The following is a 50,497-nucleotide window of genomic DNA, read 5'->3' on the forward strand; positions in this document are numbered from 1 at the left end:
GATTGGGGAGACGCGGCGCTACTGGCGAGAGAAACTTTGTTGGCATCTCTAGTAGTTTTGGGGCTGTTAATTAATATCGATCGCACCCAGAGTTTAGCTCGTCAGCAGGGTTTTGACATCACTGTTAGTGGTTGGCCGTATGGCTAATTGAGAATGGTGCAAGATCTCAGTTAAAACCGACTTTAGCTATGAGACGGGGATTAAAATCCCCGGCGGATCTGTGGATTAGCCCGATCGATTCGATCGCACAGTCTTCTTTGAGGCAAGGCTTTAAACCCCTGCCCGACTTGATATTACTAATCGCAAATTACTAACTATGCTCGATCTAAATCCTGTTAAGAAACTGCACCGAATTAAAGGAAATGAACCGCTGCTGCTGAATGACCCGCATCAGGTATGGATTGTTCGATCGGGCGCGATCGCAGTCTTTGCAGCCCAGATACAAAGTGAGAAGCCTGCGGGCAACCGCCATTATCTGTTCGGCGTCGGTGCAGGCGAGGCTTTGTTCGGCGCTGCTACCCCCCCCAACCAGGGCGGGCACGGGGGCACCGCCCCTACAAGGGGGGGAGAAAATTTAAAAGCTGGCTGGGGACTTCTGGCGATCGCGATCGCCGAAACGGAACTGGAACCGATCGCGATCGCAGATTGTGCCGCTTTAGTTGCTGCTGGTGACAGCAAAATGCGATCGCTTGTGGAACGGTGGATACAGCGTTTGGGAGAACGGGGGATTCCCTACGGCATAGATCCGCTTCACGCCCCCGATGACAAAGTTGCCCCAGAAACTGCGGTTGTAGCAGCGTCGCAGCAGATATCGCTGCAAAAAGGTCAAATGCTGCGATCGCCCCCGGTAACAGTTGTCTGGGTGCGCGTCTCGTCGGGCGATGCGAGTGTCGGGGAATTGCAGTTAAATTCCGCTTCCCCAGCGTTTCCTTTGGCTGGGAATATGCTGCTGGTGGCATCCGGGGAAGTTGAGGTGCAAATTTTCTCAACAGCAGAGGTGGAAAATGCCGACTGGCTGCCCGCGAGTTTAGCTTTGCTGCACGAGTATTTTTGCTGCTGCTTGAACTTGCTGGTTTCCCAGCAAAAAGCAGAGGAATTTCGGCGCTTTCAGGAACGCGAACAGCTAAACCGCCAAGTAACTCAGACAGCTTTGGGAGATTTAACCGAGGTTTTGCATCCCCGGAAAACAGCTTTGTCTGAGGAAGGAACGCCGCTGTTAATCGCTGCTGGGGCAGTAGGTAAGGCACAAGGTATAACAGTCAATCCGCCGGCGGGTTCCGAAGATTTGGGTCGAGTTAAAGATCCGATGGAGGCGATCGCGCGATCGTCCCAATTTCGCACCCGCCGCGTGCTCCTGGCTGGGGATTGGTGGCGGCAGAACTGCGGCCCGCTGCTGGCTTATACAAAGTCCGACAATCGACCTGTAGCTTTGTTGCCCGGTAAGGGATCTCGCTATACTTTGTTCGATCCGATCGATCGCACTCGCAAACGGGTAACTAAAGCAGTAGCCCAAGAGTTGTCGTCAGAAACTCAAATGTTTTATCGGCCCCTGCCGCTATTAGTTCGCAACGCTGCGGAACTGTTTCGCTTCGGGACGAAGGGCTACGAAAAAGACACGATCGCTGCTTTCGGGCTGGGGATATTGGGAACGCTGTTGGGGATGGTGACGCCGCAAGCTACCTCGATTTTGGTCAATGATGCTATTCCTGACAGCGATCGTTTGTTACTGTGGCAGTTAGGGCTGGTATTGTTAGTTGCGGCGATCGGACGGGCTGTATTTAGCATCGCCCAAACAATTCTGACGCTGCGGATAGAAAATGCTGCCAGCGGCACTCTTCAGCCGGCAGTTTGGGATCGATTGCTGAGATTAAAACCGGGATTTTTTCGCAGCTATTCTTCTGGCGACTTGCTGACTCGCTTATTAGCAGTTAATCAAATTCGCGCCCAACTCAGCGGCGCGACGCAGCGGACACTTTTGAGCGCGATATTTTCCCTGCTGAATTTGGGGCTGATGTTTGTTTACAGCCTGCCGCTGGCTTTAGTCGGAATTGGTTTAACTTTGCTCGCGGTTATAGTAACAGTCACATCGAGCTTGCTCTTAATCCCAAAAGAGCGGAAAATGGAAACAGGAGAAGGCGACATTAACGGGCTGACAGTAGAACTGATTAACGGAGTATCAAAGCTGCGGGTAGCGGCCGCCGAAGGGCGAGCCTTTGCAGCTTGGGCGAAAAAATACAGCCAACAAATTAAACTAAGAACTGGCATTAAACGAATTGACGACAGCGTTTCTGTATTTAACGAAGCGCTGCCGTTAGTCAGTTCTATTTTGATGTTTTGGTTTGCAATTGTGTTTATGCAAACTTCTCAAACAGAAGGTGGCGGACTGAATATGGGAACCTTTCTTGCTTTTAATTCCGCCTTCGGCACCTTTCTTTCTGGCGTCACAGATTTGAGCAATACCCTAACGGATATTTTAGGAATTGTACCGCTGTGGGAGCGAGCCAAACCGATCGTCCAGGGCATCCCGGAATCTGACCCGACAAAAGCCGATCCCGGCCGCTTGAAAGGTCAAATTACGATCGATCGCGCAACTTTCCGCTACCGCGATGACGGGCCCCCAATTTTAGATGATGTCAGCATCAATATTCAACCGGGGGAATTTATCGCGATCGTCGGGCCGTCGGGTAGCGGTAAATCAACATTATTTCGGCTCTTATTGGGATTTGAAATAGCACAAAGCGGCACTGTTTATTACGACAATCAAGATTTAGCAGGCCTCGACGTTCAAGCTGTGCGGCGGCAGTTAGGAGTAGTGCTGCAAAACGGCAGAATTAATGCTGGTTCGATGTTTGACAATATTACTTGCGGGGCGATGGTAACGCAGGAGGAAGCTTGGGAAGCTGCGCAAATGGCCGGTTTAGCAGCCGATATCGAACAAATGCCGATGGGAATGCACACGGTTGTCAGCGAGGGCGGCACGAATCTTTCGGGAGGACAGCGGCAGAGATTGTTAATTGCCCGCGCAATGGTTGTCAAACCAAAGGTTATCCTGATGGATGAAGCTACGAGTGCTTTGGACAACCGCACGCAGGCGATCGTTACTGAGAGTTTGGATAAGTTGAATGTGACGCGAGTTGTCATCGCCCACCGCCTGAGTACGATTCGCAATGCCGATCGCATTTATGTAATTGAGGCAGGCCGTTTGGTAGAATTTGGTTCGTTTGAGGAATTGGTAAAACAGGGAGGATTATTTGCTCGATTAGTGGCGAGGCAGATAAAGTAGAGATTCAAGGTAAAACAATTTTCAAGAACGGGCAAAATGCCCCTTCCACAAAGAGTAAATTTCTTGTGGATCGGGCATCTTGACCATTCATAAAAGCATTATTAAAAATGATGCAATATTTCAGTTTTATCCGTTACACCCCGTACATTGTTCGTTGGTGAAATGGTTATTTTTTTGTTAGCAAATCAGGCAACCACAACAAAATTAGCAATAGCAAGCAGAGGATAACTAAGCCTACGCTAAATATTGTAGTGTTACCGCGATCGGGGGCTTGCTGCATGAGGTATACGGGCTGCATAGCATTCATATTTTCTGTAGATGGGGATTGCTATAGTTGTCATTTTTCGACGGAAAAGCAATCGCATACTCTGCGATTGCTTTGCAAATTTTAGCCTTATCGAGCGCGTGGCTTTTGGCAATTATTAGTCGCTCAGTTCCGATTGCCAAATGCGCGCGACGCTTCTTCAATTAATTGCATGGGCAGACCACGACCAAAAATGTTGGGCCTTGGACCGCTGGCTGTGATAACAGGGATACCCGCAGCCCGAGCTCGATCGGCCATATCGGAACGGCCGCCCGCGATCGCATCTAATTCCAATTGATCCAATTCTCGATCGGTTGAATTTTCCAATTCTGATGCTGCGATTTGGGATGACTCGGACGGTAATTCTTGCGAAAATCGATTGTTGGTTTCCATCAGATGTTTCCTCCTTTAAGTTGTGTTAGGAACTCAAAAAATCAAACACATTCATAGGGATTGTCAAGCGCGGTATAAATGGGAGTTGTTGGCTGGTTGTGATAACAGGGATACCGGCAGCCCGCTCTCGATCGGCCCCATCGGAACAGCCGCCTGCGATCGCATCTAATTCCAATTCGTCCAATTCTTGATTAGTTGAGTTGTCTGTTACGGATGCTGCGATTGCGAACGACTCGGACGGTACTTCTTGCAAAGATTGATTGTTGCTTTCCCTCAGATGTTTTCTCCTGACATAATTAGTGAAATTTGCTTCCAAAAGCGATTGAAGCAACTCCTAGCAAAGTTGCCTGCTATCCAACCTTTTTACCCACTACTGCCTCATAATTTATCGGAGAGAAACGGGGGATATTATGCCAATCTTGAAACATAAAACCCCTACCGCCTGCGATCGCATCTAATTCCGTATCGTTCAATTCTTCAGCAACAGAATTGGCTGGCGACGGTTGCTGTTGTACGGCAGAATCTCGATCGACTTGTTGGGAAAAATGATTAGTGCTGTCCATTGGATTTCTCCTTTTGATTTCGGTGTTGGATTCAACAAAAGATTACCTATGCTCCAGGAGTAAGGAGACCGGCGACACCCCCAGCAACAGCTCCTTCTACCATTTTCTCGCCTATCTCATCGAATTTTCCTGTGAAAATAGCGCTGAAAAATCCACCTATAGCACCTGCCGCTGCTCCTATAGCACCCCCGACAGGTCCAGCGCCAGCAACAGCTTCCAATTCACTGTCAGACAACTCGCCTGAAGTATCTGACTGACTCTGATGCTGGGCAGTCATCGACTCCAGCCACTCAGAAACCTCTGTTGAGGAGAAACTGTAGCTTTTTTCTTGGCCCAGGGCTACCGCTTTATTCACTAAGCTTTCCCGATCCGTTACCGATCGGAACTGTAGCTGGAGTTCTGGATCTTGCGATACTTTTTGAAAAAAATGATTCACGCTTTCAAATTCAAAAGACATGAGATTTGCTCCTGACTTAATTGTTAAGGAAGTAACTCCTTATTTGTTTTTTCCAGCTAAGCTAGTGCTGGTGTTTGCGTAAATTTAGTTTATGAAATTTTCCGGCTAAAGTAGCTAGCTTAAAGTTTAGTTTTTCTCCTAAAAAAATTAGCTAGCTTGAACTAACCTTTAGTTGAGTAGATTACCTGAACTTTTGGCTAGGTATCGCTACGTGTGGCAGGCTTTGGATAGTAGTTTAAGGCGACACCTGAACAAAAGTACAGGTTGTCGATCCGACATAAGATTAGTTGCAAACCGATCGTTCGGTTAATTTAAAACTCAACTTAAAGAGAGTTTTTTTGGAGTATCTTTATAGGATAAAAGTTGTACATAGAAGAGATAATTTATTGAGGGAACAATAAAAATGAAAAAATCAGGGTTTTTATCTACGTCTCTAGCGTGTGTGGGACTGACTTTTGCATCTATGTTCAATTTTGTGCTAGCTGCACCTGTGCCAGATGGAGCAACTAAATGCAAAACACGGGAAAACGGAGCACAATATCGTTGTGCTAAGGATAACTATCAGGCTGATACACTTCAAATTATCAATGTAAGTGGTGAAAAAGTCTGGTTTGATGCTGATAAATGGGTAAGTTTCTGCGGTAGGTCGGGACACTTTTTGGGTAAAGACATAGTTGCTTTAGATCCAGGTAAATCAAAAGAAATTTCTTTTCCATCTGCTGCCAATGGAGAATGTAGAGAGATTTTCATTATGAATTGTAGGAAAGATAGTGCCACTGATAAGGCTATCGCTTGTCCTGAATCTCTCAAAATAGTCATCAAATAATTCTTCAAGTGCGATCGCCTAGCTTGTAGGGTGCGTTGCTAGCGATCGCCTAAAACAAACCCGTGGATTGAGACTTGCTTCAAAATAAGACAACCGAACTGCTATATGTAATGTTCAGCGTCGTTGCTAAAGTTTGATCGGCAATTGTGAAAGTCCTAACCCAAGAGTCGTATAAACAAAGGGCGATCGAGATGCAAGGGGCGATCGAGCGATCCTGCGGAGTCAAGCGCGCCGCTGACATTATCGAACAAGCTGTATTGGGTTGGAAGCCTGTCTTGGCTTCTAAAATCTAAAATCTCAGATGTGGAGTCAAATCTAAAATCTAAAATCTAAAATCCACTGATGGCTCACGCACCTCTGGTGTGAGGAGCAAATTTATGCTATGTTCTACTGCAAAGTTGACAGCGGTATGAATATGCTGACTCTTCCGGGCGTTGAAATCACAGAGCTCATCTACGAAAGCGCAAACTCCCTGGTTTACCGAGCATTCCGACAACCCGACAGTCTCCCCGTTGTCCTCAAAATCCTCAAAGAAAATTATCCCACGCCCCAAGAACTCGCCCGCTATCGCACAGAGTATAAAATTACACAATCTCTGAATCTGAGTGGCTGTATAAAAGCCTATGATTTGCAGCCATATCAAAACACGCTGGTGATGTTTGTGGAGGATTTTGGCGGCGAATCCTTGAAAATTTGGATGCAGCAGCAAAAATTTAGTATTGCAGAATTCTTGCGAATTGCGATCGCAACCATAGAAAGTTTACAACAAATTCACAGCGCCAACATCATTCACAAAGACATTAACCCTTCAAATATTGTCTTCAATCCAGCTAGCGGAGAACTCAAAATCATCGACTTTGGGATTTCGACGCAGTTGACGCGGGAGAATAACACCATAAAAAATCCCAACATTTTAGAGGGAACTCTTGCTTATATGTCGCCGGAACAAACTGGCAGAATGAATAGAAGTTTAGATTACCGCACAGATTTTTATTCCCTGGGCGCTACCTTTTACGAACTGCTGACATACCAACTGCCTTTTGACACCCATGATGTGCTGGAATTAGTACACAGTCATCTCGCTAAACAGCCCTTGTCTCCATCTCAGGTGAATCCTGAAATTCCGCAAATTATTTCCGATATTGTCATGAAGTTGATGGCAAAAAACGCTGAGGAGCGCTATCAAAGTGCGATCGGAATAAAAGCGGATTTAGAAGAATGTTTAAATCAACTGCACAGCCACAACAATATATCAGTTTTTACCCTAGGGAGTCAAGATATTTCTAACCGTTTTCAAATTCCACAAAAACTTTATGGCAGAGAGCGAGAAATTGATAGCTTACTGACAGCTTTTGCACAAGTCAGCCAACAAGGCAAAGATGTCTGTGGCACAAGTTCACTGATGCTGATTTCGGGATATTCGGGTATCGGCAAATCAGCTTTGGTGCAAGAATTATACAAGCCGATTACTCAACAGCGTGGTTATTTTATATCGGGCAAATTTGACCAATATCAGCGCAACATTCCCTACAGCGCAATTGTCAGCGCTTTTCAGGATTTAGCCAAACAACTGTTAACAGAAAGCGAAGCACAACTTAAAGAATGGCGGGAAAAATTATTAGACGCATTGGGAATCAACGCTCAAGTCATTATTGACGTAATTCCCGAAATTGAATTAATTATCGGCAAGCAACCCGCGCCGCCAGAATTGGGTGCGGCAGAAGCGGAAAACCGCTTTAATTTTGTGTTTCAAAACTTCATTAAAGTTTTTACTAAACCCGAACATCCTCTGACAATATTTATCGATGATTTGCAGTGGGCTGACGGGGCATCTCTGAAACTGATGCAACTGCTGCTCGGCGCTTCGTCAACGGGACTGTTTTTAATTGGAGCCTATCGGGATAACGAAGTTTCTGCGGCTCATCCGTTAATGCTAACGATTGCAGAAATTATCAAAACAGGGGCAAATGTCGATCGCATTTTCCTGTCACCTTTGGATTTAGCCTCTGTTACTCAACTAATTTCCGATGCCCTGAATTGCCAGGAAGCAAGAGTCAACTCCCTTGCGGAGTTAGTCTTTTTCAAAACGGGTGGGAATCCTTTCTTTATGAATGAATTTCTCAAATCGCTTTATACAGAAGGGCTATTACAATTCGACTTTACCCCCAGGGCTGTTTCATTCTCACAAAAACCAGGGTTTTGTAGGGGCGGTGCCCCCGTGCCCCCCCAGCCGATAGACGAGGGCGATTCCCTACGGGATAGCTTCGCCGCGCGTGGGGAGATTGCCCCTACAGGGCTTTCAGATATTGCGGCAACCACGGGGGGATTGCCCCTACAAGAGAATGAAACAGACCAGTCTTACCAAGAGGGGAGCCAGGGGAGTTGGCAGTGGGATTTAGATAAAATTCAAGCGAGAAATTTCACTGATAATGTTGTCGAATTGATGGCTGGCAAAATTAAACAACTGTCACAGAATACGCAGGAAACGTTAAAAATAGCAGCCTGCATTGGCAATCAATTCGATCTGAAAACCCTCGCCTCACTTTGCGGAAAATCTGTGGGACAAACGGCGGATGAGTTGTACGCCGCCGTTGCTGAAAATTTAGTCGTGTTGCTGGGGAACATGGGAGATGTGGAATTAGAAATTGCAGGGAAATTACCCAAGTCCCAATTCCTAGAATTCAAATTTGTCCATGACAGAATTCAGCAAGCGGCGTATTCGCTAATTTCCGAACATGGTAAGCCAATTTTACATCAAAAAATTGGGCGATTTTTGCTGCAAAATAGCCGCGTAGATGGCAGCCCAAATGCCTATCCTACAGAAGAAAAAATTTTTGAAATTGTCAATCAACTAAATTTTGGTTGCGATCTAATTTCCCATCAGCGAGAAAGAGATGAACTGGCGCATCTAAACCTGATAGCAGGTCAAAAGGCTAAAGCATCAACTGCTTATGAAGCAGCGTTTGAGCATTTTAATGTTGGTCTAAAAATGTTGAGTGCAGATAGTTGGAAAAATTCCTATAACTTAACTTTGTGCCTTTATGAAGAAGCAGTAGAGACAGCCTATCTAACAGGTAATTTTATCATCATGAATCAGTTATCAGAGATTGCATTAAAATCTACAGTAATAGTAATTTCTAAAGCAAAAATTTACGATGTGATTATTCAAGCTCATATGTCTCAAGGCAACTTTAAAAAAGGAGTGCAAACAGGTTTATTTTTTCTTAAGTTGTTAGGAATTGATTTACCAGAACAGCCCAAAACTGAGGAGATTAAAAAGGGTTTTGAAGAAACAAATACCCTGTTAAAGGGACGAGAAATAAAAGAATTATTTGAGTTGCCTGAAATGACCCAACCAGAAGCTCGAACCGCTTTATTTATTTGTTCAAGAATGATAGGTACTACCTATTTAACTAATCCTGATTTAATGACACTAATTGTTTTAGCTAATGTCAATTTATCCATCAAATACGGAAATTCAATCTGGTCTGCTTTTGCTTATGCAGCCTACGGCGTTGTTTTGTGTGGAATTGTTGTAGATATTGAGGCAGGTTATGAATTCTCCCAGCTAGCCTTAAAGTTAATAGAACGCTTTAATGCTCGCCAAGTTAAGGCTAGAGTTTTAGATGCTTTTGGCAATCACATTATACATTGGAAAAAGCATCTAAAAGAAAGTAGAAAAATTTTACTTGAAGCTTATTATAGTGCAGTGGAAACAGGAGATTTTGAATTTATTGGTTATGCTTTATTCGATCGCTGCTTTAATTCATATTCAATGGGTTATGAACTTGTTGCACTAGAACAGGAAATAATAAATTATTGTGAAATTCTTAGCAAAACTCGACAAAAAAGTAGCTTTAATTGGGTAGTAATGTATTTACAAATAGTTCGCAATTTACAAAAAAAAAATACCAACACTCTTGATTTAAATAGTGATGATTATAATGAAAACGAATTTTTAATTTTTATCTATACATCAAGCTACTCAAGACAAACAAGGTTTAGCTTTATTTTATTTGAATAAATTAATTTTATGCTATTTATTTGATGAAGCTCATCAGGCAGCAGATAATGCAGTAACTGCCGAACAGTATTTAATTGGTATGACAGGAATGGTTGCTGTTCCTGTTTTTTATTTTTATGACTCTCTCGCGCATTTAACTATATTTAAGAAATCTGCAAACTCCGAACGAAATGCTATACTAAATCGCGTGAATAGCAGCCAAGAGAAAATGCGTACTTGGGCGCATCATGCTCCCATGAATCACTTGCATAAATTTTATTTAATAGAAGCACTTCGGAGTGAAGTTTTGGGTCAAGTTGTGGAAGCAATCGACTATTACGATCGCGCCATCTCCCTCGCCAAAGAAAACGAGTACATCCACGAAGCCGCTCTCGCTTACGAACTCGCTGCCAAGTTCTATTTATCCAGGGGGAAAGAATTAACAGCCAAAGCTTATATGCAGGCATCCTGTTACTGCTATCAACTCTGGGGTGCGGCGGCTAAAGTTAAAGATTTAGAAACGCGATATCCGCAATTATTTACGATTGATCGACCTGTAAGTAAAAAAAGTTCAACTACATCTACTACGAACAGCCGTTCTAGTTCTTCCTTGGATATCGCTACAGTCATGAAAGCTTCCGAAGCAATTGCTGGGGAAATTGTACAGGATAAATTACTGTCCAGATTGATGAAAATTTTGATTGAAAATGTCGGGACTCAAAAAGGATATTTACTTTTAGAAAGTCAAGGCAAATTGCTGATTGAAGCTGAAGGTGCAGTGAACGACGAACGGATAACGGTGTTGCAATCTGAACCAGTTAAAAATTGCCAGAAACTTTCTGAAACAATTATCAATTATGTCGCCCGAACCAAAGAAAATGTGGTTTTAAATAATGCCCCTCGTGAAGGCAATTTTACGAATGATTCTTACATCAAAGCTCGTCAGCCCAAATCTATTTTGTGTGCTGCTTTGATGAATCAAGGTCAACTGGCTGCTATTGTTTATCTCGAAAATAACCTCACTACACAAGCTTTTACTCCCGAACGTTTAGAAGTTTTGCAATTGCTATCGGGACAAGCGGCGATCGCACTTACCAATGCTAAACTTTATGCAGAAGTAAAAGAACGCGAAAATCGCCTTACTCAATTTATCAATGCGATGCCGATTGGAGTAACAGTAATTGACAGCGCCGGACAAATTTCCTACGCAAATCCCACAGCTTCCCAACTCAGTGGCATCAATTATATACCCGAATTAAATGCCGCTCAATTTGCCGAAATCGGTCAAGCTTATTTAGCAGGAACTAACGAGTTATATCCCACCGCACAAATGCCAATAGTGCGTTCTTTGACGGGTGAAACTGTCAAAGTAGATGATATGGAGTTCCGCCGACCTGATAAGATTGTTTCCTTGGAAGTTTCCAGCACACCAATTATGGATGAAACTGGTAAAATTAATTATGCGATCGCCACATTTCAAGATATCACCGATCGCAAACAAGCCGAAAAAGTTTTAGCCCACTACAACCGCACTTTAGAACAGCAAGTGAGCGATCGCACTCTCGAACTCCAGCGAGAAATTATCGAGCGACAACGAGCCGAACACGCAGCACAAGAAGCCAACCGAGCAAAAAGCATATTCCTCGCAAATATGAGCCACGAATTGCGGACTCCCCTCAATGCAATTCTGGGTTTTTCCCAACTGTTGAATCGCGGTTCTAACCTCTTGCAGGAACAGCAAGAACACCTGGATATTATCACCCGCAGCGGAGAACATTTGCTTGGACTGATTAACCAAGTATTAGATTTATCCAAAATAGAAGCGGGGCGCACGACGCTCAACCCGACAAATTTTGACCTCCACCGCCTACTGGACGACATCGAAAATATGTTCCAACTGCCGGCAGAAAATAAGGGATTGCAGTTCTTAGTCGAGCGGATGTCAGACCTTCCCCAATATGTGCAAACTGATGAAATTAAATTGCGCCAAATCTTGATTAACTTGATTTCTAACGCGATTAAATTCACATCGGAAGGTGGCATTTATGTGAAAATTAAAAATCAGAATCTTGCTCAGCAAATCTGCTTTGAGATAGAAGACACGGGAGAGGGAATTGATGGTAGTGAATTAAACAAGCTTTTTGAAGCTTTTGTGCAAACTAAAACTGGAGAATAATCGCAACAAGGAACAGGATTAGGTTTAGCTATCGCGCGTTCTTTTGTACAGTTAATGGGCGGTGAAATGACAGTCAGTTCTCGTGCTGGAGGCGGTACTATCTTCAAATTTGACATTAAATTTAATGTAGTTGAAAGTACCGATCGCCAACGGGAACAGCCAACTAGACGAGTTATTGCGATCGCACCCAATCAACCCCGCTATCGAATTCTCGTTGCAGACGACGCTTTTGACAACCGCCAACTGCTGGTTAAACTGCTTTCCGCGATCGGTTTTGAAGTCTACGAAGCCAAAAATGGGATGGAAGCAATAGAAAAGTGGGAGCAATATTCACCGCATTTAATCTTTATGGATATGCGGATGCCGGTGATGGATGGGTATGAAGCTACCAAACAAATTAAAGCCAAAGCATCATCTACTTCCCCCCTTGTTAAAGGTGGCGAAGATGTGAGCGAAACTCAAGCTACAGCAATTGTTGCCATAACAGCAAGTAGTTTTGAGGAAGAAAAAGCCGTTGTTCTTTCTACCGGATGCGATGATTTTGTTCGCAAACCATTTAGAGAAGCAAACATATTTGATGTTTTGCACAAACATATCGGGGTGCAATTCGTTTTTGAAGAACTAAATGCTGCCCCCAGTTTCCCAGAAAATGAAGTAAATGTATTGACAAAAACCGCATTTTCTGAATTGCCTCCTGAGTTAGTAGCCAATCTGCAGCAAGCTATTAGCAATCTCGATTTGGAACAGATGCAAACAGTAATCAGTCAAATTCGCGAAATCAATCAGCCCTTAGCTAGGGCGAGCGCAGCTTGCATTAAAAATTTTCAGTACGAACAGTTGCTAAATTTAATACACACATTGAGGGATGAGACATGAACAAAAACCTCAGTTTTACCGGCGAAGAAAGTATTTTAGTGATTGATGATTGTCCTGAGAACTTAAAACTTTTAAGTGGCATACTATCTGTCGCTGGGTATAAAGTTTACCTAGCTCCCAGTGGCCAATTAGCTCTAAACTTTATCAAAGCAAACTTACCAGACTTAATTTTACTGGATATTATGATGCCTCAAATGGATGGCTACGAAATCTGCGAGCAGATCAAAGCTACTCCAAAAACTCAAGATATCCCAATAATTTTCATCAGCGCTTTGCAAGAAGTTTTCGATAAGGTAAAAGCATTTTCTCTGGGGGGAGTAGACTATATTACAAAACCTTTTCAACAACAAGAAGTTTTAGTGCGCGTCGAAAATCAATTGCATCTGAGAAGGATGTCTAAACAACTCATAGACCAAAATATTCTAGAAGAGCGCAACCGCATGGCGCGGGAAATTCACGACACTTTAGCACAAACTTTTGCAGGCATTATCATACATTTGGGAGCTGCAGAACGGGTAATGGCAGCGAATCCAGAACAAGCACAGGGACACATGAAAACAGTCTGCGAATTGGCTCGCTCTGGACTTGCTGAAGCACGGCGCTCCGTAGAATCTCTGCGCCCGCAACTTTTAGAAGATGGCGATTTGTATAGCGCTTTCAACCAAATTGCTCAACAAATGTCATCAGATACTGATACGCGCACTATTATTGAAATGGTTGGCACGCCATATTCCCTACCATTAGAGGTAGAAAATAATCTGTTGCGGATCGGGCAGGAAGCATTAACAAATACTTTTAAATATGCCAAAGCTACAGCGATCAAAATTGAGTTTATTTACGAAACAGCCAAGTTTATTTTGCGGGTGCAAGACAACGGACAGGGATTTAATACGGAAAGTATCGGTTTGAGCAATGGCTTTGGTTTATTGGGGATGAGAGAACGCGCCGATCGCATTAACGCGCAGCTAACTGTAAACAGCAGCCCTGGAAACGGAACAGAAGTTATAGTTTCAGTTAATTGCCAGTAAAGTGAGGTGCACATTTCGTACCATACATAGTAAGTTTGTAGTGATACTTTCGTTTTTTTTGATAAAATTAACAGGGTAAACATGATTAACCAATCAAATATTATTCGCGTTTTAATTGCCGACGATCATTATATTGTGCGGCAAGGTTTAGTGGCACTGCTGGAGCAGGAATCAGATGTTAAAGTTGTGGCGCAAGCAAGCAACGGCGAAGAAGCTGTGACAATGTTCCGCCAACATCAGCCCGATGTAACGCTGATGGATTGGCGGATGCCGGTGATGGATGGAGTCGCCGCCATTGCTGCGATTTGTGCGGAGTTTCCCAGCGCCCGGATTGTGGTGCTGACGACTTATGACGGCGATGAAAACATCTATCGCGGATTGCAAGCTGGTGCTAAGGGCTATCTGCTGAAGGATGCGGAACCAGAGGAGCTTTTAGCAGCAATTAGGGCTGTTTTTGAGGGTAAAAAGTACATTCCGCTGGCAGTGGGTGTTAAGTTAGCCGATCGCCTGAGTGGGCCTGAATTGAGCGATCGCGAATTAGAAGTCATCCGCCTCATAGTCGCTGGTAAAAGCAACAGCGAGATTAGTGAAGTTTTGCACATCAGCGAAAGCACCGTCAAGTTTCACATCAACAATATTTTGAGCAAGATGGGAGTTAGCGATCGCACGCAGGCCGCGATTTCCGCATTAAAACGGGGGATTGTCAGCCTGTAGTTTAATGAGCAGTATTTTTTTTACTGAGAAATATGACTATTATGACCGCAAATAATGATAAATAAGACCTTAAGTTTTATGTAAAAACTTTTTAGTAAGGCTAAGCTGGAACTCCTAGGACAAATTAGCCCCGATCAAAAAAATGCTTTATTCATTTTTGTCCAAATCTCAAGTCAAAGTCCGCGTTTTAAAACAGTTTGCAGCGGCTGTTTCGGCGTCTTTAGCCCTCAGTGCAATAACCAGTTTGAAACCCTCGCCAGTATTAGCGGCTAGCAATATCCCCCCCGCAAATCAAACCTCGACTCAGCTAGCCGCAAAACCTGATTCTAGCTTGCAGCTAGGGCAGTTACGCAGCACTGTTCCCGTGCAAACAATGCAGCTCGATCCCGGCGGATTTATCCCGATCGCGATCGGCGGTATGATAATTATTCTGGTGCTGCCGCTATTTTTTGGCGGATTGGTGGTAATTGGCGATCGTGAAGTCGGAATTGTCAGTAAAAAGTTTAGCTTCGGCGGCAAGTCTTTACCCCCCGGAGATTTAATTGCCTTAAACGGAGAAGCTGGATATCAAGCTGATACTTTGCCCCCCGGTTGGCACTGGGGTTATTGGCCTTTGCAGTACAACGTTCGCAAAGAGTCTCTAACTGTGGTTCCCCAAGGTGAAATTGCTTTAATTATCGCCGCCGCCGGGGAGTCGATTCCGCCGCAGCGCATCCTAGGCAAAATCACAGAATGCGACAATTTTCAAGATGCTCGCAAATTTCTTAAAAGCGGTGGAGAAAAAGGTCGCCAACTCGGCCTTCTCACGGGCGGTAGCTATCGGATAAATACAGCATTATTTACGGTAATTACAGCAGCTAATGCTCCCAAACACGGGATGACAGCGGAACAGTTGAAACTGTACAAAATTGCTCCCGATAAAGTGGGAGTTGTGACAACTTATGACGGCGTTCCGATCCAAGATGGAGAAATTGCAGGGCCGATTATTCCGAATCACGACAACTTCCAAAACGCACAGAAATTTATCAGCGGCGGCGGGCGGCGCGGCTTGCAGGAACAGGTTTTGCTTTCCGGTTCTTGGAACTTAAATCCTTGGTTTGTCGGGGTGGAACAAGTACCGATGACGGAAATCCCGATCGGCTATGTCGGCGCGGTTATTTCTTATGTAGGCAAAACCTCAGAAGATGTGAGTGGCGCTGCTTTCACTCACGGAAATTTAGTAAATGTCGGCAATAAAGGCGTGTGGGTAACTCCTCTTTATCCGGGAAAACATCCGCTGAATACGCGCATTTTGAAAGTAGAGTTAGTACCGACTACTAACATAGTATTGAATTGGTCGGGCAAAACGGAAAGGCACAGTTACGATTCTAAACTTTCGTCTTTAACCGTACGTTCTCAAGACGGTTTTGCCTTTGATTTAGAAGTAGCTCAGATTATTCACGTCGGCGCTTTGGATGCTCCGAAAGTCATCTCCCGCGTCGGTTCGATGCAGAATTTAGTAGACCACGTTTTGCAGCCGACAATTGGGAATTATTTCCGCAATTCTGCTCAAGCTTATTCTGTATTAGATTTTCTCTCGGCAAGAAGCGGCAGGCAAGCCGAAGCCGCCGAGTATATCAAAGCAGCTTTGCGTACCTACGACGTGCAGGCAATTGATACTTTAATCGGGGATATTTTGCCGCCAGCAGAGTTGATGCAAACTCAAACAGATCGCAAAATTGCTGAGGAACAGTGCAAGACTTATGAGGTGCAGCAATTAGCACAAACTCAGCGGCAACAATTGGTGCGGGAAACGGCGCTGGCTGAGATTCAACAAGAGATGGTCAAATCCGAACAAGGCGTGAAGATTTCTGAGTTGAAAGCAAATTCTCAGGTGAAACAAGCTCAAGGCGAAGCAGAGTCGATTCGCGTGAAGGGAAATGCTCAAGCTGAAGCTTATCGCGCGGGTGTTGTGGCTTTGGGAGGTTCCGGTTATACGGCTTTGCAGTTAATGCAAATTATAGGCGATCGCAAAGTGCGAGTTGTGCCGGATGTTGCGGTAACAGGCAACGGTAGCGGTGGCGGTTTGGTTGATGGTTTGCTGGGAATGATGTTGTGGAATCAAACGGGTAAAAATGGAGAAAATGGCGGGGAGTTGCCGGTAGTTAACCTACAGAAATCGGAATCTGCAACAAAGTTACCAGTAGCAAAGGTGCATTCAGCAAAGCCGCCGGCATCTCGCGCTAATTCCCCTGTTGCGAATTCTGAGGCTGATATTGATTCGCAGTTTGATGAATTGCCTTTTGACGATCGATCTTTTAGTTAGGTAGTTTTTGGCAAGTTAAATGATTCGTATTTCATCATTCGTAGGGTGCGCATTGCGCACCTTCTACTACACCAGATTTGTAGGGTTCGCATTGCGCACCTTACACGGAATTTAGTCTTTTTTATTTCAGTCCGCGAAGGCGGACTTTGTTTGTGCAGACGCGAATTCTATCGGCCATAAAATTTATGTTTGTGTAGACGCCATTTTTACTCATTGCGAGTTATTAGGTGTTGGATGCAGTGGAAAGAAAATAGCCAACGAGACACCGAAAAAACCTGCAATTTTTTGTATATGTTCTGTTGTAAGTTGACGCTTTTAATGAAATATATCTGAGACAATATACTCGGCTTTCAAAATAGAAACTACGTCTTTTTGTCTAAGGCTAAATTCTTATATCAAAGCTTTTAACAGTTCTATTCCATAAATGTCAGGTATGGGTTCTCAAGTATGCTCGCATTCATAAACTAGAGTTCTAAGTACGTTTAGATAGTCGCGTTCGTCTGAAGTCAGTTCGCCTTTGTTCCACAGAGAATCGATCGCTTTTTGAGTTACAATTAATTCCTACTCAGCAGTTATGCGTCGGGGAGGAAATGTTTTGAGTAGTTCGATATAAGCGCTAGAGTTGTTCATGTGAGTACCCTCTATTGAGAAAGTAATATTTTATCATTGTAGTTGAATGATTGGATTTTTTACCGCAGATGAACGCCGATTAACGCGGATATAATTTAGTTAGTTGTCACGGATAAATCTTGAGGCAATTCATCGCGGTTGAAAACTTTGTACCGATCGCAGTACAATCGATCGATATTGCATCTGAGGAATCTCCCATGTCAGAACCGTTTTCCACTGAGATTAGCGATCGCATCTGCACTCACATGAACGAAGACCACGCGAGTGCTGTCGTGCTATATGCTCAAGCATTTGGCGACCAACCGCAGGCAACGGAAGCTCAAATGCTCGCTATTGATGCCAACGGTATGGATTTAAGCGCTAAAGTCAACGACGAAACAGTGCCTGTTAGAGTAAATTTTGATCGCACTTTAAAAGACGCCGAAGATGCTCACCACACTCTCATTGAAATGGTTAAACAAGCTCGAAAAGTTGCTAAGTAGTCAATTGCGTACTATTCTGTTATAGTTTTAACATTTGCAGTACGGACTTTAGTCTGGTTCAATAGTTGTTAAGGACTCAAGTCCTTATGGAAAACCTTTAGTTGTGTTAATTTTATTTAAAAGACTAAAATCCGTACTGCAAAAAAAATTAATAAAGTTTAATTTTACTCTAAAATACCAAATAAAATGACCGATACTTACCCCAAATCCAAAGAATTAGAGGCTGTCAATGGCAGTAAAAATAACCATTTCGACCCACTGGTAAAGCGACTAGATTTGATGATTCGCGCCCGCTATTCGCTGCTGTACATTGTCAGCGCGGAGGAGGAACCGGTCGAAGCCGTAATTGCCCAAGTAGCACTGCAAGTAACTCCCGCGCGCCGGGTGTTGTTCTGGGATCTTGTGCGCGGCTGGGAGGATAACGGTTCTGGGAAAGGTTCGGTAATGGCGGCGCTCGATCGCGTCAGCAAAACTGCTGTTGAAGAATATACCATATTTGTACTGCGGGATTTGCACCCAATTTTGAAATATCCCTACAGCGAAAAAAGCGCGGCGGTAGTGCGAGAATTGCGGAATTTAACGCGAGAATTGAAGCGCAGCAAAAAAACTATAGTTCTTACTTCTCACACGCTGGAATTGCCGGAGGAATTGAAAGAAGAAGTAACAGTAATTGATTTTCCTTTGCCCAACGTCCAAGAAATCGACAGTTTAATTTCCCACGTTGTGGAAAAGCCACAACAGTTGCAAGTTAGCGGGTTAGCAAGAGAACAGTTGGTTAAAGCTTGTCAGGGTTTGAGCCGGGCTCGAATCGGGCGGGTTTTGGCTAAAGCTTTGGCGGCAAAACAACAAATTAACGAGTCAGATATTGATGGAGTTTTGGAGGAGAAACAGCAAGCAATTCGCCAGACGGGAATTTTGGAATTTTTCAATTCCCGAGAATCCCTCAAAAGTGTGGGCGGATTGGAGAATTTGAAACAGTGGGTAAAGATGCGGCAAGATGCTTTTACTGACGAGGCGCGACGCTACGGAATACCCAATCCTAAAGGGGTTTTGTTAGTAGGAATTCAAGGTACTGGCAAATCTTTATCGGCGAAAACTATTGCTTCCGAATGGCGTTTGCCGCTGTTGCGGTTGGATACCGGGAGGCTGTTTGGTGGCATTGTCGGGGAAAGCGAAAGCCGCGTCAGGCAAATGATACAATTGGCAGAGGCGATCGCACCTTGCGTTTTGTGGATCGATGAAATAGATAAAGCCTTCGGCAACATTATCAGCGGTGGCGACGGCGATTCGGGAACTTCGCGCCGGGTATTCGGCAGTTTGATCACTTGGATGCAGGAAAAAACCAGTCCGGTGTTTATCGTCGCAACTGCAAATAACGTCAGGATTTTGCCGGCAGAGTTGCTGAGAAAGGGCAGATTTGATGAAATTTTCTTTTTGAATTTGCCCTCAGAATCGGAACGGCAAGATATCTTTAAAGTGCATTTGCAGCGTTTGCGGCCGACTAGATTGCGCGAGTTTGATTTGGGGGTTTTGGCGAAACGCGCTGAGAATTTTAGCGGTGCAGAAATCGAGCAAGTTGTAATAGATGGATTGTATCGGGCGTTTGGAACGTTTGTAAACGGACAGCGCCGGGATTTGATGACGGAGGATATTTTGAGGTCGATCGAGGATACTGTACCTCTAGCTGCGATCGCGCGATCGCAAATTGAAGATTTGAAGCGCTGGGCGGCGGAAGCGGGCGCGAGAACAGCTTCTAACGATACTCACTTAATTGATGAATTGAAACGCTACAGCCAGCGGCGGAGGGATGCGATCGACAATTAACTTAATTTTGCATCTGTTTGTAGTCAGGACTTTAGTCCTTATTCCTGATTCACCAAAACTTGCTCGGACTCATTTCCTCACTACAAACCCAACCTAAAAATATCCGCATAAATAGAATTTCCCTCAACCATTCTCCCCGCATCCGGCGAATCGTAAACCACTAACAGCGAATTCTGCCCACCCAAATACGAAAACAGCGACAACCCCTCAGCATTGTCCGCCCCCACCTTAAAAGGCAAGTCAAACAATACCTCCAAATCTCCCCCATCTTGTCCAGTAATACTGTCGCCCGATCGCCCTAAAATTCCCTTTAACCGACACACCCTCATCTCTCCAGATAACGTCATCGTCGGCCCGGCTAAAACAATCAAATCTTCCCCATTCCAGCACAATTCTCTCACGCCCAGACCGTTCAAATCAACAAAATGTTTCTTGTAAAATTTCTCTCCTTCCCCAATCGCCTTAAGCCTTAAAACTCCCGGTTCTGCCTCTTCAACTTCTATCTCTAAAATTATTGCCCAACCCCGCAGCACCGGCCCCCGCAAACCGAGGAAAATACGATCGCCCCGCACCGCTAACCCTTCAATATCAAAGCCATTTTCTTTACTCGGAATCGGCACAGATAAATATAGACCGAGGTGGCTGTCATCTTTGAGCGCATCTGTCAGCAAATTGCCCGTTTCTGTCCGCTGAAGGCATCCAACTTTCTGTTCTCTTTGATTGTCTGAATGGGAAATTGACTCGCACAACATTCCGTCTTTCATAGGAAGGCGCGCCAGCAAATAGCGGTTGACTTCTGTCTCGATTTGTGCTAATCTTTCAATGTCTTTTTCGGGGTTTTTGCCTTTAGCTTTTTTGCGTTTTGTGCTGTGAGAACCGACCACCCAAAGATAATCGCTGCAGAAATCAATTCCTTCGATATCGATTTCGCATTCTCCCGAAAGTTCGAGAAAATCTGCGATCGCAAATCTTTGATGTTCTCCAAAAATATGAGGCGCGACAGGCGACAAACGCTCGATCGAAGTCGTTTCATCTGAACCCAGCCACAAATTGCCGTCGGGAGTTAAAACAACAGCGGATAAGTCTGTAATAATATCAGCCGCTTCGCTGTTAAATTGCAGCAGCAGCCGACCGAGCAAAAAGGATTCTGGCATAATTATTAGGATCGAAACTATTCTTAGGGTAAGTCATTATAGTTAAACCTGCTTGAAACTGAGATCTTGCCACAGGTGTAATAGTCCGCCGGGAATTCCTTCTCCGTCTCAAATCTTGCATTCAGTTAAAACAGAAATGTTGCACCATTCTCAATAAAGCTTTTATGGGCCGGCTAGGAGCAACGGCCCACAAGAAAATTTAATTTTTGTGGAACAGGCACCTTGCCTGTTCATCAAAGAGGTGCAAGATTTGAGTTAAAACCGACAGAAAACTAAAACAGATATCCTCCTCAAGCCTCATAGCAAGAACTTCCGTTTTGAGATAAGGATTTTTAACCCCTAGCGGGTCAAACAGCAGTCGGCGGTAATTATTCCGCAAACCGAACCTCCACAGACGGATAACACCCTAATTTAAGCATTAACATCGCCGTTACCTTTCGTTACGATAAGGAGACAGAGAGAAAAACCTCTCATTCGTAAAATCAGAGGTAGCCATTATGAACGGTACATTTCGCGTCGGCAACCTGTTTGGGATTCCCTTCTTTGTCAACGCATCTTGGTTTTTAGTTCTGGGTTTAGTAACCTGGCAGTACGGCGGCGCATTAGCTGCCCTGTTTCCCACATTGGGCCCCGTAGCGCCCTGGATGCTGGGATTATTCACAGCGTTACTGTTATTTGCTTCCGTCTTGGCCCACGAATTAGGACACAGTTGGGTAGCCATAAAACAGGGAATTGGCGTGAAATCGATTTCGCTATTTCTGTTTGGCGGACTAGCTAATTTAGATAGAGAATCTAAAACCCCCGCAGAAGCATTTTGGGTAGCCATTGCCGGCCCGTTGGTCAGCTTATTGTTATCCGGTTTGTTAACAGCGATCGGCATCGGTGCTGGTCTCACAGGCCCCGCCGCCGCCATCGTCGGACTTTTAGCTTCCATCAACTTAGTTCTAGCCTTATTTAACTTAATTCCCGGTTTGCCCCTCGATGGCGGCAACATCCTAAAAGCGATCGTCTGGAAAATTACCGGCAACCCTTACAAAGGTGTAATTTTTGCTAGCCGCGTCGGTCAGATAATAGGTTGGATTGCCATTGCTACAGGCATCTTCGGCAATATTTGGAATCTAGTAATCGGTTGGTTCTTACTGCAAAATGCCGGTCAATCTGCCCAATATGCCACAGTCCAAAATCAACTGGCAGGCCTGACAGCCGCAGATGCTGTGACGCCCGAAAGTCCGATCGTCTCCCAAGACTTGTCCCTCAGAGAATTTGCCAACAACTACGTGATCGGTAGCGCTCATACCTGGCGTCGGTTCCTAGTTACCGATGATGCAGGACAATTGGTAGGGGCGATCGACTTAGACGACCTCAAAACCATTCCTACCGGAACTTGGCCCCAAGTTTTAGTCAAAGAACTTCTGAAGCCGATCGAATTTTCCACAACAGTCAAACCAGAATTATCCCTCCTCGAAGTCGTCACCCTTTTGGAACAACTTAAAGTACAAGAACTCCCCGTCATTCGCGAAAATGGTGTCCTCGTCGGACTTGTAGAAAAAGCTGAAATTGCCCGCCTACTACAAAGACGAGCCGAAGCAAACCCTGCTTGATCTTCTCAGATACTTGACCAATAACACCAGTTTCCCCAAAAAAATGCAACTGTAGCCCCGTGCTTCAAACTCTGGTAGTTCTCAGTCATTCCCCATTCTTCAATCGAAAATCGACAATCGACAATCGTATAACAGTTAACCCCCTCGATTTCCCCTTACCAAAAGGGCGATCGGGGGGGTTAACAATAGCTTCAAAAAAGTCACATTCAAACACAAATAGTCCTGGACGCAACTGTCACAATAGTTAAAGATTTTTAAGGTGCCAGTTGCGTCTAGGACTGACTAAATACTGACTAAATTATTAAGCTCCCATCAAGAATGATAATTATTATATAGTCTTTCTCAACTTTCGTGAGGTACGCGGGTGAGCAATTCCATATCTATTGCAAATACCCTGCAGATCTTGAAATTATCAGTGTTAATCTTTGTTCATCTGCCTTAATCTGCGGTTTGTCTATTAATCCAAAATTTAGGCACTCTTGTCTACTGATTACCTGACCATTCTCAACCGTACCGTACTGTTACTGAGAAAGGCTGTATCAGTTAATCTTCGGCACACTCTACCGCTCAATTTCATTAATCAAATCTATAATTTTTTGATAATCAAAATTATATAGATGATTCATCAGAACTTCCGCAAAAACATCATTATCGCTGCCGATTTCCTCAATAGTTCTGGCAATCAAGTCGAAGTCGGCCTCACGGACGGCCTGTTTTAGATTGCTCGTCCATTCTGGGGGAACTTTTGGCTTGGAGTCCAGCGTAGTAAATATTGCAGCACTATCAGATATTTTTTTTTGTACCATACTTGAACTTTGCGGTAAATCATTGACTTCAACATATTTATTGATGACTTCACCAGCACCCGCTGCGGTAACAACTTGAATGTCAAACGTGAAGACTGTCCCCTGTCCCAATTCGCTCTCTACAGTAATGTCGCCGCCCATTAATCTTATGAACTCGCGGCTGATGTTTAATCCTAAACCCGTACCTGTTTGAACTTTCTTTTCTGAGGAAGTTTGCACCAATAATTCAAATATACTTTCTAACTTTTCCGGGGAAATCCCAACTCCTGTATCGGCTATTTCAAAGCAAATAAAAACTATTTCTTGATGTTCCGCAGTATTTAAACAATCGTTTTTTGTAGGGCTAATTAGTCCTGATTCATTTTGCCATACTGTGATTGAAACAGAACCAAATTGGGTAAATTTAATTGCATTATCTAAGAGATTAATCAGCACTTGTCGCAACTTGACATCATCACTTTGCACGTATTGGGGAACATCGGGAGAGCAGTCAATAATTAATTGCAATCCTTTATTTGTCGCCGGAATCTGAAACATATTTTGCACGTCCTCCAGCAAGCGGTACAAGTCAAAAAGTTTGGCGTTGAGTTTCATGCGCCCCGCTTCAATTTTAGATAAGTCTAAGACTTGATTGATCACTTGAAGCAGGTGCTCTCCGCTGCGGCGAATAATTTTGATATTTTCTTTTTCCGGCAAAGTTAAATTAGCGCTTGGTTCCATTAATTGAGCGAAGCCGAGAATGGCGTTGAGGGGGGTTCGCAATTCGTGGCTCATGTTGGCGAGAAAAAGGCTTTTAGTTTTGTTGGCAGCTTCTGCGGCTTCTTTGGCTTGTTGGAGTTCTTGTTCTGCTTGTTTGCGATCGCTCGTATCAATGATTATGCCGTGCCAGACAATATCTCCATTTTCGCGCAATTCTGGTCGAGAATAACCTTGCAGCCATTTGAGTTTTCCCGATGCCGTCACAATCCGCCACTCGTGGGAAAATGGTTCTAGATCGGTGGCACTTTTGACAAGTGCCTCTAAGTAACTGGAGCGATCGTCCGGGTGCATTTGTTCGTAGAGTAAAGCAGAGTTGTTCTGGATTTCCTCTGGCTCTAATTCTTGAATTTCTCGGCACAGAGGGCTGATATATTCCATCTTGACTGAGCCGTCGGGATGCTGCACGAATATGTAAAGCTCTCCGGGAACAGTGTTGGCTAATTTGTGAAACAGAGCTTCGCTTTTTTGCAAGGCTAATTGTGCTTGTTTGCGATCGCCAATATCAATCCCAAATCCAAACAAGAAATCCAGGCTGCCACCTTCGTCGAGTACCGGTGTGCCGTACCACTCGACTAACAAAGTTCGATCGTCCGAAGTGAGAATGCGATGTTCGTTAACCGTTTGCTCCCGCGCTGTTACGCCCGTAAAAATCGAATGTAATCCGGCTCGATCGCTTGGGGGTACAAATGTAGCTAAGTAATCTTTACCTGCAACTTCTGTGGCAGTATAGCCCACAGCTTCCAGCATACTGTTATTCGCCAGCAGGATTTTACCCTCAGAGTCGATCGCCACAAAAAAAATCGGAGAATTTTCGATAATCTTTAAGTTAAAGTCCCGCTCTTGACGGATAATTTTTTCAGCTTGCTTGCGCTCCTCAATTTCGAGCTGCAAGCGGGCATTGATCGAGGCTAGCTCGATCGTGCGATAGACTACTTCAATCTCGAGGGTACGGTTGTAGTCAGCCAATATTTGCTCTGCGTGTTTGCGAGCCGTAATATCTTTAAAAACAGTAAGAACATAAAGGATATTCCCCGCACCGTCAAACACCGGCAGCGCTCGCACTTCCAAACGAATATTTTTCCCGTCTCGGCGAATTTCCATATCTTCAGCAATCACCTCGAAGCCACTCAACGCCCGCACAAACGGCATTTGCTCGGCCGGGTAGAGTTGATTAGTGCCTGCTATATAAATTTGATAAGCTTGTGGTAGCTCTTGTGCGGTAGCATCGGGCATTTCTCCCCTACCCAATATTTGCTCTCCCGCCGAATTGATGAAAATAACTGCGCCACGCGGATTGATCGCCGACACTCCAAGAGGCAAATTTTCTACCAGCTTGGCAAATTTTTCTTCACTTTCTGCCAAAGCTTGAAAAGACTGTTTCAGTTGAGCTGCCATCTCGTTAAAAGACTCGGCTAATTCGCCGACTTCCTCCAGCCTACTGACGCTAACAGCGCGATCGAACTTTCTGGCGGCAATATCTTTAGCTGCTTCGTTGAGCCGCAGCAGTGGCAGTGTTACCCACCTAGCTGTCAGCACTCCAGCAATTGTCGATAGCAGTAGCGCCACCAAACAAAGTAAAATTGTAGTGCGGGTATTTTTGTTAATTTGCCCCATGAAATCGGATTCGGGAACTGCGATCGCAATCAGCCAGTTCAAACCGTAAACATCAGAAAACGGCAGCACTTCCACAAAATATTCCTGCCCGTCTCGACTAAATTTGAGTTGCTGCGGCTGCTTAATGTCGTCCAAGTCCCCAAAGTGTTGGTACAAATATTTAGCTGCGGTGCGAATGACAGGAGTTTGGCTGTCTAAAACATTCAGCCGCTGCATTTGCTGCTTTCTTGGCATCTTTCTAAAGGGTGATTCTTGACTAGAACTGGCAACCAGCAAGCCCGATCGTTCGATCGCGAAAATTTGTCCGGTTTTGCTAAACTTGATGCGATGGAGATATTGCTGAAGTTCCAAGAGCGAAAAGTGTACTGCACTAACTCCCAGCAATTTACCCTTTCGATCGCGAATCGGTTGGCTGGCAGCAATAAAAACATTCCCAGGAGTAAAACCTTGATAAATGCTCGTCCAAATCGGCTTGTTAGCTGCGACAGCTTCTTTGTACCAGGGCCGGAGGCGGGCATCGTAGACTCCGGGTTCTACCTTTAATTTAGCGGTGCGAGTTCCTAGGGCATCTGTAGCGTAGTATATGTTCTGAGACTTGCTAGACTTGTTCGCCACGACAATTTGCAAGCTGTTATCCGTGGGGTTGCGCCAAATGCCGAGATATTCTCCTGATTTTTCAGCACCGAAGGATATCCATTGAATGCTTTTAAACGATCGCATTTGCAGCCACAGGAACTTCTCTCCCCGAGGCTGCGGCTTTTCTAACTGTAAATTTAATTCACCGCGCTCGATGGCTTCAGCGTTAAGTTGATTTACCCACTGGGTATGTTCAAAAAAAGAAATCAGCTTTTCTTCAACTCTCTTTCCCGTCTCCGCGATCAAGTTCTGGGCGAGCTCTTCGACTGCTTTGTCTCCGTTGCGAAATGACAGATACCCGACAATCCCGACTGCTGCGACGATTTGCAGCACAAAAGAGGCCACTAGAAGGTGACGCAGGGAGATTTTTGTTTGGTGTTGAGAAGTTTTACTGGCGAATCGGGGCAACGGCATAGGCTGATGACTAATTGCTCCCTAACACTTTAACTGTTCCAGCCTGTAATTTCACTTACGGGCGATCGAGGTGTTTCCTGGACCTCAAAACCCCTCCCACACAGACACAAATCAGGAGCAAGCACGAGACTTATACAATTTTAGATTTTAGATTTTAAATTTTAGGTCAAATAATTGGGAATTAATGATTAAGCTCGTGCTTTCGAGCTTGGCTACAGTTGCATTCTTTTTTTTCAACTGGTATGACGCACTGTTAGCTGAGAATACCTCAGCCATTTTCTTGCTTTGGTGGATTTCCTAGCTCAACCAAACCTAATTCTTCCTTCAAACCTCTTCAGTTAATCAATTACATCCGTTAAATCCCGTACACAATTGGCGACAGAACATCCATCAATTACATCCGTTAAACCCCGTACACAATTGGTGGCAGAACTTCTCTTTAACAGGTACGCGGAAAATCCCCCGCTTGTCCACACGGATATAGCGAGGGGCGAGAATAGGTATTCTCGGAAAATATAAAGTAGTGGCAGTGGCTTTTGTCCAGCCATTGCCATCTATAGAAGCCATACTGTTTTAGGCTCACAGAAAGATTTCCGAGCCAATTCTCTGCTTGCAGTCAATGCTTGAAGCCAAACCAACCAGTTCAAGCAAGAAGTCAAAGCAAGTCGTAAAAGCCTAGGATTCTTCTTCTTCTCTATCGATTTGGCGCAGGTGAATGTGCTTGCGTCCCAGAGAGATTTCAAATTCATCTCCCGGCTGGAGTTCCATTTGTTTGGTGTAGGCGGCTCCAATCAGTAAGTTGCCGTTAGATTGAACGCTAATCCGATAGCTGGCAGAGCGTCCGCCGCGTCCATTGCCGTTTTGCTTCCCGTCTAGCTGAATGCCTTCTGCATCAATCAGCGCATTCAGGAATTTCATCATGTTGACCCGTTCTACGCCGTTCTTAGTAACGGTGTAGTAGCCACAGGCTCTAGCTTTTTCTTCCTTGGTAAGGTTCTCTAGGTCTTTGACCTTTTTGATCAGATCTTCGCCTTCAAGGGGTTCGATATTTTTCTTTTTAGCCATTTACTGAGTCCTGAAATATTCAACTGGTGTACGGATTTTTTCTCGGTTGGTTTTTGGTTTGACCAAGAAACTTTAGCTTTATAGCTGGTCGTAAAACCATATTACACCGATCGGCTCAATTGTTAACCACTATTATCTAAATATTTTTAACAACCTGTAGTCTTTCTTGAGGAGTAGCTGCAGCCGGTGCGAGCAATCTCTAAACTCGGTAGCGTAAGCTATCAGCTATCAGCTAGCTGAATATTTGCCCCGCTCTTAAAATCCCATGAAGTTAACCACACGCGGACACTACAGTGTCAAAGCATTACTGGATCTAAGTTTGCAACCTCGCTTTGGCCCGACATCGGTGAAATCGATAGCGAAGCGACAGGAGTTACCCGCTCCGTATCTAGAAAAATTGCTGATTGAAATGCGACGAGCCGGTTTAGTCCAATCTGTTCGGGGTGCCCAAGGAGGATATCAATTAGCCCGCCAGCCAGCTCAAATCTCTTTAGGACAAATCTTAGAGGCTGTAGGTGAAACTATTGAACCTTTACCTCGACATTTTCCAGATGCGACGCAAGCAGAGGACTGGGTAACATTCAGTTTGTGGAACCGATTGCACAAAAAACTTGCCGAAGCGCTGTACAGTATTTCCCTCGAAGACTTATACTATGATGTCCGCAGTTGGCAAGCGGCTCTTGGGGAAGAAACTAGCTTTATCATTTAAATGGTAAGTTCATTCATTCGATCGCCAGCAATCACACATGGACGCAACACTTGTTACTTACTTTGGCGGCTGTCACTGCGGAGCTGTCCGCTTCCGTGTCGCCGTTGACAAACACGAAGCATCAGATTGCAACTGCTCTATCTGCAAAAAGAAGGGATTTTTGCACCTCATTGTGCCGCCGGAACGTTTTACCTTGCTCAGTGGCCAAGATGTTTTGACCACCTATACATTTAATACAGGAACTGCTCAACATACTTTCTGCCGAATTTGCGGCATTCACTCGTTCTATCGCCCCCGATCGCATCCCGATCAATTCGATGTCAACGTCCGCTGTCTTGACGGCGATGCCATCAAACACTTTGAGATTCTACCCTTTGACGGTGTTAATTGGGAGGAGAACGTACACTTGCTCCGCGACGAAAGTAATCTCAGCAGTTAAAATTGCTGCTAAAAAATTAAAGTGTCCAAAGGTAGCAGCACTTAAAACCTGCGCTACCCTGACGCTCGCTCCTGGCCGGATGGACTATCAAGTTTGACAAAATATATAATGATGCCGCATGAATTTCCTGTTTTGATTTTAGCTGCGGTGTTGGATTATTCGATCGGCGATCCTTGGGGTTGGCCGCATCCCGTGCAGGCGATGGGTTGGGCGATCGACCGCTATACTCGACTTGTCTTTAATATATGGAATAATCCCGCAGGCAAAATGCCTCCTGCTGGCGATCGTCCCGCTGGCGAGCAGCACAAACTGCTGCTACGATGTGCTGGTACAATACTAGCGATCGGGCTGATTGTAGGCAGTTATACTGTCAGTTGGTCGATCGTCCAAGCTGCTAGTTGGGTGCATCCTCTTTTAGGTATTGCCATACAGACGATTTTGCTGGCAAGCTGTTTTGCAGGTCGCAGTTTGAGGGCGGCTGCAGAGGACGTGCTAGCACCTTTAAATGTTGGAGATTTAGTCAAGGCGCGAGAAAGGTTGAGCCTTTACGTCGGCAGGGATACCGAAAACTTATCCGAGTCAGAAATTCTGCGAGCATTGTTAGAAACTGTAACAGAGAATGCAGTCGATGGCGTGACAGCACCGCTATTTTATGCCTTACTTGGGTTCGCTCTGCCGCATCTATTATTAAGTGTTACCGGTTCGCCGATCGATCCTAACTCGATGTGTGCGAGTGCTATAGTCCCCTTGGCGATCGCTTACAAAGCAGCCAGCACATTAGATTCTACGATCGGCTACAAAGAAGCGCCATACACAGATTTAGGATGGTTTAGCGCCAAACTAGAAGACGTGCTGACGTGGATTCCTTGCCGGCTAACAGTGATTACTTTAGCCGTTATATCTGGCAAACCGATTTACATTTGGCAAATTTGTCAGAGAGATGCTGTTAAAGATGCCAGTCCCAATTCCGGTTGGAGCGAGTGCGTTTACGCCGCCATCTTGGGAGTGCAACTAGGAGGTACTAATTCCTATCGCGGAGTTATCAAACACAAACCGTTATTAGGCGAGCCGGTATACCCTATCACAGCGCCGCTAATTTGCCAAGCATTGCAATTAACTCGGTATTGCTTTCTGATTTGGTTGGGACTATCATTGCTTTTTTATACCTTATTAGGTTTGAGCCGCTAACTGATGACCTCAGCCGAACAGTCCAGGAGGCATAAATAACTTATTTCTGTGATTGTTAGTCCTCGCCTAAGCAATCGCAGCATCTGCTTTTCATCCGTTCGGGGTAAGTCCTGCAGAAGACAGAGATCCGCCACCGACAGCACCAAAAAAAGTTTTGACTTGAGTTCAAACCCCCAGATTCATCTGTCAAGTCAATAATCTCAAATCTCAAATCTCAAATCTCAAATTGTTCGATATGCCAACAGCCAACAATTAGCTCGCAGCAACCCATGACTAAAATTATCCAAATTTTATCCCCTGATGAAGTGAGGCGCACTCTCACCCGCGTCGCTTCCCAGATTGTCGAAAAATCAGGGAATCCCTCGGAGTTAGTGTTGTTGGGGATTCATAGTAGAGGAGTGCCTTTAGCTCAAATTTTGGCAGATCAAATTGAAGTTCTCGAACAAGTCAAAGTACCCGTGGGCGCTTTAGATATTACCTTTTACCGAGATGACTTGGATCGAGTTGCGATGCGGACACCGGCTAAAACAGAAATTCCTTTCGATTTGACGGGCAAAACTGTGGTGTTGGTAGATGACGTTATATATAAAGGCAGAACGAGTCGAGCGGCTTTGAATGCGGTCAACGATTACGGGCGGCCGGAGAAAATTTGGTTAGCGGTATTAGTCGATCGCGGCCACCGAGAAGTCCCGATTCAGCCGGATTTTACGGGTAAAAAGTTGCCGACTGCAAAGGAAGAACAAGTTAAGGTTTACGTTCAAGATCTCGACGGGCGCGACGGAGTAGAGTTAATTAAGAGTTGATAAGTAGAAGGAAGAAGGAAGAAGACTTACACAGCAAGCTTGAGCGCGATCCGTATTTTTCGTTTAATTAGGTGGATCTACCGATCGTTTCCGTTGGCATTGGAATCATAATTTTCTGAGGTCGCAAGTGCGATGGACGCGCGCGGAGCCAAGATATCTCTGCAAGGAGTCGATCGATCAAATGTCTAGTTTGCCGCGCTCGCACTTGCGACCTCAGAAACCGGGTTTCTACGTATATTTATCGTTACTCAACGTAAAAATTAGTAGAAACCCGGTTTCTTGCCTCCCATGCGTCGAGGGAATAAACCCGGTTTTGGGTTCACGGGGGGAGCGTCGTGATTGATTTTAAATCGGCAGTGCAGGAGTTGAACCTGCCTGGGGCGAATTATGAGTTCGCTGCCTAAACCGCTCGGCCAACTGCCGTTAAATCGATTTCTTCGATCTAACTGAAAATGAAGTATAACATAATTTCCCAGTCCGTGCTAGAACTAGAGAACAAAAATCAAAATCTTTAGACCTGCTGAGTCCCGATCGCCTGTTAGCCAATGTGCTGGAGCCGATCGACCGGACAAAGCAGTTTCTAGGGCTCGGCATAAACTTATAGGCAATGGCAGTGAATTCGACGGTAGTGCTGACTCTAATTCTGCTCGCTCTAATGTTTGGAGCAGGCGTGACGAGTTCTGTTTGGGGATTTACTATAGGTCGCGAAGCCTTGCAAGGAACGACTCAACCCGATGTTCGTCCCAGCAACAATGCGGGCAGCGGCAAGCCTGGAACGACGGCTAGCAAAGACCAAGTGAGCATTTTGAAAGAAAAAGACATTCTCACAACCGTCAAAGCACGGATAGAAGGTCGCGATCCCGAAAAAACGGCCGGGGCAAATACTAAAACAGAGAAGGCAAGCTCTAAACCAGCCGCAGCCAAAAAACCCGCTGCACAAAATGCTAGCGCCAAGTTTCCTCTGAACAGTCGCGACGGGGGAATAACCCTGGAAGTGAGCGCGGCCAGTCAGCGCAACAATTCCATGCTGCTAGACGTGAGCATGAAAAATGAAGGCTCGCAAGCTGTGAGGTTTCTCTACAGTTTCTTGAACGTCACTGACGATCGCGGCCGGGCCCTGAGCGCGACTGCCGAGGATTTACCGTCGGAACTCCCCCCCAACGGGCAGGTGTTTTACGGTACGGTGAGTATTCCCACAGCTTTGCTGGAAAATGCTAAAGAAGTTTCGCTGACGCTGACAGATTATCCAGGTCAAAAACTTCAGTTGCAAATATCTGGCATTCCAGTGGCGAAGTAAAATAAAAGAAGACCAAACCTGTAGAGGGATTCTCAGGTTTGATCGAGAAAGTTTTTTTAGGGAGCATTGTGTCACTTTTAGGGGCGAGAGTGCAGGAGATATCTGATTTACCCGCGATGAGTTCGACAGAGGTGCTGTCGCGGTTGCTGTCAGTGCTGTTGCTGATTGCGATTAATGCTTTTTTTGTGGCGGCTGAGTTTTCGATGGTGACGGTACGCCGATCGCGCATCAATCAGTTAGTGGAAGCTGGCGACGTTGCAGCTTTAACTGTGCAATCTTTGCAGCAAAGTATTGAGCGATTGCTCTCGACAATGCAGTTGGGAATCACTCTTTCTAGTTTAGCTCTCGGCTGGATTGGGGAAAGTACGATCGCCGTGCTAGTCCGAATGTCTATCGGCTATTTGCCGCTGCCAATTTACATCAAGTCGGCGATCGCCCATTCTTTTAGCATCTCAATAGTAACTTTTTTGTTGCTAGCTTACCTGCAAATCGTACTGGGCGAACTCTTTCCCAAATCTGTAGCGTTACTGTATTCCGAACAGCTAGCCAGAACTTTAGGACCTCCGAGTTTATTGATTGCCCGTGTGTTCAAGCCCTTTGTGTCGTTTCTCAATCAATCTACTCGATCGCTCTTGCGGTTTGCGGGCATCGAATACGATCTAAGGCATCGCCCGGTTACTCCCGAAGAACTGCAATTAATTATAGCTACTTCCAGCGAATCGAGCGGCTTGGAAGCTGAAAAGCGAGAATTGCTCAACAACGTGTTTGAATTTGGCGAAGTTTGGGTAGAAGAAGTAATGGTGCCGAGGCCTAGCATTGTTGCACTTCCCAAGACAGCAACCTTTCAAACTTTGCTCGACGAAATGGCGATTTCTCACCATTCCCGCTATCCCGTGACGGGAGATTCTTTAGACGACATTATTGGGATTATTGGCTTCAAACAACTTGCAAAACCCCTAGCTGAAGGTTTGCTATCTCCCGACACGCCAATTTTACCTTGGATGGATTCGGTGAGGTTTGTGCCGGAGATGATGCTGCTGGGGGAACTGCTGCCTTTGATGCAGAGTTCGTCGGAAGAAATTGCGATCGTAGTTGATGAATTTGGCGGCATTTCCGGGTTAGTGACGCTGAGGGATTTGATTGCGGAAATTATCGGCCGCAGCTACGAGTCACCCGACAGTAAAGAAATTGCTTTGCAAGTATTGGACGATCGCACTTATTTAGTGCAAGCGCAGTTAAATGTAGATGATGTGAATCAAATATTGAATTTGGATTTGCCAGTAACTGACGAATATCAGACAATCGGAGGTTTTCTGAGCTATCAGTTGCAAAGAATGCCGGCTGTGGGGGAAGTTTGGCGCGGCGACAACGTAGAACTTACGGTTGTTTCTGTGTCCGGGCCGCGGTTGGATCAACTTCAAATTCACTTGTTGGAAGGGGCTGCGGGCGATCGAGCTTTGAGTGCAGTTGCAGCAGCGGATGAGGAAGTTGTGGGGCAAGGTCGAAAGAATAGCGGGTTGAGTAGTGTGGGAAAATTTTCTCATTAAGATTTTGATGAAAAGGGCTATCGAAATAGGGCAACTTTTTATACCAAATCTGAGTTAGCAACCCCGTTTATTCTTTAGTCTCTTAGAGAGAAACGAGAGTTGAGGGAGAAGCAATTTCAACCGCCGACTCGGAATACAGTTTAAGCATAAGCCACCGGATCTTTCAGCCCCAATTCCTCAAAAGCCGCCCGCCGCAGCCGACAAGAATCGCAAACGCCGCAGGCATTTTCCCCGCCTGCGTAGCAAGACCAAGTTTGCTCCCAAGGTACTCCTAATTTGTTGCCTAATTGAATAATTTCTGTTTTTTTAAGTTCGATCAAAGGTGTTACAATATTAATAGCATTTCCTTCTCGACCCTGCTTTGTTCCTAACCGAAATACTTCCTGCATGGCTTGGATGTAATCGAGGCGGCAGTCGGGATATCCAGAATAATCTAAAGCGTTGACACCGATGTAAATGCGCTCGGCTTCTAGAGTTTCTGCGTAGGCGAGGGCAAAGCTGAGAAAGATCGTGTTTCTAGCAGGAACGTAGGTAATTGGGATGTTTTGGGACATTTCTGCAAGATTGCGATCGATCGGCAATTCCATCTCATTATCCGTCAAAGCGGAACCGCCCCAAAGCGTCAGGTCAAAGTTTACTATCTGATGTGCCTTAACGCCTGCACCAAGTGCGATCGCCCTTGCTGATTCCAACTCCCGCCGATGCCTTTGCTTGTAGTCAAAGGAAATCGCGTAACACTCGCAGCCGTCGGCTTTGGCTTGATACAAAACTGTTGAGGAATCCAGCCCTCCCGACAATAAAATAACTGCTTTCACTTAAAACATCCTCAATAAAATTAGCTTTTATATTTATATCAAATTAGTCGCAAATTGACAATAATAATAGTTGTGTAGAACATCTAAATGTAGCTTAGGCACTGCACAGCTTACCTAAAAATTAACTGCTTCCTAGGCTCTGCCTGGGAACCGAGATTTAGAGGCTCTGCCTCGCATTACGGCCAGGAAAATTGGATGCAGAGCCTCCAGATATACGTTACCAGGCAGAGCCTAGTAACGAGTATAAAGAAAATTCATCTTTTGTGGAACAGACAAGATGCCTGTTCTTGAGATTGATGCAGGATGTCAGATTTAAGTTGCTAATAAATCATCGAGTTCGCGGTAATCGGGCAAAGTTGTATCAATTTTAATGCCCTGCCGCAAAACTGTGCGATCGCCCTGCGCTCTAGATAACAATTCGCTGAAATTCCGCGCCTTAAACAAAATCAAATCTGCAGGTAAACCCACTGCAACTCGTCCTAAATTCGGCAATCCTATTAAATCGGCTGGAGTCTTTGTAACTGCACAGGGCCAGTCTCCATAAGGCCTATCTAAATGAGCGATGCGGACTGCCATATTAAAAACTTCCAAAACATCATGGTCGCCAAATCCGTAAAACGGATCGCGACAATTGTCGCTAGCAACTGCAACGGGAATTCCTGCTGCTTTGAGTTCGTGCAGCAGTGTCACTCCCCGCCAGCGCGGTGTATGCTGAGATTCTCGGTCTTGCAAGTAAAGGTTGCACATCGGCAAGCTGACAATGCCGATATTTGCTTCCTTGACTAATTCCAGAGTTTCTGTTACTAAATCTGAGGGTTGTACGGCTAAACTACAGCAGTGTCCGCAGATAATTTGACCGGAAAATTCATGGCGGATGGCGGTTTTTGCGACTTCCCGCAATGTTACTGATTCTGGATCGTCGTTTTCGTCGGTGTGGAAGTCGAGGTTTAAATTTCGTTCTTTGGCTAAGGCAAAAACTCGATCGAGTTGTTTGTCTAAGTCGGGGTTCATATAGGCGACGCCGCCGAGAATGCCGCCAATTTGGGCAATGCGATCGGCTAATTTTTCGCCTGCGGGTGTCAGGTAATAGTCGAGGGAAACCAGGGAAGCTGCTTGTAAGATCAGCCGATCGCCCCATTCGGCTTGCAGCGCTTCAAATACTCCCAAACTAACGGTTCCCTGTTCGCCCGCGCTGTCGATGTGAGTCCGGATGGCCTTGGTTCCGCGGGCGTAGCTGCACTTTAGGCCAAATTCCATTCGCCGGTAAACATCCTCTGCATTCCAGTTTTTTTTGGCATCAGCGCACACTGCTTCGATCGCGCTGGCAAAAGTTCCATCGGGATTGGGCGATCGTTCCCAAATGTGGCCTTTGTCTAAATGGGTGTGCATATCCACAAAACAAGGCCAGATTAAGCCGCCCTGCAAATCTACAACTGAGATATCTCCAGAGGAGGATACAGGTTTTGTACCTACTGGCATAATTTGGGCGATCGTACCCGCTGCAATTTCGATATCCACCAAACAAAAATTGTTCTCACTCCCCGTTGTCGCCCCAGTAGAAGCTGAGGGCGCGAGCGATTTCATCTCTAGAAGAGACGCGGGTACGCGACCATTTTTGAGCAAATAATTAGATGTACTTGGCAACATTAATTTTGTGAGTTAGTATTTTGTTGATAATTACTGGCTACCAGTTGTAACTATAACAACCCTTGCAGGAATTGTGAACATCTCTCTTTTCCTCTTTCTCTATTTTCTAGATTCTCTACGCCCTCTGCAGTTAGTTAAACAAATATCATGCAGAAAGAAAATATAAATGCTAGAGAAACTTGGATTAAATAGGTAGCTTTGCTGTTGGTACTCCCGCCCTAATCACTGAAGCAATTATGCAAAATTTTTATATTTTCAGGACAGCGCGAAAATCAGCGTCACGAGTTTGGCTATGCCGGATACTTCCACAGCCTGAATCCTTTTGCTATCATAAATCACTGCTTCAAATTGCAATTTCACTTTCAATTAACAGCAGCATCCATAGCAATATCCCAAAAAAACTGTGTCAAAACCCAAGCATATAGTTTTAACATCTCATCCCGACAGATCTGGCACAAAATCTCATCCCATTTACTGGGGAGAAATCGATCCGCTGAAACGGGGGCCTGTGATTGGTAGCCTCACCAAATCGTCTCACCGGAATGCGATCGGCACTCATTCGGGTTCCTACTCTGTTTATCGCGCACTAGCAGTGGCTTCCGGGGCACTGCAAGCCGATCACCGCCCGGATTTTACCAACACCTCTCCGGCCGCACACATCGGGCCGCACCCGAGTTGGGGCGATCGCAATTTGATTGTTTCTCTCGATCCCTTTGGGGGTTTAGTCAGTGAAGTTTATACTTCATTTATCCAGCAGGGATACGATATTCGACCGACAATTGCGGTCACTAAAGCTCACATTAATATGCCGGAATTGCAAGATGCTATCGCTAAGGGGCGGGTGCAAATTGATGGCAAAATAGTCAAAGCAGGTGGCAATTTAGCAGTCACTAAAATTGCGATCGATCCGGTGTGGTATTTGCCGGGAATTGCGAGGCGGATTGGGGCCCAAGAAAGCGTTCTCCGCCGTGTCCTGTTCGAGCAAACAGGCGGAATGTTCTCAGACTTAGTGACGCGGCCGGACTTACACGTTTTCTTACCACCAATTGGCGGAACTACGGTTTATATTATTGGCGATGTCGCGAATATTTCTGACCCGGATAAGCAGTTGGCGGTACGGGTACACGATGAATGCAACGGTTCTGATGTCTTCAGTTCCGATATCTGCACTTGTCGCCCTTATTTGGTACACGGGATGGAAATTTGCATCCAAACGGCACAATCAGGCGGTTCTGGGGTAATAGTTTACTTCCGCAAGGAAGGGAGAGCTTTGGGGGAAGTGACTAAGTTTTTGGTGTACAATGCCAGAAAACGGCAGGAAGGCGGCGATCGCGCTGATGCCTATTTTACGCGCACTGAATGTGTTGCGGGAGTTCAAGATATGCGGTTTCAAGAACTAATGCCAGACGTGCTGCACTGGTTGGGGATCTCTCGAATTGACAGTTTAGTTTCTATGAGCGATATGAAATACAATGCGATTATCAATTCTGGCATTCAGGTGGTCGATCGCATCCCCATTCCAGAAGATTGGATTCCCGCAGACGCACAAGTCGAAATCGTCGCCAAAAAAGCCGCCGGCTACTACACGCCAGACCCGGTGCCAGATGCTACAATTCTTGCAGAAGCGATCGGACGCGATTTAGGAGATTAAGAGGGCAAAGACGCGACCGATGGGACGCGAACAATCGCGTCTTTGCTAAACAAAATTTATTGCTGGTTTTTGATCAGTCAGGGTAGGTTATGGCTAATTTGCGTTCTAGTGTGATCGTAAAAACAGATATTTGCGGATATACCGTCAGAGTCAAAAAATTATCTCAGTCGGACTTAAGTAGTTTGTTAAACGAGCATAAAACTTTTGTTTCAGATATTAGCGCCAGAAATGAAGGCAGCGTGATTAAAGGGGAAGGTGATTCATTTTGGATAATTTTTCCCAGCGTCACAGCAGCGGCGGTAGCAGCCATAGAAATGCAGCAAGAATTGAGAGCGCAACAATCTAGCAAGGCGAACGACGAACGATTGGCTATTCGCGTGTCGATTACATTAGGAGATGTCTTGCATCAAGATAAAGATATCTTTGGCGATACTGTGAATTTAACAGCGCGTATAGAATCAGTAACTCCGCCCGATGAAATATATTTGTCCCAAGCAGCATGGCTGGCGCTCAACAAAGCAGAAGTGCAAACGTCTTTTGTCAACGAGTTTTCTTTGAAAGGGATGAGCGAACCTGAAAAAGTGTACAAAGTTGACCAAAGTTATAAAACGCGAATTATCAAGAATCAAGCAATAATTAAAGCAGATCTGAGAGGTTTTATTGCTTATCAAGAATCTAATTCTATCAAAGATGTTGAATATTTGCTCACCAACTTTGATACTTTTGAAAAAACAATTTGCGAAGAATACGGAGGCACAATTCGGAGTATTGTTGGTGATTCGCATTTGTTGACTTTCCCGGAAGCTCACTCAGCCTTAGCGGCAATGGAAAGTCTGTGTGAGAATTGGAAACTTTTTATTAACGCCAATCAAATACCTTGTGGCTTGTCGGTGGGAGTTGCGAAGGGCAATCTATATATATTTAGGTCTTGCACTTACGGAAAAGATATTCACATAGCCGACAGGCTGGAAGATTTAAGTAAAATAGTATCTCCGGGAAAAGAAAAAAACTCAGTGATAGTTTCCGATCACATAAAACGCGAAGTCAGCGGGTCGAAGTGGGAATATAAGCTGATCAAAATCGATAAAAATGCGATTTTAGATAATCTTTTAGATTACAGTCAGTTTGACTTTTTTCGAGAAAACGATGTTTACCGCTGTTTGGTGGTATGAAGTTGCAAAATATTGAACTTGAGACTGTAGAATATCTGAGAACGCCGGCTGCTATTCGCCAAAAGTGCGATCGGCTTTTTGATTTAGCCTGCCTGGACAAACTTCGCTACTTCCGCGTAGATTTATCCCAACTCGACAAAGCAGCAAATTATGTAATTGACACAACGCGCCAAAATTATCCCGATTTTAACATTCCCTTTCACAGTCGCTGGCGACATTTTGAGGCCGGCAACTTGTCGCGACTCGCCGAATTGGATGCAGCTTTAGCAGAATTTGCACCAGTTGAAAAAGCTAAGATCAAATTTGATTTAGCAATTATCAGCGTTTTGCTTGATGCCGGTGCTGGTGCAGATTGGCAGTATTGCGAACCAGAAACCGGGCAGGTTTACCGCCGTTCTGAAGGGTTAGCAATAGCCAGCTTGCGGATGTTTTGTCAAGGTGTTTTTTCCAGCAATCCCGCTTTTCCTTGGCAAGCTAATTATCGCGGACTTTCTCAATTAAAACTAGAAACCTTAGCTGCGGGATTTCAGGTAAGTAGAGACAATCCGCTAGTTGGTTTAACAGGCAGATTAGAATTATTGCAGCGTTTGGGAAATGCGATTTGCCAGCATCCATTATTATTTGGCACCGAAAACCCGCGTCCAGGCAATTTAGCAAAATACTTGCTCGACAGTCAGGTTTCTGGAGTCAACACTGTGAATGCTGCGATCGTATTGAGCGCTGTTTTGACAGGTTTTGGGGAAATTTGGCCGGGAAGATATGCAATTGGTGGCGTTAATTTAGGCGATGTTTGGCGGCATCCGGCTTTAACAGGAGAAAATCTGGGAGATGAATTCGTGCCGTTTCACAAACTCTCGCAGTGGTTGGCTTATTCGCTGTTGGAACCGCTGCAAGAACTTGGTTTAGAAGTCGCCGGATTGGATGAGTTAACGGGATTGCCGGAGTACCGCAACGGCGGTTTGTGTTTGGATATCGGGCTGCTGCAGGCAAAAGATTCGGCTATTTTTGAGCAGAGTTACTTGCCAGGTTCGGAAGTTATAGTAGAATGGCGATCGCTCACTGTCAATCTTTTAGATAAAATTGCTGCAGCTATTCGAGAAAAGCTGCATTTGAGTGCGGAACAATTGCCGCTGGTGAAGATTTTGCAAGGAGGAACTTGGGCGGCGGGGCGGAAGATTGCCGCCGAATTGAGGGCTGGTGGACTGCCCCCAATTCAGATTCAAAGTGACGGCACTGTGTTTTAGAAGCAAGAAGGAAGAGAGAAAATTATCCCCTCTTCCAACTTAAAATTCAAAATTCAAACCTGAAAACTATACCTCACACTACACTCCCAACAAGCTGCTTAGCGACAAGTGCGATATTTGACGTGATAAACTAAACCGCGATGAGCCAAATCGAAGGAGTCAACGGTGGCCATGCCGGCACCGCGGGCTGTCATTGCAGCATTTACTCTCATATTTACACTGTCACCACAGCGAGACCAAACATTCGCTACAGTGGCTAAGCTATCTCGAACATTGTAGTTAGTTTCACCGCTGAGATTCCGATTAAAAATGGGGCCGCGGGTTCCAGCGAAAAAGTATTCTGCTCGTAGGTTGCCTGTGGTTTTGGGTGCAACGTAGCCGCGATAATCGGCATCGTAGATAGAAATTTGGTAGCCTTGGGGTACTTTGATAGGAATGCTCAGATTGCAGCTTTTTCTGCTTTCTGTTGAGACATTTCCCAGGGCTGCAAACTTATCAAATAGGATGGTGAGTTCTTGACCGTCGGGGCTGACGCTGACGCTGGCGGAGCGATCTGGGCAACCGCTACCGCCGTAGCTTGCACCTAAAATTTGAACTGCCGGATTAGCCAAGGCGGGGCTGATAGAAGCAGTCATTAATGCCGTAGCTAGCAATAGTTTTACAAACTTCATGGATGTTCTCCTTAATAGTTCACTTGTGTGTTAGGAGCACCCTAAAAAATTGGAACTGAATTTAGGTAAGGTTTTTTACACTTGGATATGGTCACTTTCATGTGGAAAGATGAAAAGCCAGTTAAGCCAAGCTTATGACCTCATGTGCTGTTCCTATTCAGGTTTTTTCGATTAGTGAATTAATCGAAAAAAATATTTTCTGCTGATACTTCTTAAGATTCGTATCTGTTGATGAAAGTTCCGGAAGATTCCAGTGCTTGAATCCGGATATTTTTTAGTGGGCTTGGACGAAGTGCCAGACAGCTAGACCGGTCGGGAGGCTTTTGGAGCGGGATATGCGTTCTCATGAAGAGCGCGGGAAGAACAGGAAGCGAGAAAATTAATTTATTGTGATTTTTAAACCTCGCATTATTTAGTGTCGCGGTGTGCAGATGAAAGGCAAGTCTAGGAGCAAAATTTATTGGCGCAGTATTCGTGTTTGCAATACGGGTTTGATATAAGTAGTCCCGAAGGAAGGGGCTACAGAAACCTATTTTTTTGCGTCAAGAAAGCGTTGATGGCTGATAAGTTAGAATAAAGCAAATTAATTATTCAAAAAAATGAGTGCTAAAGTTACTGTCATTGACCATCCTTTGATACAGCACAAGTTAACTCTCATGCGGCAAACTAAAACGAGTACGGCGAAATTTCGCCAATTGCTGAAAGAGATTGGGATGCTGCTAGCCTATGAAGTGACGCGAGATTTGCCACTAAAATACGAACTAATAGAAACGCCGATCGCCAAAATGAATGCACCGGTGCTGGCTGCAGAAAAGAAAATTGTTATTATTTCGATTATGCGCGCAGGTCAAGGACTGTTGGATAGTATTTTAGAGCTGATTCCCTCTGCGAGAGTAGGACATATTGGTTTGTACCGCGATCCGACAACTCGGATGGCGATCGAATATTATTTCAAAGTTCCCCAGGATATCGAACAGCGAGATGTTTTAATTGTCGATCCGATGTTGGCTACTGGTAATTCAGCAGTCGCGGCAGTGGATAGGCTTAAAGAAGTTAATCCGAAGTCTATTAAATTTTTGTGCTTGCTGGCGGCACCGGAGGGACTTAAGCACTTTCACGAACAACACCCTGACGTGCAGATTTATACGGCTGCAGTTGATGAGTGTTTGGACGAACACGGCTATATTGTACCCGGACTGGGAGATGCAGGCGATCGGCTTTACGGCACTATGTGAATTTAACAAAATGATTTTGGGCTGTATATGTCAATACATTCATTTAAAAATAAGTTTACTAACATAACTATTGGTTTGATAGTGCCAAACAATGTAAATTGTAAGATTTTAATATCAGCCAAAGCCTATATACAGCAATGGTTGTAGAATTTTCTTACATTATATTCGTAAATTGCATTGTCTCAATGTATTTACTGCATTTTATGGTTAAAATCTCTGCCTTTAGTGTAATTAATCGCAGGAATTAATTCATAAAATAGATGTAAGACGTTAACCGTTTGCGATCGACTACTAACAATTTTTGTACGAGGAAAAAACAATGGAGACTACAGCACAGAAGGAAGCCCCCGATCAGCCTGTTGAGGAAGTGAAAATTAACAATATCAACAGTTTGGAGTTTGAGCTTTGGGCTAAAGCAGTCAAACGCCAGATGATTGCAGCACTCTCTAAAAAGGGCGCGATTTGAGAGTTATGGATTTTTTGTGTGCAACTTGTGTTAATTAGATTAACAAAATTTTTGTCTGCATTGTTGTTCAAGAGCGATAAGGGGCAAGGGGAAGAGTTTTGAGATTGGGCTTCTCGATGAGTTGCGAGAGGGGGAGAAGAAAGCATTTTCCTTTTTCCTAGTTTTGGACGCATGGGTGCCAGGAAACCGGGTTTTTTTACGAAAATACTTCTGTTGCAATCGGCAGAAATGGTAAAAAACCCCGGTTTCTTTGTGTCAAGAGTGCCTCCGGGACTGTTCTATCTGCCGAATGCTTTCTGCCAGATTACGATCGCTTGTCAACCGCCGCCAGCAAGCGCAGACTTCCGTCTTGAATCTGCACTGCTTTCACCGTTCCCACAGCAACTCTTTGTTGACCGTTAGCCATCGCTACCTCAATCTTAATTTTGGGGTCAGCCAGTAATCCCAGCCGCCCCCAGAGCCACTTAACTTGAGTAGCAGGAAAAGAGCGCACTTCTACATCTGAAAAAGGCGAATTAACCCAGCGGCTACCATCGTAAAAACTCGCTACTTGCACCTGATACCAAACTTGTTCTCCCGCCAATTTTAACTCGTTGTTCGGTTCGGGTTCCAGCCACTCAGCGGGATTGACACTGTTAATTAAAGTAGCAGAACCCATAATTTGACTTTTGTGGGCTTCTAAACTTTCAGCCTGAGAAACTGCTTCCTGAAGTTTGTTGACCAAATTCCGAATTCGACTTCTTGTTTCGCTGTCAGTATCTGATTGCTGGTCGAGCCAATTCATCGCCTCGCGAGCTCCGTCTTGAGAAGCTACAATCAGAGCACCCCAAGCCTTGACATCGGCGTCAGCGGCATTCACTCTCAAGGCGGCGTCTATGCGGTTCCAGATCCGCCCGCTGTCATTTTTGAGGGTTGTGGCTATTTCGTTACTGTTGCTCGGATCGGCTTCAAATACTTGCAAAGCTTCGGCCCAACGGCCGTCGATCAATTCTGCGAGAACTTGTTGACTGGGACTGGCCCAAGATGCGATCGCCTGAGCCCGAGTAATTTTAGCGTGAAATTCGATCGTTTCTAGCTGAGCTTGCGCGACTGCGGGCCAATTTTTGCCAGCTTTCCCCTTCGCCAAACGCATGACATTTAATGCTGGAGACCACAGCCCGCTTTTCGCCAGTCGCAGCCCATTTTTGTAAGTCTCGTCATTGAAAGCAATTTCTTCTAAAGAAATCGCCGTTAACTGAACGGGGTTCGGCAAAAATTTGCGCGGCCCAATTTGATAAAGGGTAAATTGCGGCTCTAAACCAACTGTTTGGTCGATCGCCAACTGCGGGTTTTCCCCTTTAACAATTTGCTGCCAATTCGGCGGTTGTCCGGCCGCACTCGCCCACTCCAACAGCGGCATTAAATGATTTTGGCTGGGGTTGTAGCGAACGACTTGTCCGTAGGGAATTTTCCTGTCGCCCCGCTTTAGTTGACCGCTGACATTAAACCAAATGCCCGAGGCGGGGGGCTTTCCGTCAAAGCGGCGCAGTTCTGTTAGGGGTAGGGACTGATTCGAGGCTTGATTGTCAGATGTAGAGTCAGCTAAAGAAGTAATGACAAAAGATTCCGCCGGGCCTTCTACGTTCACAGAACTTGCTAACTGAAAATACTGCTCTTTATCGGAACTGCGATCGGGAAGCTGCACCCGCTTGTACACGCGAAGTTCGACTATTTGACGGCAAGGATTTTTGCAAACAGTAGAAGCCTTAACAGTTCTTTCTACCATCACCGGCAATAGCAAATCGGAAATAGAATTATCGCTGGATCGATCGACGGGAAGCGGCAGAGGTTCTCCGGTTACAAATCCCAATTTGCGGATGCTGCCTTTGATTTGATCGAGAGTTTGGATCGAATCTCTGCTACCTGTAGGCAGGCGCGACCATTCCGGCACAAACTGAGAGACCAACTTGTTGCCATTGGGATCGACAATTAGCTGATAACTCAGCCAAGCGCCGCCTCCCATCAAAGCTGCACAGCCAGCCAAGACGCTGAGGGCTGTCAAATTAGTTATCAGTCTTTTCCAGGGATATCTGGCGCGAGTTCGGGGAGTAGGTATTGGAAGCTGGGACTCTTGAAGATTTTTGGGGCGTCGGGTTTGGCGCCGGCGTCTTGTCGGAGGAGGAGCAACTTTTCGATTTTCTGGGGGTAAGGCTCGATTTTTTGAGGGGTTAATTTTGTGTTCCATCGTCCCATTTTAGAATTTAGATTTTAGAATTTAGAGTTTAAAACTGCAATAGCCGATCGTACTGCCGACCTATGATATCCCAAGTGTATTGGCTTTCAACGAGCGATCGAGCGTTGACAGAGAGCTCCTGTCTTAGCTGCTGATTTTCAAACAAACTGGCGATCGCCTCAACGTACTCCTGAACTTTGTTCGCCCGCAAGGCCCTTCTCGGTTGTGGGCCGCCATCGACGGCTAAACCCTCCAAACCTCGATCGCTGGCAACCACGGGGGTTCCCGCAGCCATCGCCTCCAAAGTTTTATTTTTAATCCCAAAACCTATCCGCATCGGCACCACACAAACAGCAGCTTGATGCAAATATTCTGCCACCCTTTGCACCCGACCTACTACTTGAATTCCGGGAAGTTCCCCCAAGGCGAGCACTTCCGGGACTGGCGATGCCCCTACTAAGGTGAGGGTAGCATCGGGATAGCGCTGCTGCAAAGGCGGCAGTATTTGCAAACTGAGAAACCGCGCCGCGTCAATATTGGGCAAATTGTTCATTGCGCCTGCAAAAATTAAGGTGTGTCCTCCCGGATCGATCGATCGGTACGGAAATTGAGTTAAATCTACGCCGTTAGGAATTACATCTACGGAAGGTACAAAAAAATCTTGTTTTCCTCGCACCTGAACCGGAGACAACATTAATTCTAGGAGTTGCTCTCTGTCTGTGGATGTGGTCGCAACAATGCGGGAGAATTTGGAACAGTAGCGTTTTTCGTAGCGGGCAAGTAGCGGTAAATTTAGTCGATCGCGCAGGGGTTTTTCCGAGGTGCCGGTTGCTAACATTTCCCTGCAAGTTCCCCAAACGGAACTGTGAATGTTTGCCACTGTCAGCAGTTTTTGCCGCCATTCTGGACGCACGTAAATCTCATTAACGCTGTGCTCGCAGGTGACAGCATCGCATTTGCCTGCTGTTACCAATTCGTCTGCCCAATTCTGCATTGCTTGGGAGTAGCTGGAGAGTACGTTCGGAGGCGTCCCGGACAACAAAAATCGACCGAATCTGTGGAATTTTCCTATTATTTTAGAGAACCCCCCCTCAGTCCCCCCCTTATTAAGGGGGGGAGGTAAAAATCTTTCCTCAGTCTCCTGGTGGAGTCTTAGCCCCCCCTTAGCAAGGGGGGGTTGGGGGGGTGTCTGCGGATGGGGAAAAACTGCCAATTCTCCAACTTGCTGGCGCAATGTGTCGATTTGTGCATCGGTGACATCGGGCGATCGTACAGTGCCGAGAATTACATCATGCCGCCGGCTCAAGTATTGCAATAAATTAAACGTCCTTACCTGAGTTCCTCCGCGACTTGGCGGATAAGGAAAAGTCGAGGAAAGCATCAAAATCTTCATGGGATGTGGGATAAATAAAGTTGCCGATTGCGCGATAAGATTGATTGATAAAATCTTTTTAACAATCTTCGCACCTATGGACGAATTATCTGTTAAGGCGTTGCTCGAAGACTTGAAAAAGTCTGACGAAAGCGTGCGCGATCGGGCAACTACAGAACTCTGGCGCACTTGGTTTAACCAGAAGGGTGACTATGGGATGCAAATTCTCAGGCGATCGCAAGTTTCGTTAGATGCAGGCGATGTTCACCACGCTTTGGATTTGCTGACGAAACTGATTGCGGAAGCGCCGGATTTTGCGGAAGCTTGGAACCGACGCGCCGTACTTCACTATACCCAAGGAAATTATAAAAAGTCGATCGACGACTGCCAAATCGTCCTCAAACTGAACCCGGTGCATTTTGGGGCGTTGCACGGTCTAGGTTTGTGCTACGCTGCCTTGGGAGAATACATAAATGCTATTCAAGCTTTTCGTCGCGCTTTGGAAATTCAGCCTTTTGCTTTGGTGAATCAAAAGTTAATTCTCGAATGTACGGCTCGTTTGACTTAAAATTAACTGTGGAGTGAAGGAAGAAGAAAGTTAGGCAACGAGCAATGTACGGGATGTAACGGATGTAACCGATGTCAGGAAGAAGGAAGAAGGAAGAAAATTTAGGAAGAAGGAATAAGGAAGAAAATCAATGGTTTCAGGATTTTTTTGCAATCTTAAATCTCAAATCTCAAATTGTCTAAGTTAGTGCCGAAAATTAGCGTTTGCATTCCTACTTGCAATCGAGTGCATCTCCTGGCTTGTGCGATCGCCAGCGTGCTAGATCAAACTTATACAGATTTTGAATTAATTATCTGTGATGACGGTTCTACTGACAGCACTCCTCTGTTGATGTCGGAATTTGTCGATCGCGGGATACGCTACATCCGCCACCCGCAGAATATCGGCAAGAGTAATAATATGCGATCGGGCTTTGCGGCAGCAAGGGGCGAATATTTTATCAAGTTTGACGATGACGATCGCCTGAGCGCGCAATTTCTAGAGCGCACATCTGCTATTTTAGATAAAGACCCCAGAATCGATTTTGTCAGTACCGATCACTGGGTGATCGACATTAACAATTATATTGACGAAAACCAGACGAAACTCAATTCGCAGCGGTGGGGCCGCACCGAGTTGTCGGCGGGAATTATTGAAGATTTGCTCTCCACAGTTTTTCTGAGACAAAGTTTGCAAATAGGGGCAACTTTGTTTCGCCGCCGCGCCCTAGAAGAAGTAGGATTTCTGCGGCCGAATTTGCAAAATTGCGAAGATAACGATTTGTTTGTGAGACTTGCGATTGCGGGCAAAAAATGCTACTACTTGCCGGAGCTGTTGATGGAGTATCGAGTTCATGCAGGACAGCAAGGAGTCGATCGGGCAATTCCGTATTTAAGCGATAAATTACGCTATTTGATCGGCTACGAGTTTGATTCCGAGAAGTTGGAAACAGTCAGGCTCAAAAGGATTGCCGAAACTCAATTAGCGCTAGGTTTGCGGCTGATTGAGGTGGGCGAAACTGAAAAAGGGCGCCTGATGGTACGGGCTGGAAAGTCTGTTTCTGAGGCGAAAATGTGGGCGGGTTTGGGATTGTCGCTGCTGCCCGTCGAGTGGCGGAGGAGGGCTTTTGCTGCGGTGCGGGAGTTGGTAAAAGGGGAGTTGTGAAGGCGTAGGATTTCTACAGAATACGCGGCGGTTGAAACCGCGTCTATACACACAAAACTCACAAAGCAAGGGTTGAAAAGTCGGGGGTTAAAATCACGTTTATACAGACAAAACCCACCGAAACAGGTTTAAATTCTTGATTTTCTTCAGTCCCCCTCTGCTGGGACGAGAGGTAAGTGTAGACGAGGTTTTAACCGCCGAGTCTTCTGGCGTGTCGCTTTACAAGCAGAAATTATCCGATTGATATAGCGGGTAGCCACGGAATATCTGTAACGCCTGGGTCGTAGCCAAGTTGTTTGAGTAGTGTGGTAATTTGCCCTCTATGGTGAGTTTGATGATTGAACATATGTGTCACCAGAACCCAAGTCGGTAGGACGCGGCATTTACCATCTACATTGCTGGTGTACTCAAACGGTTGACTCAACCAGTCAGAATTAAGGTGTGTAGACCATTCTATAATTTGCCGATCCGTTGTCTCCCGTTCTGCTCTCAAAACCTCAAAGTCAGCATAAAGTTCTTGACCGATAGCGGTAACAGAAAATGGGTGAAGAGTGAAACGCCCCATCCATGCTTTGTCACCATACAGTAAGTGATTCAAAGTGCCATGAATCGACTTAAAAAAGGCACCCATATCCTGTTTGCGCTGTTCATCAGGAATTGCCGAGCAGACCGAATATAGATTTTGATTCATCCAGCAATTGTACTCAGCCATTAGCTGGTAGTAGCTACCGTCGTACATACTCAAAACACAATCACATAGTTTGAACAACTTACATTATACAAATAGGTCTTTCACAATACTCCTGACTCTAATTGGTCTAGATAAATAAACTCAGGAGCTTTAACTCCGGCTTCTTCTCTAATTTTAACCAGTCTAGGCGACTCAAAAAACGCCCTAGCATCTGCGATTGATGTCCACGCGGAGAAATGAACAATTTTGTTCGGATCGTTGTCATACTTCAAGACCTGATAGGAGCGCTCGCCAGCTTCTTTTCGGATGCTTTCAGCACGATCGAATACCTGTTTCCAAGCTTCATAATTTTCTACTTCATGAATAATTAAGACATACTGCATAGTAATCAGATTCTCTGAGCCTCTCAAAACTTCAAACGAATAATTTTATTAGACTAACTCACCTTGTCTCCAAAACCGACCACAGGAGAGCGAGTAAATTATACCGTAGCGACGGTTGAAAATCTTCCCAACACCGAACAGAGCGATCGCGCTTTCCACTAAAGTAGTAAACAGTGCCTGATGTAAATAAGTTTTTCCTAAATATCGTGTCTATATTTTCTGAAATTCCGACTGTGTGGTTGCAAATTTCCCTCGTGGGAGTCTGGTTGGGTTTGATTTTACTGGTAGCTGAAGGGTTAAATCGCTTTACTTCTGTCGATCCTGAAGTATCGCGGAAGGTGGTACACATCGGTACTGGAAATGTGATTTTGCTGGCGTGGTGGCTGGAAATACCCGGTTGGGTGGGGATTTCGGCGGGAATTTTAGCAGGTGCGATCGCCCTAATTTCTTACCAAGTTCCGATTTTACCCAGTCTTAACAGTATCAACCGGAAGAGTTTGGGGACTTTTTTCTATGCTGTTAGTATCAGCGTTCTCGTGGCTTGGTTTTGGCCGCTGCAACATCAGGAATACGCTGCTTTGGGCATTTTAGTAATGACTTGGGGCGACGGATTGGCTGCTGTCATCGGCCAGAAATACGGCAAACATATTTATCGAGTTTGGGGAATGCAGAAAAGTTGGGAAGGTTCTGCAACTATGTATTTGGTGAGTTTTGCTGTTAGCAGTTTGATGTTGCTGGCGGTTCAAGGCGCAGTTTGGCAAACTTGGGCTGTGTCTGCTGTTGTAGCTTTAGTTGCTGCTACTTTGGAGTCGGTTTCCAAGCTGGGAATTGACAATCTGACTGTGCCGATCGGCAGTGGGGCGCTCGCCTTTTTCCTAAATCAATTTTTGATGATTGGTAATGTGTAATTTGAACTTCCCCACGGGGGGCGTTGGTGGATAAAAGTATGAATTCAAGATTTTGCAATTGCTATAAACCTGCTTGAGGGTGAGTTTTGTAACTTTCGATCAAAGGTGATTCATACCGTGAATCAGCAACGCCAATTATCAATTGTCTAAGTCTCGTTAAAGCAGCCGACGTGCTTGTAAAATTTGTTGTTGCCATTGCTCGAAAGTGGGCATTTTTGAGCGATCGTCTGTTGGAAACATCCCTCTGATTTGCTCCATAAGCTCGATCGCCAGCGGTACACCAAGCTGCAATTGTTCCAACACATCCCGCTGAGCAAAAACGGTTCCCGGTGTTCCTTCTAAAATCAGTTGTCCTCGATCCATTACAAACACCCAATCAGCCCAGCGGTAGATGAAATCGAGGTCGTGACTTGCTAAAAGGAT

At 45.3% G+C, this 50,497-nt stretch carries 38 protein-coding genes, 1 tRNA gene and 3 pseudogenes; 26 read left to right on the forward strand and 16 right to left on the reverse strand.

The features are described from left to right. Positions 1-316 precede the first annotated feature (316 nt). Complete coding sequence (locus tag QUA45_RS13230; RefSeq protein ID WP_333221021.1) at positions 317-3,283, forward strand: NHLP bacteriocin export ABC transporter permease/ATPase subunit; 2,967 nt, start codon at positions 317-319, stop codon at positions 3,281-3,283. Positions 3,284-3,713: 430 nt separating this feature from the next. Here the strand turns inward: QUA45_RS13230 and QUA45_RS13235 are convergent, their stop codons facing one another. From QUA45_RS13235 to QUA45_RS13250, 4 genes are read right to left on the reverse strand one after another with little or no spacing between them, the layout of a single operon-like run. Then, positions 3,714-3,980, reverse strand: a complete 267-nt coding sequence (locus QUA45_RS13235; RefSeq protein ID WP_333101077.1) for a hypothetical protein — start codon at positions 3,978-3,980, stop codon at positions 3,714-3,716. A gap of 25 nt (positions 3,981-4,005) precedes the next feature. Next, positions 4,006-4,296 (reverse strand): hypothetical protein, encoded by a 291-nt coding sequence (locus QUA45_RS13240; RefSeq protein WP_333221023.1) that lies wholly within the window; start codon positions 4,294-4,296, stop codon positions 4,006-4,008. A gap of 34 nt (positions 4,297-4,330) precedes the next feature. Beyond that, on the reverse strand, positions 4,331-4,543 hold the full coding sequence (locus tag QUA45_RS13245) for a hypothetical protein (RefSeq protein WP_333101080.1): 213 nt from the start codon (positions 4,541-4,543) through the stop codon (positions 4,331-4,333). Positions 4,544-4,589: 46 nt separating this feature from the next. Further along, positions 4,590-5,000 carry a Nif11-like leader peptide family natural product precursor gene (locus tag QUA45_RS13250; RefSeq protein WP_333101081.1) on the reverse strand — a complete coding sequence of 137 codons (411 nt, stop codon included), beginning with the start codon at positions 4,998-5,000 and terminating at the stop codon, positions 4,590-4,592. 403 nt (positions 5,001-5,403) lie between these two features. Between QUA45_RS13250 and QUA45_RS13255 the strand changes: the two genes are divergently transcribed. The 10 genes and pseudogenes from QUA45_RS13255 to QUA45_RS13300 all read left to right on the forward strand — a co-directional run bounded on the left by QUA45_RS13255 (position 5,404) and on the right by QUA45_RS13300 (position 19,864). After that, positions 5,404-5,826, forward strand: coding sequence for a hypothetical protein (locus QUA45_RS13255; RefSeq protein WP_333101082.1), 423 nt, complete (start codon positions 5,404-5,406; stop codon positions 5,824-5,826). A 146-nt stretch (positions 5,827-5,972) separates the two neighbouring features. Then, complete coding sequence (locus QUA45_RS13260) at positions 5,973-6,119, forward strand: hypothetical protein (protein ID WP_333221025.1); 147 nt, start codon at positions 5,973-5,975, stop codon at positions 6,117-6,119. Positions 6,120-6,241: 122 nt separating this feature from the next. After that, positions 6,242-8,431, forward strand: a pseudogene (locus QUA45_RS13265) (AAA family ATPase); the annotation flags it as partial. Positions 8,432-10,517: 2,086 nt separating this feature from the next. Continuing rightward, a pseudogene (locus tag QUA45_RS13270) lies at positions 10,518-12,068 on the forward strand (histidine kinase dimerization/phospho-acceptor domain-containing protein); the annotation flags it as partial. A 3-nt stretch (positions 12,069-12,071) separates the two neighbouring features. Next, entirely contained in the window at positions 12,072-12,881 is an 810-nt protein-coding gene (locus tag QUA45_RS13275) for a response regulator (RefSeq protein ID WP_333221044.1), read from the forward strand. After that, positions 12,878-13,909: a response regulator gene (locus QUA45_RS13280; protein ID WP_333095417.1), complete on the forward strand. Its 1,032-nt coding sequence runs from the start codon at positions 12,878-12,880 to the stop codon at positions 13,907-13,909. The genes QUA45_RS13275 and QUA45_RS13280 overlap by 4 nt, the downstream gene beginning before the upstream one ends. An 84-nt stretch (positions 13,910-13,993) precedes the next feature. Then, positions 13,994-14,623: a response regulator transcription factor gene (locus tag QUA45_RS13285; RefSeq protein WP_333095426.1), complete on the forward strand. Its 630-nt coding sequence runs from the start codon at positions 13,994-13,996 to the stop codon at positions 14,621-14,623. Between the two features lie 142 nt (positions 14,624-14,765). Next, the gene (locus QUA45_RS13290) at positions 14,766-16,928 is read left to right on the forward strand and encodes a flotillin family protein (RefSeq protein WP_333221027.1); all 2,163 of its coding nucleotides are present in this window, start codon (positions 14,766-14,768) and stop codon (positions 16,926-16,928) included. A 749-nt stretch (positions 16,929-17,677) separates the two neighbouring features. Next, positions 17,678-18,040: a DUF2470 domain-containing protein gene (locus QUA45_RS13295; protein ID WP_333095413.1), complete on the forward strand. Its 363-nt coding sequence runs from the start codon at positions 17,678-17,680 to the stop codon at positions 18,038-18,040. A 186-nt stretch (positions 18,041-18,226) separates the two neighbouring features. Further along, positions 18,227-19,864 carry an AAA family ATPase gene (locus tag QUA45_RS13300; RefSeq protein ID WP_333221029.1) on the forward strand — a complete coding sequence of 546 codons (1,638 nt, stop codon included), beginning with the start codon at positions 18,227-18,229 and terminating at the stop codon, positions 19,862-19,864. Between the two features lie 80 nt (positions 19,865-19,944). Here the strand turns inward: QUA45_RS13300 and QUA45_RS13305 are convergent, their stop codons facing one another. Next, on the reverse strand, positions 19,945-21,018 hold the full coding sequence (locus QUA45_RS13305; RefSeq protein WP_333095409.1) for a DUF3616 domain-containing protein: 1,074 nt from the start codon (positions 21,016-21,018) through the stop codon (positions 19,945-19,947). A gap of 497 nt (positions 21,019-21,515) precedes the next feature. Between QUA45_RS13305 and QUA45_RS13310 the strand changes: the two genes are divergently transcribed. After that, complete coding sequence (locus tag QUA45_RS13310; RefSeq protein ID WP_333221031.1) at positions 21,516-22,619, forward strand: site-2 protease family protein; 1,104 nt, start codon at positions 21,516-21,518, stop codon at positions 22,617-22,619. A gap of 560 nt (positions 22,620-23,179) precedes the next feature. Here the strand turns inward: QUA45_RS13310 and QUA45_RS13315 are convergent. Continuing rightward, positions 23,180-26,767, reverse strand: coding sequence for a PAS domain S-box protein (locus QUA45_RS13315; protein ID WP_333221033.1), 3,588 nt, complete (start codon positions 26,765-26,767; stop codon positions 23,180-23,182). 756 nt (positions 26,768-27,523) lie between these two features. Then, positions 27,524-27,913 (reverse strand): AbrB family transcriptional regulator, encoded by a 390-nt coding sequence (locus QUA45_RS13320; RefSeq protein ID WP_015179394.1) that lies wholly within the window; start codon positions 27,911-27,913, stop codon positions 27,524-27,526. A gap of 265 nt (positions 27,914-28,178) precedes the next feature. On the opposite strand from QUA45_RS13320, the gene QUA45_RS13325 reads away from it, so the two are divergent. The 4 genes from QUA45_RS13325 (at position 28,179) to pyrR (ending at position 31,052) form a co-directional block, all read left to right on the forward strand. Further along, entirely contained in the window at positions 28,179-28,622 is a 444-nt protein-coding gene (locus QUA45_RS13325; protein ID WP_190656033.1) for an Rrf2 family transcriptional regulator, read from the forward strand. A 37-nt stretch (positions 28,623-28,659) separates the two neighbouring features. After that, positions 28,660-29,061, forward strand: coding sequence for a GFA family protein (locus QUA45_RS13330; protein ID WP_333095400.1), 402 nt, complete (start codon positions 28,660-28,662; stop codon positions 29,059-29,061). Between the two features lie 108 nt (positions 29,062-29,169). After that, positions 29,170-30,249, forward strand: a complete 1,080-nt coding sequence (cbiB, locus tag QUA45_RS13335) for an adenosylcobinamide-phosphate synthase CbiB (RefSeq protein WP_333221035.1) — start codon at positions 29,170-29,172, stop codon at positions 30,247-30,249. A gap of 269 nt (positions 30,250-30,518) precedes the next feature. Beyond that, on the forward strand, positions 30,519-31,052 hold the full coding sequence (gene pyrR, locus QUA45_RS13340; RefSeq protein WP_333095395.1) for a bifunctional pyr operon transcriptional regulator/uracil phosphoribosyltransferase PyrR: 534 nt from the start codon (positions 30,519-30,521) through the stop codon (positions 31,050-31,052). Positions 31,053-31,402: 350 nt separating this feature from the next. On the opposite strand, the gene QUA45_RS13345 is transcribed toward pyrR, so the two are convergent. Then, positions 31,403-31,475: transfer RNA gene (locus QUA45_RS13345), tRNA-Ile, on the reverse strand. 184 nt (positions 31,476-31,659) lie between these two features. Here QUA45_RS13345 and QUA45_RS13350 point away from each other — a divergent pair. Further along, positions 31,660-32,349 carry a hypothetical protein gene (locus QUA45_RS13350; protein WP_333095393.1) on the forward strand — a complete coding sequence of 230 codons (690 nt, stop codon included), beginning with the start codon at positions 31,660-31,662 and terminating at the stop codon, positions 32,347-32,349. A 68-nt stretch (positions 32,350-32,417) separates the two neighbouring features. Continuing rightward, positions 32,418-33,896, forward strand: a complete 1,479-nt coding sequence (locus QUA45_RS13355; RefSeq protein WP_333147066.1) for a hemolysin family protein — start codon at positions 32,418-32,420, stop codon at positions 33,894-33,896. Positions 33,897-34,036: 140 nt separating this feature from the next. Here the strand turns inward: QUA45_RS13355 and queC are convergent, their stop codons facing one another. Both queC and QUA45_RS13365 read right to left on the reverse strand, forming a co-directional pair. After that, the gene (gene queC, locus QUA45_RS13360; RefSeq protein WP_333095391.1) at positions 34,037-34,711 is read right to left on the reverse strand and encodes a 7-cyano-7-deazaguanine synthase QueC; all 675 of its coding nucleotides are present in this window, start codon (positions 34,709-34,711) and stop codon (positions 34,037-34,039) included. A gap of 312 nt (positions 34,712-35,023) precedes the next feature. Continuing rightward, complete coding sequence (locus QUA45_RS13365; RefSeq protein ID WP_333095390.1) at positions 35,024-36,358, reverse strand: cytosine deaminase; 1,335 nt, start codon at positions 36,356-36,358, stop codon at positions 35,024-35,026. A 403-nt stretch (positions 36,359-36,761) separates the two neighbouring features. On the opposite strand from QUA45_RS13365, the gene QUA45_RS13370 reads away from it, so the two are divergent. From QUA45_RS13370 to QUA45_RS13380, 3 genes are all read left to right on the forward strand, one after another. Next, the gene (locus QUA45_RS13370; RefSeq protein WP_333095388.1) at positions 36,762-38,009 is read left to right on the forward strand and encodes a GTP cyclohydrolase II; all 1,248 of its coding nucleotides are present in this window, start codon (positions 36,762-36,764) and stop codon (positions 38,007-38,009) included. Between the two features lie 89 nt (positions 38,010-38,098). Next, positions 38,099-39,181: an adenylate/guanylate cyclase domain-containing protein gene (locus QUA45_RS13375; RefSeq protein WP_333077304.1), complete on the forward strand. Its 1,083-nt coding sequence runs from the start codon at positions 38,099-38,101 to the stop codon at positions 39,179-39,181. Beyond that, positions 39,178-40,425 (forward strand): URC4/urg3 family protein, encoded by a 1,248-nt coding sequence (locus QUA45_RS13380; protein ID WP_333095386.1) that lies wholly within the window; start codon positions 39,178-39,180, stop codon positions 40,423-40,425. Before QUA45_RS13375 ends, QUA45_RS13380 begins: the two co-directional genes overlap by 4 nt. Positions 40,426-40,523: 98 nt before the next feature. On the opposite strand, the gene QUA45_RS13385 is transcribed toward QUA45_RS13380, so the two are convergent. After that, a complete protein-coding gene (locus QUA45_RS13385) occupies positions 40,524-41,096 on the reverse strand; it encodes a DUF4360 domain-containing protein (RefSeq protein WP_333221037.1) in 573 nt (190 codons plus the stop codon). A 599-nt stretch (positions 41,097-41,695) separates the two neighbouring features. Here QUA45_RS13385 and upp point away from each other — a divergent pair. Together upp and QUA45_RS13395 are read left to right on the forward strand one after the other, a co-directional pair. Beyond that, entirely contained in the window at positions 41,696-42,331 is a 636-nt protein-coding gene (gene upp / locus QUA45_RS13390) for a uracil phosphoribosyltransferase (RefSeq protein WP_333095382.1), read from the forward strand. Between the two features lie 319 nt (positions 42,332-42,650). Then, positions 42,651-42,797 (forward strand): hypothetical protein, encoded by a 147-nt coding sequence (locus QUA45_RS13395; protein ID WP_333095379.1) that lies wholly within the window; start codon positions 42,651-42,653, stop codon positions 42,795-42,797. Between the two features lie 304 nt (positions 42,798-43,101). Here the strand turns inward: QUA45_RS13395 and QUA45_RS13400 are convergent, their stop codons facing one another. Together QUA45_RS13400 and QUA45_RS13405 are read right to left on the reverse strand one after the other, a co-directional pair. Beyond that, the gene (locus QUA45_RS13400) at positions 43,102-45,021 is read right to left on the reverse strand and encodes a hypothetical protein (protein WP_333221039.1); all 1,920 of its coding nucleotides are present in this window, start codon (positions 45,019-45,021) and stop codon (positions 43,102-43,104) included. Positions 45,022-45,058: 37 nt separating this feature from the next. Continuing rightward, the gene (locus QUA45_RS13405; RefSeq protein WP_333221041.1) at positions 45,059-46,402 is read right to left on the reverse strand and encodes a glycosyltransferase family 4 protein; all 1,344 of its coding nucleotides are present in this window, start codon (positions 46,400-46,402) and stop codon (positions 45,059-45,061) included. Positions 46,403-46,478: 76 nt separating this feature from the next. On the opposite strand from QUA45_RS13405, the gene QUA45_RS13410 reads away from it, so the two are divergent. Beyond that, positions 46,479-46,949, forward strand: coding sequence for a tetratricopeptide repeat protein (locus QUA45_RS13410; protein WP_333221043.1), 471 nt, complete (start codon positions 46,479-46,481; stop codon positions 46,947-46,949). Between the two features lie 186 nt (positions 46,950-47,135). After that, on the forward strand, positions 47,136-48,092 hold the full coding sequence (locus QUA45_RS13415) for a glycosyltransferase (protein ID WP_333221046.1): 957 nt from the start codon (positions 47,136-47,138) through the stop codon (positions 48,090-48,092). A 232-nt stretch (positions 48,093-48,324) separates the two neighbouring features. Here the strand turns inward: QUA45_RS13415 and QUA45_RS13420 are convergent, their stop codons facing one another. Together QUA45_RS13420 and QUA45_RS13425 are read right to left on the reverse strand one after the other, a co-directional pair. After that, on the reverse strand, positions 48,325-48,831 hold the full coding sequence (locus QUA45_RS13420) for a DinB family protein (RefSeq protein ID WP_333095372.1): 507 nt from the start codon (positions 48,829-48,831) through the stop codon (positions 48,325-48,327). Positions 48,832-48,884: 53 nt separating this feature from the next. Further along, positions 48,885-49,166, reverse strand: coding sequence for an antibiotic biosynthesis monooxygenase (locus QUA45_RS13425; RefSeq protein WP_333084020.1), 282 nt, complete (start codon positions 49,164-49,166; stop codon positions 48,885-48,887). Positions 49,167-49,372: 206 nt separating this feature from the next. On the opposite strand from QUA45_RS13425, the gene QUA45_RS13430 reads away from it, so the two are divergent. Continuing rightward, positions 49,373-50,074, forward strand: coding sequence for a diacylglycerol/polyprenol kinase family protein (locus QUA45_RS13430; RefSeq protein ID WP_333095370.1), 702 nt, complete (start codon positions 49,373-49,375; stop codon positions 50,072-50,074). Positions 50,075-50,230: 156 nt separating this feature from the next. Here QUA45_RS13430 and QUA45_RS13435 read toward each other — a convergent pair. Next, positions 50,231-50,497 (reverse strand): annotated as a pseudogene (locus QUA45_RS13435) (cobalt ABC transporter ATP-binding protein); the annotation flags it as partial.

The organism is Microcoleus sp. Pol12A5 (assembly GCF_036701435.1).
In the GTDB taxonomy this organism is placed as follows: Bacteria; Cyanobacteriota; Cyanobacteriia; order Cyanobacteriales; family Microcoleaceae; genus Microcoleus.

Excerpts from the sequence above, each read along its gene's own strand:
- QUA45_RS13290 (WP_333221027.1), top strand. The coding sequence starts at position 14,766 with ATGCTTTATTCATTTTTGTCCAAATCTCAAGTCAAAGTCCGCGTTTTA.
- QUA45_RS13400 (WP_333221039.1), bottom strand. The coding sequence starts at position 45,021 with ATGGAACACAAAATTAACCCCTCAAAAAATCGAGCCTTACCCCCAGAA.
- QUA45_RS13425 (WP_333084020.1), bottom strand. The coding sequence starts at position 49,166 with ATGCAGTATGTCTTAATTATTCATGAAGTAGAAAATTATGAAGCTTGG.
- QUA45_RS13255 (WP_333101082.1), top strand. The coding sequence starts at position 5,404 with ATGAAAAAATCAGGGTTTTTATCTACGTCTCTAGCGTGTGTGGGACTG.
- QUA45_RS13325 (WP_190656033.1), top strand. The coding sequence starts at position 28,179 with ATGAAGTTAACCACACGCGGACACTACAGTGTCAAAGCATTACTGGAT.
- QUA45_RS13350 (WP_333095393.1), top strand. The coding sequence starts at position 31,660 with ATGGCAGTGAATTCGACGGTAGTGCTGACTCTAATTCTGCTCGCTCTA.
- QUA45_RS13380 (WP_333095386.1), top strand. The coding sequence starts at position 39,178 with ATGAAGTTGCAAAATATTGAACTTGAGACTGTAGAATATCTGAGAACG.
- QUA45_RS13375 (WP_333077304.1), top strand. The coding sequence starts at position 38,099 with ATGGCTAATTTGCGTTCTAGTGTGATCGTAAAAACAGATATTTGCGGA.
- QUA45_RS13410 (WP_333221043.1), top strand. The coding sequence starts at position 46,479 with ATGGACGAATTATCTGTTAAGGCGTTGCTCGAAGACTTGAAAAAGTCT.
- QUA45_RS13420 (WP_333095372.1), bottom strand. The coding sequence starts at position 48,831 with ATGTACGACGGTAGCTACTACCAGCTAATGGCTGAGTACAATTGCTGG.
- QUA45_RS13245 (WP_333101080.1), bottom strand. The coding sequence starts at position 4,543 with ATGGACAGCACTAATCATTTTTCCCAACAAGTCGATCGAGATTCTGCC.
- QUA45_RS13320 (WP_015179394.1), bottom strand. The coding sequence starts at position 27,913 with ATGGCTAAAAAGAAAAATATCGAACCCCTTGAAGGCGAAGATCTGATC.
- cbiB (WP_333221035.1), top strand. The coding sequence starts at position 29,170 with ATGATGCCGCATGAATTTCCTGTTTTGATTTTAGCTGCGGTGTTGGAT.
- QUA45_RS13405 (WP_333221041.1), bottom strand. The coding sequence starts at position 46,402 with ATGAAGATTTTGATGCTTTCCTCGACTTTTCCTTATCCGCCAAGTCGC.
- QUA45_RS13300 (WP_333221029.1), top strand. The coding sequence starts at position 18,227 with ATGACCGATACTTACCCCAAATCCAAAGAATTAGAGGCTGTCAATGGC.
- upp (WP_333095382.1), top strand. The coding sequence starts at position 41,696 with ATGAGTGCTAAAGTTACTGTCATTGACCATCCTTTGATACAGCACAAG.
- QUA45_RS13385 (WP_333221037.1), bottom strand. The coding sequence starts at position 41,096 with ATGAAGTTTGTAAAACTATTGCTAGCTACGGCATTAATGACTGCTTCT.
- QUA45_RS13275 (WP_333221044.1), top strand. The coding sequence starts at position 12,072 with ATGACAGTCAGTTCTCGTGCTGGAGGCGGTACTATCTTCAAATTTGAC.
- QUA45_RS13250 (WP_333101081.1), bottom strand. The coding sequence starts at position 5,000 with ATGTCTTTTGAATTTGAAAGCGTGAATCATTTTTTTCAAAAAGTATCG.
- QUA45_RS13365 (WP_333095390.1), bottom strand. The coding sequence starts at position 36,358 with ATGTTGCCAAGTACATCTAATTATTTGCTCAAAAATGGTCGCGTACCC.
- QUA45_RS13310 (WP_333221031.1), top strand. The coding sequence starts at position 21,516 with ATGAACGGTACATTTCGCGTCGGCAACCTGTTTGGGATTCCCTTCTTT.
- QUA45_RS13395 (WP_333095379.1), top strand. The coding sequence starts at position 42,651 with ATGGAGACTACAGCACAGAAGGAAGCCCCCGATCAGCCTGTTGAGGAA.
- QUA45_RS13230 (WP_333221021.1), top strand. The coding sequence starts at position 317 with ATGCTCGATCTAAATCCTGTTAAGAAACTGCACCGAATTAAAGGAAAT.
- QUA45_RS13330 (WP_333095400.1), top strand. The coding sequence starts at position 28,660 with ATGGACGCAACACTTGTTACTTACTTTGGCGGCTGTCACTGCGGAGCT.
- QUA45_RS13280 (WP_333095417.1), top strand. The coding sequence starts at position 12,878 with ATGAACAAAAACCTCAGTTTTACCGGCGAAGAAAGTATTTTAGTGATT.
- QUA45_RS13235 (WP_333101077.1), bottom strand. The coding sequence starts at position 3,980 with ATGGAAACCAACAATCGATTTTCGCAAGAATTACCGTCCGAGTCATCC.
- QUA45_RS13305 (WP_333095409.1), bottom strand. The coding sequence starts at position 21,018 with ATGCCAGAATCCTTTTTGCTCGGTCGGCTGCTGCTGCAATTTAACAGC.
- pyrR (WP_333095395.1), top strand. The coding sequence starts at position 30,519 with ATGACTAAAATTATCCAAATTTTATCCCCTGATGAAGTGAGGCGCACT.